The 55,771-nt window shown below is 62.7% G+C and carries 54 protein-coding genes and 1 other RNA gene; 20 read left to right on the forward strand and 35 right to left on the reverse strand.

Annotated features, from left to right (window positions below):
- The first annotated feature begins 108 nt into the window (after positions 1-108).
- Complete coding sequence (locus NKH19_RS24130) at positions 109-273, forward strand: hypothetical protein (protein ID WP_352872135.1); 165 nt, start codon at positions 109-111, stop codon at positions 271-273.
- 61 nt (positions 274-334) lie between these two features.
- Here the strand turns inward: NKH19_RS24130 and trmB are convergent, their stop codons facing one another.
- The 18 genes from trmB to NKH19_RS24220 form a co-directional block, all read right to left on the reverse strand.
- The gene (gene trmB, locus NKH19_RS24135; RefSeq protein WP_352872134.1) at positions 335-1,036 is read right to left on the reverse strand and encodes a tRNA (guanine(46)-N(7))-methyltransferase TrmB; all 702 of its coding nucleotides are present in this window, start codon (positions 1,034-1,036) and stop codon (positions 335-337) included.
- Between the two features lie 23 nt (positions 1,037-1,059).
- On the reverse strand, positions 1,060-2,325 hold the full coding sequence (gene metK / locus NKH19_RS24140; RefSeq protein WP_352872133.1) for a methionine adenosyltransferase: 1,266 nt from the start codon (positions 2,323-2,325) through the stop codon (positions 1,060-1,062).
- Positions 2,326-2,494: 169 nt separating this feature from the next.
- On the reverse strand, positions 2,495-2,914 hold the full coding sequence (locus NKH19_RS24145; protein WP_352872132.1) for a helix-turn-helix domain-containing protein: 420 nt from the start codon (positions 2,912-2,914) through the stop codon (positions 2,495-2,497).
- Positions 2,915-3,052: 138 nt separating this feature from the next.
- Positions 3,053-4,645 (reverse strand): apolipoprotein N-acyltransferase, encoded by a 1,593-nt coding sequence (gene lnt / locus NKH19_RS24150; RefSeq protein ID WP_352872130.1) that lies wholly within the window; start codon positions 4,643-4,645, stop codon positions 3,053-3,055.
- 103 nt (positions 4,646-4,748) lie between these two features.
- The gene (locus NKH19_RS24155) at positions 4,749-5,219 is read right to left on the reverse strand and encodes a VOC family protein (protein ID WP_352872136.1); all 471 of its coding nucleotides are present in this window, start codon (positions 5,217-5,219) and stop codon (positions 4,749-4,751) included.
- A gap of 16 nt (positions 5,220-5,235) precedes the next feature.
- A complete protein-coding gene (locus tag NKH19_RS24160; protein WP_352872129.1) occupies positions 5,236-6,330 on the reverse strand; it encodes a hemolysin family protein in 1,095 nt (364 codons plus the stop codon).
- A gap of 28 nt (positions 6,331-6,358) precedes the next feature.
- Positions 6,359-6,859: an rRNA maturation RNase YbeY gene (ybeY, locus tag NKH19_RS24165; RefSeq protein ID WP_352872128.1), complete on the reverse strand. Its 501-nt coding sequence runs from the start codon at positions 6,857-6,859 to the stop codon at positions 6,359-6,361.
- A gap of 18 nt (positions 6,860-6,877) precedes the next feature.
- Positions 6,878-7,870, reverse strand: coding sequence for a PhoH family protein (locus NKH19_RS24170; protein WP_023758127.1), 993 nt, complete (start codon positions 7,868-7,870; stop codon positions 6,878-6,880).
- A gap of 83 nt (positions 7,871-7,953) precedes the next feature.
- Positions 7,954-9,363: a tRNA (N6-isopentenyl adenosine(37)-C2)-methylthiotransferase MiaB gene (gene miaB / locus NKH19_RS24175; protein ID WP_352872126.1), complete on the reverse strand. Its 1,410-nt coding sequence runs from the start codon at positions 9,361-9,363 to the stop codon at positions 7,954-7,956.
- A 73-nt stretch (positions 9,364-9,436) separates the two neighbouring features.
- Positions 9,437-10,237 carry a lyso-ornithine lipid O-acyltransferase gene (olsA, locus tag NKH19_RS24180; protein WP_352872125.1) on the reverse strand — a complete coding sequence of 267 codons (801 nt, stop codon included), beginning with the start codon at positions 10,235-10,237 and terminating at the stop codon, positions 9,437-9,439.
- A 20-nt stretch (positions 10,238-10,257) separates the two neighbouring features.
- Positions 10,258-10,752: a ribosomal protein S18-alanine N-acetyltransferase gene (gene rimI, locus NKH19_RS24185; RefSeq protein WP_091579544.1), complete on the reverse strand. Its 495-nt coding sequence runs from the start codon at positions 10,750-10,752 to the stop codon at positions 10,258-10,260.
- Between the two features lie 86 nt (positions 10,753-10,838).
- On the reverse strand, positions 10,839-11,516 hold the full coding sequence (gene tsaB, locus NKH19_RS24190; protein WP_352872124.1) for a tRNA (adenosine(37)-N6)-threonylcarbamoyltransferase complex dimerization subunit type 1 TsaB: 678 nt from the start codon (positions 11,514-11,516) through the stop codon (positions 10,839-10,841).
- 108 nt (positions 11,517-11,624) lie between these two features.
- A complete protein-coding gene (locus NKH19_RS24195; RefSeq protein ID WP_352872122.1) occupies positions 11,625-12,731 on the reverse strand; it encodes a DUF1513 domain-containing protein in 1,107 nt (368 codons plus the stop codon).
- A gap of 352 nt (positions 12,732-13,083) precedes the next feature.
- Positions 13,084-14,163, reverse strand: a complete 1,080-nt coding sequence (locus NKH19_RS24200) for an imelysin family protein (RefSeq protein ID WP_352872121.1) — start codon at positions 14,161-14,163, stop codon at positions 13,084-13,086.
- Positions 14,163-15,764 carry a di-heme oxidoreductase family protein gene (locus NKH19_RS24205; RefSeq protein WP_352872120.1) on the reverse strand — a complete coding sequence of 534 codons (1,602 nt, stop codon included), beginning with the start codon at positions 15,762-15,764 and terminating at the stop codon, positions 14,163-14,165. Before NKH19_RS24205 ends, NKH19_RS24200 begins: the two co-directional genes overlap by 1 nt.
- A 12-nt stretch (positions 15,765-15,776) precedes the next feature.
- Positions 15,777-16,262: a bacterioferritin gene (gene bfr / locus NKH19_RS24210; protein ID WP_352629774.1), complete on the reverse strand. Its 486-nt coding sequence runs from the start codon at positions 16,260-16,262 to the stop codon at positions 15,777-15,779.
- Positions 16,228-16,539, reverse strand: a complete 312-nt coding sequence (locus NKH19_RS24215) for a (2Fe-2S)-binding protein (RefSeq protein ID WP_352629776.1) — start codon at positions 16,537-16,539, stop codon at positions 16,228-16,230. The genes bfr and NKH19_RS24215 overlap by 35 nt, the downstream gene beginning before the upstream one ends.
- Before the next feature lie 111 nt (positions 16,540-16,650).
- Complete coding sequence (locus tag NKH19_RS24220; RefSeq protein WP_352872119.1) at positions 16,651-17,940, reverse strand: imelysin family protein; 1,290 nt, start codon at positions 17,938-17,940, stop codon at positions 16,651-16,653.
- Between the two features lie 433 nt (positions 17,941-18,373).
- On the opposite strand from NKH19_RS24220, the gene NKH19_RS24225 reads away from it, so the two are divergent.
- The 3 genes from NKH19_RS24225 to NKH19_RS24235 are packed head-to-tail and all read left to right on the forward strand — an operon-like array spanning position 18,374 to position 20,227.
- Positions 18,374-19,627, forward strand: coding sequence for an NAD(P)/FAD-dependent oxidoreductase (locus NKH19_RS24225; protein WP_352872118.1), 1,254 nt, complete (start codon positions 18,374-18,376; stop codon positions 19,625-19,627).
- 37 nt (positions 19,628-19,664) lie between these two features.
- Positions 19,665-19,895, forward strand: coding sequence for a type II toxin-antitoxin system ParD family antitoxin (locus tag NKH19_RS24230; protein WP_352872117.1), 231 nt, complete (start codon positions 19,665-19,667; stop codon positions 19,893-19,895).
- 5 nt (positions 19,896-19,900) lie between these two features.
- Positions 19,901-20,227 carry a type II toxin-antitoxin system RelE/ParE family toxin gene (locus NKH19_RS24235; protein ID WP_352872116.1) on the forward strand — a complete coding sequence of 109 codons (327 nt, stop codon included), beginning with the start codon at positions 19,901-19,903 and terminating at the stop codon, positions 20,225-20,227.
- 48 nt (positions 20,228-20,275) lie between these two features.
- Here the strand turns inward: NKH19_RS24235 and NKH19_RS24240 are convergent, their stop codons facing one another.
- Positions 20,276-21,553 carry a 4-aminobutyrate--2-oxoglutarate transaminase gene (locus tag NKH19_RS24240; protein ID WP_352872114.1) on the reverse strand — a complete coding sequence of 426 codons (1,278 nt, stop codon included), beginning with the start codon at positions 21,551-21,553 and terminating at the stop codon, positions 20,276-20,278.
- 233 nt (positions 21,554-21,786) lie between these two features.
- Here NKH19_RS24240 and NKH19_RS24245 point away from each other — a divergent pair, with 233 nt between their 5' ends.
- From NKH19_RS24245 to NKH19_RS24255, 3 genes are read left to right on the forward strand one after another with little or no spacing between them, the layout of a single operon-like run.
- A complete protein-coding gene (locus tag NKH19_RS24245) occupies positions 21,787-22,926 on the forward strand; it encodes an efflux RND transporter periplasmic adaptor subunit (protein WP_352872113.1) in 1,140 nt (379 codons plus the stop codon).
- A complete protein-coding gene (locus NKH19_RS24250; protein ID WP_352872112.1) occupies positions 22,923-23,996 on the forward strand; it encodes an efflux RND transporter periplasmic adaptor subunit in 1,074 nt (357 codons plus the stop codon). Before NKH19_RS24245 ends, NKH19_RS24250 begins: the two co-directional genes overlap by 4 nt.
- Positions 23,993-27,094 carry an efflux RND transporter permease subunit gene (locus NKH19_RS24255; protein ID WP_352872110.1) on the forward strand — a complete coding sequence of 1,034 codons (3,102 nt, stop codon included), beginning with the start codon at positions 23,993-23,995 and terminating at the stop codon, positions 27,092-27,094. Before NKH19_RS24250 ends, NKH19_RS24255 begins: the two co-directional genes overlap by 4 nt.
- 52 nt (positions 27,095-27,146) lie before the next feature.
- On the opposite strand, the gene NKH19_RS24260 is transcribed toward NKH19_RS24255, so the two are convergent.
- The 12 genes from NKH19_RS24260 to ffs all read right to left on the reverse strand — a co-directional run bounded on the left by NKH19_RS24260 (position 27,147) and on the right by ffs (position 38,637).
- On the reverse strand, positions 27,147-27,893 hold the full coding sequence (locus tag NKH19_RS24260) for an ABC transporter ATP-binding protein (RefSeq protein ID WP_352872108.1): 747 nt from the start codon (positions 27,891-27,893) through the stop codon (positions 27,147-27,149).
- A complete protein-coding gene (locus NKH19_RS24265; protein ID WP_352872107.1) occupies positions 27,890-28,753 on the reverse strand; it encodes an ABC transporter ATP-binding protein in 864 nt (287 codons plus the stop codon). Before NKH19_RS24265 ends, NKH19_RS24260 begins: the two co-directional genes overlap by 4 nt.
- A complete protein-coding gene (gene nikC, locus NKH19_RS24270; RefSeq protein ID WP_352872106.1) occupies positions 28,750-29,670 on the reverse strand; it encodes a nickel transporter permease in 921 nt (306 codons plus the stop codon). The genes NKH19_RS24265 and nikC overlap by 4 nt, the downstream gene beginning before the upstream one ends.
- The gene (locus NKH19_RS24275) at positions 29,667-30,728 is read right to left on the reverse strand and encodes an ABC transporter permease (protein ID WP_352872104.1); all 1,062 of its coding nucleotides are present in this window, start codon (positions 30,726-30,728) and stop codon (positions 29,667-29,669) included. The genes nikC and NKH19_RS24275 overlap by 4 nt, the downstream gene beginning before the upstream one ends.
- A 17-nt stretch (positions 30,729-30,745) precedes the next feature.
- Positions 30,746-32,389 carry an ABC transporter substrate-binding protein gene (locus tag NKH19_RS24280; protein ID WP_352872103.1) on the reverse strand — a complete coding sequence of 548 codons (1,644 nt, stop codon included), beginning with the start codon at positions 32,387-32,389 and terminating at the stop codon, positions 30,746-30,748.
- A 261-nt stretch (positions 32,390-32,650) separates the two neighbouring features.
- Entirely contained in the window at positions 32,651-33,934 is a 1,284-nt protein-coding gene (locus NKH19_RS24285; RefSeq protein ID WP_352872102.1) for a lytic murein transglycosylase, read from the reverse strand.
- A gap of 26 nt (positions 33,935-33,960) precedes the next feature.
- Positions 33,961-34,566, reverse strand: a complete 606-nt coding sequence (gene recR / locus NKH19_RS24290; protein WP_352872101.1) for a recombination mediator RecR — start codon at positions 34,564-34,566, stop codon at positions 33,961-33,963.
- A gap of 202 nt (positions 34,567-34,768) precedes the next feature.
- Complete coding sequence (locus tag NKH19_RS24295) at positions 34,769-35,695, reverse strand: cell wall hydrolase (RefSeq protein WP_352872100.1); 927 nt, start codon at positions 35,693-35,695, stop codon at positions 34,769-34,771.
- A gap of 134 nt (positions 35,696-35,829) precedes the next feature.
- Entirely contained in the window at positions 35,830-36,237 is a 408-nt protein-coding gene (locus NKH19_RS24300) for a hypothetical protein (protein WP_352872099.1), read from the reverse strand.
- A 26-nt stretch (positions 36,238-36,263) separates the two neighbouring features.
- Positions 36,264-36,587 (reverse strand): YbaB/EbfC family nucleoid-associated protein, encoded by a 324-nt coding sequence (locus NKH19_RS24305; RefSeq protein WP_013527931.1) that lies wholly within the window; start codon positions 36,585-36,587, stop codon positions 36,264-36,266.
- A gap of 30 nt (positions 36,588-36,617) precedes the next feature.
- Positions 36,618-38,435, reverse strand: a complete 1,818-nt coding sequence (locus tag NKH19_RS24310; RefSeq protein WP_352872098.1) for a DNA polymerase III subunit gamma/tau — start codon at positions 38,433-38,435, stop codon at positions 36,618-36,620.
- A 105-nt stretch (positions 38,436-38,540) separates the two neighbouring features.
- An RNA gene (gene ffs, locus NKH19_RS24315) (signal recognition particle sRNA small type) lies at positions 38,541-38,637 on the reverse strand.
- Positions 38,638-38,947: 310 nt separating this feature from the next.
- Here ffs and NKH19_RS24320 point away from each other — a divergent pair.
- From NKH19_RS24320 to NKH19_RS24330, 3 genes are read left to right on the forward strand one after another with little or no spacing between them, the layout of a single operon-like run.
- A complete protein-coding gene (locus tag NKH19_RS24320) occupies positions 38,948-39,367 on the forward strand; it encodes an HIT domain-containing protein (RefSeq protein ID WP_352872097.1) in 420 nt (139 codons plus the stop codon).
- A gap of 41 nt (positions 39,368-39,408) precedes the next feature.
- Positions 39,409-40,353, forward strand: a complete 945-nt coding sequence (gene nudC, locus NKH19_RS24325) for an NAD(+) diphosphatase (RefSeq protein ID WP_352872096.1) — start codon at positions 39,409-39,411, stop codon at positions 40,351-40,353.
- Positions 40,354-40,390: 37 nt separating this feature from the next.
- Entirely contained in the window at positions 40,391-40,696 is a 306-nt protein-coding gene (locus tag NKH19_RS24330; RefSeq protein ID WP_352604110.1) for a Dabb family protein, read from the forward strand.
- Here NKH19_RS24330 and NKH19_RS24335 read toward each other — a convergent pair.
- Together NKH19_RS24335 and NKH19_RS24340 are read right to left on the reverse strand one after the other, a co-directional pair.
- Positions 40,693-41,556 carry a prephenate dehydratase gene (locus tag NKH19_RS24335; RefSeq protein WP_352872095.1) on the reverse strand — a complete coding sequence of 288 codons (864 nt, stop codon included), beginning with the start codon at positions 41,554-41,556 and terminating at the stop codon, positions 40,693-40,695. The two genes, NKH19_RS24330 and NKH19_RS24335, sit on opposite strands and share 4 nt — an antisense overlap.
- Positions 41,557-41,575: 19 nt before the next feature.
- Entirely contained in the window at positions 41,576-42,304 is a 729-nt protein-coding gene (locus NKH19_RS24340) for a 3-deoxy-manno-octulosonate cytidylyltransferase (protein ID WP_352872094.1), read from the reverse strand.
- A 193-nt stretch (positions 42,305-42,497) separates the two neighbouring features.
- Between NKH19_RS24340 and NKH19_RS24345 the strand changes: the two genes are divergently transcribed.
- From NKH19_RS24345 to NKH19_RS24390, 10 genes are all read left to right on the forward strand, one after another.
- Positions 42,498-43,175 carry a c-type cytochrome gene (locus tag NKH19_RS24345; RefSeq protein WP_352872093.1) on the forward strand — a complete coding sequence of 226 codons (678 nt, stop codon included), beginning with the start codon at positions 42,498-42,500 and terminating at the stop codon, positions 43,173-43,175.
- Positions 43,176-43,383: 208 nt separating this feature from the next.
- Entirely contained in the window at positions 43,384-44,415 is a 1,032-nt protein-coding gene (locus NKH19_RS24350; protein WP_352872092.1) for a hypothetical protein, read from the forward strand.
- A 262-nt stretch (positions 44,416-44,677) separates the two neighbouring features.
- A complete protein-coding gene (locus tag NKH19_RS24355) occupies positions 44,678-46,555 on the forward strand; it encodes an extracellular solute-binding protein (protein WP_352872091.1) in 1,878 nt (625 codons plus the stop codon).
- A complete protein-coding gene (locus NKH19_RS24360) occupies positions 46,555-48,423 on the forward strand; it encodes an extracellular solute-binding protein (RefSeq protein ID WP_352872090.1) in 1,869 nt (622 codons plus the stop codon). Before NKH19_RS24355 ends, NKH19_RS24360 begins: the two co-directional genes overlap by 1 nt.
- A 30-nt stretch (positions 48,424-48,453) precedes the next feature.
- Complete coding sequence (locus tag NKH19_RS24365; RefSeq protein WP_352872089.1) at positions 48,454-49,554, forward strand: microcin C ABC transporter permease YejB; 1,101 nt, start codon at positions 48,454-48,456, stop codon at positions 49,552-49,554.
- Positions 49,554-50,699, forward strand: a complete 1,146-nt coding sequence (locus NKH19_RS24370) for an ABC transporter permease (protein WP_352872088.1) — start codon at positions 49,554-49,556, stop codon at positions 50,697-50,699. Before NKH19_RS24365 ends, NKH19_RS24370 begins: the two co-directional genes overlap by 1 nt.
- Positions 50,700-50,803: 104 nt before the next feature.
- Entirely contained in the window at positions 50,804-51,091 is a 288-nt protein-coding gene (locus NKH19_RS24375; RefSeq protein ID WP_352872086.1) for a hypothetical protein, read from the forward strand.
- On the forward strand, positions 51,091-51,591 hold the full coding sequence (locus NKH19_RS24380; protein WP_352872085.1) for a type II toxin-antitoxin system VapC family toxin: 501 nt from the start codon (positions 51,091-51,093) through the stop codon (positions 51,589-51,591). Before NKH19_RS24375 ends, NKH19_RS24380 begins: the two co-directional genes overlap by 1 nt.
- Positions 51,588-53,216 (forward strand): ABC transporter ATP-binding protein, encoded by a 1,629-nt coding sequence (locus NKH19_RS24385; RefSeq protein WP_352872084.1) that lies wholly within the window; start codon positions 51,588-51,590, stop codon positions 53,214-53,216. Before NKH19_RS24380 ends, NKH19_RS24385 begins: the two co-directional genes overlap by 4 nt.
- A 129-nt stretch (positions 53,217-53,345) precedes the next feature.
- Positions 53,346-54,287 (forward strand): 2-hydroxyacid dehydrogenase, encoded by a 942-nt coding sequence (locus NKH19_RS24390; RefSeq protein ID WP_352872083.1) that lies wholly within the window; start codon positions 53,346-53,348, stop codon positions 54,285-54,287.
- Here NKH19_RS24390 and NKH19_RS24395 read toward each other — a convergent pair.
- Entirely contained in the window at positions 54,284-54,646 is a 363-nt protein-coding gene (locus tag NKH19_RS24395; protein WP_352872082.1) for a hypothetical protein, read from the reverse strand. The genes NKH19_RS24390 and NKH19_RS24395 overlap by 4 nt on opposite strands.
- Positions 54,647-54,763: 117 nt before the next feature.
- On the reverse strand, positions 54,764-55,681 hold the full coding sequence (locus NKH19_RS24400; RefSeq protein WP_352872081.1) for a class I SAM-dependent DNA methyltransferase: 918 nt from the start codon (positions 55,679-55,681) through the stop codon (positions 54,764-54,766).
- Between the last annotated feature and the right edge of the window lie 90 nt (positions 55,682-55,771).

Genomic DNA, 55,771 nt, shown 5'->3' on the forward strand with positions numbered 1-55,771 from the left:
GTCCATCCAAAGCATCCTTCAAAGAATCAGATGCTCTCGACAGATTCAGCTCCTAAACCCCTTGTCACGCGTTAACTCACCCGATCGCCCTGCCGAAGGGGCACGACCATGACCAACCGCAAGATTTTATCCGCCATAGGCGAGCTCTTCACGACATTTGGCAGCGCGGTCGCTGCCTCGCGTGCCGTGGAAGCAGGCCGCAAGCCGCGCGCTGACGACCTGCGCAAGCTCGGAATGGATCTGGCTGTATTCAACAGGATCGGTCGTTTCTGAATTGGGCGAGTGGACGAAGCTAACCTTCGCAACGGCCGGAGGCTAGTGGGCGTGAGCGCGCCTATGTTCTGACAAAAGTGAGATAGGCCGGCCGCCGGCCCTCACGAATGGCCTTCGCTTCATAACGGGTGCCCGGCCAGCCATCATAGGGCCGGTGCCAATCCGCCGCCTCCGAAGCCTGCCACGCGAACGCACCATGCGCACGGCAATGCAGCAGGGTCCAGTTGACATACGTGTCGATATCGGACGCGAAGCGGAATTTTGAACCCGGCTTCAGCACCCGCGCGAAGCGCTCGAGATTGACCGGGCTGACGAAGCGCCGCTTCCAGTGTTTCTTCTTCGGCCAGGGATCGGGATAGAGCAGGTCGATACCGTCCAGCGAGGCTTGCGGCAACCAATCCAGCAACCGGGTGGCATCGTCGTCATAAACCCGCAGATTGGCGAGCGGTTTCTCTCGCACCGCCATCATCATCTTGGCCATGCCGTTGACGAAGGGCTCGACGCCGATAAAGCCGACCGTCGGCGCTTCGGTCGCGCGATGCAGCAGATGTTCGCCGCCGCCGAAGCCGATCTCGAGGCGAACCGCCGAAATACCCGCTTCAAACAGAACGTGCAGATCGGCCGGCGGTTCAGCCGTCAGATCGAGCCGATATGTGCCGAAACCGCTTTCCAGTGCCGCCGCCTGCTGCGGACGCATGGTCTTGCCGCGCCGGCGACCGAAGAAGGCTTCGGTCGCGCGGCTTGGTCTGTCCTTCGGATCCATGGCGGGACTTTGCGGCGCCGCTATCAGGCGGCGACCGCGTCCTTGAGCGCCTTGGCGAGGTCGGTCTTCTCCCAGGAGAAAGACCCGTCGCGGCCGGCCTTGCGGCCGAAGTGGCCGTAGGACGACGTCTTGGCGTAGATCGGCTTGTTGAGATCGAGATGGCGGCGGATGCCGGATGGCGACAGATCCATCACGCTGCGCAGCGCCTCCTCCAGCTTTGCCTCGTCGACCTTGCCGGTACCGTGCAGGTCGACATAAACCGACAGCGGCTGGGCAACGCCGATGGCGTAGGAAAGCTGGATGGTGCAGCGGTCGGCGAGTTTCGCCGCCACGACGTTCTTGGCCAGATAGCGTGCCGCATAGGCCGCCGAACGATCGACCTTGGTGGTGTCCTTGCCGGAAAAGGCGCCGCCGCCATGCGGTGCGGCACCACCATAGGTGTCGACGATGATCTTGCGGCCGGTCAGGCCGGCGTCACCGTCCGGCCCGCCGATGACGAACTTGCCGGTCGGGTTGATGTACCACATGCAGTTGTCGGCGATCTTCAGCTCGCCCAAGGCCTCGCGGATATAGGGTTCGACGACCTTGCGGACCTTCTTCGAATCCCAGCTCGCATCGAGATGCTGCGTGGACAGCACGATCTGCGTCGCCTCGGCGGCCTTGCCGTCGACGTAGCGAACGGTGACCTGGCTCTTGGCGTCCGGCCCGAGCTTGCCGGCTTCACCGCTGCCTTCGTGACGGGCAGCTGCCAGCAGTTCGAGGATCTTGTGGCTGTAGTAGATTGGCGCCGGCATCAGATCCGGCGTCTCGCGGCAGGCATAGCCGAACATGATGCCCTGGTCGCCGGCACCTTCTTCGCCCTGACGGTCGGAGGCGTTGTCGACGCCCTGGCCGATATCGGGCGACTGACCGTGCAGCAGGACCTCGATCTTCGCCGTTTTCCAGTGGAAGCCGGCCTGCTCATAGCCGATTTCGCGGATCGCCTTGCGGGCGACCGACTTGAACTTGGCCGGATTGACGACCGGATGGCCGGCGGCATCCGTGAGGATGTTGCCTGCCTTGTCCTTCTTCAGCAGCGTCTCGGGGACGCGCACCTCGCCGGCGATGACGACGCGGTTGGTTGTCGCAAGCGTCTCGCAGGCGACACGGACTTTCCACGGGTCCATGCCGGTCTTCTTGGCTTCGCGATAGACCAGATCGACGATCTCATCGGAGATCCGGTCACAGACTTTGTCGGGATGGCCCTCGGCAACGGATTCCGAGGTAAAGAAGTAGTTCTGCCGCGTCACGGGTGTCCCCTCTTGAAAAACGATCGGCAGGCTGCCGATTTTGGCGCGCCACGTGTTAGCGGGGCGAAGCGCCGCTCGTCAAGCGATGCTTCGGTTCTGGCATGAATGTCGATGCAGTTATCTTGTGCCACCGGCGGCAGGGCGCCGCCGGTCCAAGCGTGATTGCGGATCAGTCGGCATCGTCGGTCGAGAGGGACTTGATCAGGTCTATGATCCTGCGGCGCACCTTGGCGTCGGCGATCTTGACAAAGGCCCGGTTGAGCTGAAGTCCTTCGGGACTGCCGCAGAATTCGACGGCGAAGGCCATCGACGCATCCTCGGCAAATCCACGGCCCGCCACGGCCTCCTGGCCGGGCGCATCCTCGAAAAAGAAGGCGACAGGCACGCCTAGGATGGACGCGATCGCCTGCAGACGGCTGGCGCCGACGCGGTTGGTGCCCTTTTCATATTTCTGAATCTGTTGAAATGTGATGCCGAGGTTTTCTCCCAGCTTTTCCTGGCTCATTCCAAGCATGTTGCGGCGAAGCCGGATGCGACTGCCGACATGGATATCGATCGGATTCGGTTTTTTCTTGTTGTCTTCTGTCATTTTTTCCTCGCCGAATTTTTTCGGCTTTTCTATTTTTTCCTGCCCAAACGAAGCCGGAGGCAACTGCCCCAACAGAACGATCAACCGACTTCGAGAAATATCAGGCGCTTACAGTATGAGTTTCTAATGTGTTGGCTGTCAATTCACCCGTAGCCTCTGCCTTACGCTCAAAATTGCGGCCGCAATGGCAAACAGCAACATGATCAGCATTCCGTTAACGCGTCGTTGGCCAGGAGAGATAACCGCCTGTTCGGAAATCGGCACATGGGCATCGATGGCGCCGCGGGCGTCGATCGCCAGCGCGTCGACAATACGCCCGCGCGGATCAACCACGGCCGAGATGCCGTTGTTGGCCGCACGCAACAATGGCAATCCATTCTCCACCGCACGGATCTGGGCCTGCCTGAAATGCTGATACGGACCCGGCGTGTCGCCGAACCACGCATCATTGGTAACGTTCACAATAAGCTGTGCTGACGTAGCGTCAACTGCCACAAGATCGGGAAAGATCACCTCATAGCAGATAAATGGCAATGCACGGATGCCGTCGGGCAGCGTGATGGCGTGCCGCTCGTTTCCGGCCGCAAAACTCATCGGCCCGGCAACCAGTTGCTCGATGCCGAAACGCTCGAGCAGATCGGAGAAAGGCAGATATTCGCCGAACGGCACAAGGTGAACCTTGTCGACAGCATCGGAGATTTCACCCTTGTCGTCTATCGCGACCACGGAGTTATAGTAGCGGCTGTCGGCATTCGCGGCCGAGCCGCCTTCCTCGCGGACGACGCCGGCGATCAGCATCTGGCCGGGTGCCAGCATGTCGCCCAGCGCCGTCAATGCGTCCGGACGCTCCGTGAAGAGGAACGGCACCGAGGTTTCGGGCCACAGGATCAGTTGCGGCTTGCCGTGCCCCGGGTCCGGCGCCTTGGCCGACAGCCCCACCAATGTTGCGAAGATGCGGTCGCGCACCGAGGCGTCCCACTTTTCCGACAGGTCCACGGCCGGCTGGACGATGCGGACGTCCAGGCTGTGCGCCGCCGGCGGTTCGGGAGCGGCAAGCCTGACATAGCCGAAGCCGACATGGGCGGCGGCGAGCATGGCAAACAGCCCGGCGCCGAGACGCAGATGCCGACGCGTCGCCAGCAGCGCCGGCAGCGCGAAGACGAACACCGCGAGCGCGTTCATGCCGATCATGCCGGTCACCGAGATGCTTTGCATCAGTAGCGGCACGGGCATGGCCGCGTAGCCGATGGCATTCCAGGGGAAACCGGTGAACAGGAAGTCGCGCAGCCACTCCGCCAGCCCGAAGCCGAAGGCAAGGGCAGCGATGCGGCCGATGTCGCTGCTCCACAAGAGCCGGGCAACCATGGCCGCAAAGCCGTAGAAAAAGGCGAGTGCGAAGGGAATGCCGACCGCCGCGAAGGGAAGCGCCCAGGCAAAGCTGTCGGCCTCGACCAGCAGGGCCGAGCCGATCCACCAGAGGCCGGCAAGGAAATAGCCAAAGCCGAACCACCAGCCGACGGCGAAGGCCGGTCGCAAGCGACGGAACAGGCTGCCGGAGGCTTCGCCGGTGGCGCCGTCGAGCAGCCAGACCAGCACGGGAAACGAGATGAAACAGGCGGCGAAGAAATCGTAGGGCGCCTGGCCAAGCACGGCAAACGCACCTGCGATAAACGCCACGAGCGCGCGCCGCCAACCCCAAAGCAGAATTATCCGGCCGGCAAGGCGCACCATGCATACTTCCGAGTCGCGCGAATCAGGACGCAAGATTTAACAGGCCACGGTCCGCGGGCCAAACGCCGGATGGCAGGCCGCGATGTAAGCTCCGGTCACCACTCTACCGGTGCCAGCCGTCGATTTGAACGCCGCCCAGCCGTTCGGCCTCCTCGCGCGGAACCGAACGGATGGTCTGCGTGAAGGTCCAGACATGGCCCTCGGGATCGCGCGCCCGATACTGGCGTTCGCCATAGAACTGATCCGCCGGCTCCTGGACGATCTCGGCACCCTTGGCCCTGGCACGCTCGCAATGGGCATCCAGACCGTCCTTCAGCTTGACAAGGACCGACTGCGTGTTCTTGCCGGCGACCGAAGCCGGGCTGGCGACGTAATCGATCCATTCGGAATCGACGATGATGTGGCCGTCGCCAAACCGCATCTCGGAATGGACGAGCTTTGCCTCGGCATCACTGACCACCATGCTGCGCTCGAAGCCGAAGGCCGCCTCAAGCCAGTCCAGCGCGGCCCGAGGATCCTTGTAGAACACGCCGGAGCCCAGGCTTGCGCGCTTGAATGGGTCGTCGACCGTCACCGGGCGAGCGAAACGCTCACGCCTGTTCGGCACGGGCCGTGGCGCGCCGGCGGCGCTCGCCCTTCTGGCTCTGTACGATGCGCACGCGCTTGACGCGGCGTGGATCGGCATCCAGCACATGGAATTCGAAGCCGGGAATGGCTTGAACCACCTCGCCGCGAGCCGGGACGCGGCCAAGCGTATTGAAGATCATGCCGCCTATGGTGTCGACATATTCGCCATGTTCGCCGGCGGCGAAATCCCCGCCGATCATCTTGGCGACATCGTCGATCTCGGCCTTGCCGTCGACGATGAACACGCCGTCACCGCTCTGGGTGATCATCGGCTCATCATCGTCATGCTCGTCCTCGATGTCGCCGACCACCATCTCGACGATGTCCTCGAGCGAGGCAAGGCCGTCGGTGCCGCCATATTCGTCGATGACAAGCGCCATCTGCGTGCGCGTCGTCTGCATGCGGCCCATCAGGTCGGAGGCAAGCATCGACGGCGGCACGAACAGCACCGGGCGGATCAGATTGAGATCGCCAATGGTGCGCGCGAGGTCGACCTGTGCGAGATCGAGAACCGTGGCGGCGGGGGTTTTCCTGGTCGCGCGGCCCTTTTTGACGCGCGCGATCTTGGTGATGTGAGCCAGTACGTCACGGATATGGACCATGCCGCGCGGATCATCGAGCGTCTCGGAATAGACCGGCATGCGCGAATGGCCGGATTGTTCGAAGGTGCCCAGGAGGTCGCCGAGCGTCGTCGTGATCTCGACCCCCTGGATGTCGGCGCGCGGCACCATGACGTCCTCGACGCGCACCTCGCGCAGCCGCAGGATGTTGTTGAGCATGGCGCGTTCGCCGGGCGAGAAGGCCCCGGCGTCGCTCGTCGTTTCGGCAAGCGCGTCGGCAATTTCCTCACGCAGGCTGGTTCCGTTGCGTTGCCTAAACAGGCCCAGAACGCGGTCGAACAGGGAGGGACCGGCGGGCGATATTTCGCTGGCAACGCTGCCGGTGCTGGCAGCACCAGAGGTAACGGTACTCGGACTTGATCCCTCTTCCGACTTATCGGAAGCCTTGGTCGCACTGCCGGCGTCGGGGCGGGCGGCAGTCTCTGGTTTGTCGTTCATCGTCGTCCGGTCAATTGGTCAGAAGTAGTTACGCGTAGGGATCGGGAATGGCAAGCCTTGCGAGCGCAGCACGTTCGATGGCTTCCATCGCCTCGGCCCCGGCGTCGGTCTCGTGATCGTAGCCCAGCAAGTGCAGCAGGCCATGGATGACGAGATGGGTGATATGGTTCTCGACAGGCTTGTCTTCCAGTGCCGCTTCGCGCGCGACCGTCTCGGCTGCCAGCACGATATCGCCCAGCATCGGCGGCAGCGGGGCTCCTTTCAGCAACGGAAAAGCCGGGAAAGACAAGACGTTGGTCGGTTTGTCCTTGCCGCGCCAACCGGCGTTGAGGGCCCGGATATGGGCATCGTCGGAAAAAACGAGGCTGAGTTCGGAACGGCCCGCCACGCCGGTCTCGGCAAAGGCAGCCGCGACGGCGCGATCGACCAGCCGCGTCAGGTTTGCCTCATCGGGCCATTCGCCCGCTTCGACAGATATATCGATGTCGACGGGAAGTGCCCCGTCGCCGGATATCTTGTCCTCAGGCATGAAGCCGCATCGTCAAAATCAATTCTCGGCGCCGAGGCCGCGCGCCAGTTTGGCATCCCGGTCATAGGCCCTGACGATTTCCGCCACCAGCGGATGGCGAACGACGTCGCCATCGTTGAAGCGCACGGTGACCGCCCCTGCCACGCCGTCCAGCACACGCAAGGCTTCGACCAGGCCTGATTTGGTGTTCGAGGGAAGGTCGATCTGGGTGGGATCGCCGGTGACGATCATGCGCGAGTTCTCGCCGAGACGGGTCAGGAACATCTTCATCTGCATCGGCGTGGTATTCTGCGCCTCGTCGAGGATGACCGCGGCGTGCGCCAGCGTGCGGCCACGCATGAAGGCGAGCGGCGCGATCTCGATCACTTCGGCGGCAATGGCGCGCTCGACCTTGTCGGCCGGCATCATGTCGTAAAGCGCGTCATAGAGCGGCCGCAGATAGGGATCGACCTTTTCCTTCATGTCGCCCGGCAGGAAGCCGAGCCGCTCGCCGGCCTCGACCGCCGGCCGCGACAGAATGATGCGCTCGACCATGCCGCGCTCGAGCAGCATCGCCGCATGCGCCACCGCGAGATAGGTCTTGCCGGTGCCGGCCGGACCGATGCCGAACACCAGTTCCGACCGCTCCAGCGCCCGCATATAGGCGTCCTGGTTGAGCGATCGGGCATAGATCGTCTTCTTGCGGGTGGCGATCTGGGCGGCTGAGACCTTGCCCTTGCGCTCCAGCGTCGGCAACGTCAACTGATCGTCGGCGGCGATTGCCATGCGCACGGCGCCATCGACGTCGGACTGGCCGATATCGACGCCCTTCTGGAGAATGCCGTAGAGGTTGTCCAGGGCGCGGCGCGCCTGCTCGGCGGCTGACGCCGAACCCTTGATGGTCAGCTGGTTGCCGCGCGAGCGGATGTCGACGCCGAGCTTCTGCTCGAGCCTGGCGAGGTTTTCGTCGAACTGACCGTAAAGGGCGCTGGCAAGCTTGTTGTTGTCGAAAGTCAGAACGATATGCGCCATATCAGAAGCCCCGGATGCAGTGGTCTGGGGCAGATTCTTCACTTCCGCAGCGCTCAACCGTCTCTCCTTATCTGCCGAGACCCTCAGGCCAATTCGGCGAACAGGCTGTTGTAGCCCGTCTTCGTGATTCGCACCTGGATAATGTCACCGATTTCGCCGGCCTTTTCATCAACAATAACCGGCTGCAGCCACGGCGAGCGGCCGACCTTCTGGCCGGCCTGGCGGCCGGGCTTCTCGATCAGCGTGTCGATGGTGCTGCCGACGAGGCTCAAGCCGAAATCCTGCTGCTGTTTCACAAGCAGGGCCTGCAGCCGCTGCAGACGCTCGTCCTTGACGGTTTCCGGCACATGATCGGGCATTTCAGCGCCCGGCGTGCCGGGACGCGGCGAATATTTGAACGAGAAGGCCGAAGCGTAGCTCACCTGACGCACCAGTTCCATGGTCGCCTCGAAATCCGCTTCGGTCTCGCCGGGGAAGCCGACAATGAAGTCGCCTGAAAGCGCTATGTCAGGCCGGGCAGTGCGGATGCGGTCGAGCAGCGCCAGATAATCCTTGGCCGTATGCCGGCGGTTCATCGCCTTGAGGATGCGATCGGAACCTGATTGCACCGGCAGATGCAGATAGGGCATCAACGCCGGCAGATCGCGGTGGGCGGCGATGAGTTCGTCATCCATGTCGCGCGGGTGGCTAGTGGTGTAGCGCAGCCGCGCCAGGCCGGGAATTTCGGCCAGCCTGAACAGCAGGCGGCCAAGGCCCCATTCCTCGCCGTTTTCGCCGCGGCCATGCCAGGCATTGACGTTCTGGCCAAGCAGCGTCACTTCGCGCACGCCGGCTTCCGCCAGGCGCTCAGCCTCCGCGACGATCTGTGCCACCGGCCGCGAGACTTCCGAGCCTCTGGTGTAGGGCACGACGCAGAAGGTGCAGAATTTGTCGCAGCCTTCCTGCACGGTGAGGAAGGCGGTGACGCCGCGCTTGATGACCTCGGCGCGCTTCGGCTGCGGCAGGTATTCGAACTTGTCCTCGATGGCGTAGTCGGTCTCGACGATCTTCTCGCCGCCGCGCACCCGCGCCAGCACATCGGGGAGCCGGTGATAGGTCTGCGGGCCGATGACCAGGTCGACGGCCGGCGAACGGCGGAGGATCTCGGCGCCTTCGGCCTGCGCCACGCAGCCGGCGACGCCGACCAGCATCTCGCGGCCGGCCAAGGCGCGTTCGGCCTTCATATCGCGGATACGGCCGAGCTCGGAATAGACCTTTTCCGCCGCCTTCTCCCTGATATGGCAAGTGTTGAGCAACACCAGGTCGGCCTCGCCGATGGCATCGGTCGCGGAATAGCCATCGGCGGCGAGCGCATCGCTCATACGCTGTGAATCATAGACGTTCATCTGGCAGCCATAGGTCTTGATGAAGACTTTTTTCGCCGCCGTTGAAAGCACCTCCGGCTGTCCGGCCGCGGTGCGGATGTCGTCGCTTTCGATCGTGTTCAAGTCCATCTGGCGGCTTCTAACGCCTTTCCGTGACAAAAAACAGACCATTCTCGGCATGCGCCCACGAGCGCGGCCGGGGCTAGCGGCTCGGGCGCGGATCGGCAAGCGCTGCCTGCATCATCCCGCGCACCTGACTTTCCATCAGTTTTGACGTTTCCTTGCGGTTCGAACCCTTGGAAAAAGCAATCGCCTCGCCGAAATGCACCTCAACGTCGAGGGCCCCCTCCGCCAGCAACACCTTGAGATGCGGCATCAAATCCTCATCGCCGATCCAGGCTGCAAGCGGGCGGTGGCGTCGGCCGAGCGGCACGCCATGCAGGCGGGTATAGGCAATCGCCACCGGCTGGATGAAGACCTGCTCGGCCGCACCTTCCGAAATCGCCATCGACGCGGCGCCAAACAGCGTGCTCTTGAACGGCAGGACGATGTTGCCGTCGCCTGTCGAGCCCTCGGCGAACAGCACCATGGCGTCGCCTTTGGCCATGCGGCTGGCGATCTCGCTTGCCTGGTCGCCCGAGGACCGCTTGCGCTCACGCTCGATGAACACGGTGCGCTGCAGCTTCGACAGCATGCCGATCAGCGGCCAGCCTTCCATATCGGCTCTGGCGATGAATTTCACGTCGGCAAATGAGCCGAGCACCATGATGTCGGTCCACGAGATGTGATTGGATGCCACAAGCAAAGGACGCTTGGTCGATAGCGTTCCCTTGACATGGATGCGCATGCCGAGCGCGCTGATGATCAGCCTGTGCCATATCTTGAGGATGAAGGTTTCCGGCCACCAGCCGGTCTTCATCGACAGTATCTGCAAGGGCACGAGGACCAGCGAACCGGCGACGACGAGGCCCAGCGCCAGGAAAATCCTGATTTTCTTGATCATCGCCCTATCCCGGCCTCTGGCTAGCGAAGATCGCGGCGCATGACAAGCGCGCCGGTCGGTCCGCGTTCCGGCGACTTGTAGTAATTCGGTCGCTTGCCGACCTCGCGGAAGCCCAGCCGCCGATAGAGCGCGATCGCCGCGACATTGGTCTCGTCGACCTCCAGGAACAGCGCTTCGGCACGCTGCGCGTGCAGTTCGCGCAGTACCGCGTCCATCAATTGCCAGCCCAGCCCTTGCCGGCGGTGCGATCGCGCCACCGCGACGGTCAGTATCTCGCCTTCGCCGGCCGCGAGTCTGGCCAGCACGAAGCCAACGGGCGGCTTGGAGCCCTGTCCGGTTTCGCGCGCGGCATAGCCGAATACGGTGTCCTGTTCGAGCAAGGCAGCGAATTCGCCATCCGTCCATGGGCGGACAAAGTCCTCGCGATGCAGCAGCGAGACCGCCGGGCTGTCGGCGATCTTCAGCGGCTCGAGCGCATAGTCCCGGCGGCGTGGTTGGAGAAAAGGTATGCGCATTTAGTTTTCGTTTTCTTGATTGACCATGATCTCTGGACAAAACGGTTTCCCGTTTGTCCGAGAAAACCGACATCGACTTTTCGGGATCATGGTCTGAGCCTTGCTAGTATAAATCCGGCCTGCGGCTTGGCGTCGGCGCCGCGCAAGTAAAGCGGTTTTGGCCTTTCGCCCGGACCCTTGGCGGCAGCCAGGCCGGCGTAGGTGACAATGTCCGCCGTGGCTGTCCGAGGGCCGATATCGAAGCCGCCCCCCGCCGATGCGACGATCAGCGCCGCCGCGGTACCGGCAAGCACCGAAGAATTTTCCGTCGCCATCGCCACGACGTCAGCCAGTGTGGCCACAGCCGGACCGTAAGTCAAAGCCGACATTTCATCGTAGAGGGCGGCATGGATTTCCTCGCGACCCGCATCGAGCGCCGCCAGCACGGCGCGGCCGGGAAATGCCGCTGCTGCTTCAGCGGCCAGCGCCTCGAGCGTCGTCACCCCGATCGCGGGGATCTTCAACGCCAGCGCCAAGCCACGCGCGGTCGAGACGCCGACACGCAGACCGGTGAAGGAACCCGGGCCGACCGAAACGGCGATGGCGCCAAGACCGGCATAGTCGGTGGCACTTGCCTTCAGCGCTTCGGCGATGACGGTCATTAGGTGCTCGGCATGGCCCTTCCCGAGATCGAGCACCGAACGGGCAAGCTCCTGCTTCGCCGCCGCGTCATAGACGCAAGCGGCGCAGAGGTTGGCGGCACAGTCGATGGCAAGCAGTTTCATGAAGCGACCGGTTCGAAAAACAATTCCCTGTGCCCGCCATGGCCCGCCACCGCAAGGGGATAGTGCATAATTCGTTAAATGGCTTCGCTTCGGCCCGGCAGGAAATATCTACGCCGCCTGTTCGATGCGCAGCATGTGGTTGTCCCAGACATAGTCCGGTTCGGAGCGTGTCGCACCGCTGCCCTCGACGATTTCGCCGGCGCCTGTGGTGGCCATGAAGCCGGTCCCGTCGGGCGCCACGCCGCAAACCTCGACCAGTGCGCTGGCCGAGACGACCCGGCTGCTCGTCGAATCGATCACGACAAGCGAATTGCCTTCCGGCGACGAGACGGCGACGGTGCCGGCAAGCGGATTGACGGCTACCGAACCGATATAATTGCGGAAGCCGGACAGCACGTCCCGCGGCATGTCGAGGAGCTGCAAATCCTTGCCGCGCGCGGCGCGGCCGACCAGCAGCGGACGATCGGTGCCCGGCCCCCGGTATTGGCAGCCGAACCAGACGGTGCCGGACGGGTCGGCGTCCATGTGGCGGATCGACAGCTGGTGCAGCGCGGCCGGCAATTCGTGTTTCTCGATGAGATCGCCGGTGACGCGGTCGATGAGCACATAGGACGGCTTCATGGTCGCGATGTTGAGCTCGGCGCGGCCGTAATCCGGATGGGTCTCGATGCCCCCATTGGCAACCGCGATCGTCCTGCCGTCGCCCAGCAGCAGAAGCTCGTGCGGACCCATGCCATGGGTCGGGAACTCACCGATGCGGTTGAACTTCGCCCGGGCGTCGTAGATGCCGACCACACCGGCAGCGTTGTCGAAGTCGTTTTCGGTGGCGTATAGCAGCGCCCCGTCGGGCGAGAACGCGCCATGGCCGAAGAAATGCCGGCCGGCGATGCTGGCGATGGTCAGTGGTGCGTCACGGCCGGAATGATCGAAGACAACGGCGAACGTGCCGGGCTGGCGAGCGAAGACCACCGAACGCTTCGATATGGGATCGAAGGTGACGTCATGGCCGCGATCAGGCAGGTCGATCGCGTGCAGGATTTTGCCAGCCTCGGACAGGACGGCGGCGCCATAGCTGCCGTCGCGCTTGACGAAGGCGGTAGCGAAGACGGCGTCCGCCGTAAGCGTTTTTGCCAAGGCCGACGGCGTCATTGCGGCGGCAAAGCCGATACCCGCAGCCCTCAGGAAATCGCGGCGATCGATGAGGGAGGTTTTCAAGAGGCGATCCTCCCCTGCACTGGCTCGCTCCAAGACAGGGTGATTTTTGCGGATCGGAGCTGACGCTTGGCACCTACCGGTTCTTGGAATGATCTATCGCAGACGTTGGAAGTTGGCCGAAGCCTCCGGAATTTCGTCATCCACGGGCGGAGCAGGAGCGAAGCGACGTCGCGGAGACCCGAGGATCCATGCCGTGACCTCGACCGTCGGGTGCAACGGAGCAAAATTCTGGACCGCGGCAGCGCTTTGAAGTCGCGGCATGGATCCCGGGGTCTGCGCTGCGTCGCTTCGCTCCTTGCTTCGCCCCAGGATGACGAAACTATGGGCGTTTTGGCCAATCTCGAGATCATGCTCAGTCCCCATCCAGCGACGAGAAGCCGGCGGTCAGGCCGAATTCGGCGGTCAGCCTGGTGCCGATCAAGGTCGACAGGCTGGAGGTGATCAGCGCGAAATGGTCGAGTTTGTCACGCAGTGCCGGATCGGCAAGCGCCTTGTCGATCGGGCCCTGGATGGACTTCGCGGTGGCGACACCGTTGACCAGCTGGATGTGGATCGACTCGGCCATCCAGCGCGCATCGGCCGGCAACGCATCGCTAAGCTTCGATGCCTGGAACAGCGTGTCTATCCCGGACAGATTGCCGGCTAGCGAATTGGCGGTGTTCCGCGAGCGCCAGTAGATCGCCTGTTTCGGCTTGTCCGCATCCGGCTTTCCGCCGAAAAACCCTTTCAGGCGCACGTCGCGAACCATTTCCAGCTCATTGATGAAGACGCCGACCAGTTCCGTCACCGCTTCGTTGCCGTCGCGATAAAGTGCGTTCTGAGGCCCCGGATTGGCCCAAAGAGCGGCAAAGCCGTCCGGCTTGTTCCAGGCGGCGCTGACCTCACCGGCCATGGTTTCGATATTGCCGGCAACCGCCGCGCCATAGGCGCAACGATAGGGATCATCCTTGCCGGAAAGTCCCTCGGCGCCGTCGCCATAGAGCACGAATTCGAGCGCGCCCAGTCCCTGCATGGCGACGCTCTTGCCGGCCAGCTGTGCCGGATCGGTGGCGGTTGCATCCTTCTCCGCCAAGGCCGCTTGCACCTGCTTCAGGCCGATGCTCTTGCGATCCGGCCAGAACAGCATGCGTTCCAGCCGGTTGTTCTCCTTGATCGGTCCGAATCCGATGATTTCGGCTGAGGACCAGGCATAGAGGGTGGCGGAAAATGCCGCGCGCGCGGCATCGAGCTTCCCTTGCGAGGGCGCTTCGCAGAGCTTGTGCATCGCTTTCGTTAGGGCTTCCGCATGCTCATGCAGGCCGGCATAGGCGGGGCGGACAAAGCCGTCGATTGCCCCCTGGATGATTTCGGAGGCTTTGACCGCCGCGGATGCCGGGACGGCGCCCAGCAGAGCCAGCGGAAGAACGAGAAACAACACACAGCGCTTGAGCATCACAGTGACTCCAGGAATTTGAGCAGCGCATCGCGGTCGGCCGCATCAGCGGCGGCAAAGCGGTCGCGCGCCTTCCGCGCCTCGCCGCCATGCCAAAGGATCGCCTCGGTCAGGCTGCGCGCGCGCCCATCATGCAGGAAGAAGGAATTGCCGTTGATCGTCTCGGTCAGGCCGATGCCCCACAGCGGCGGCGTGCGCCACTCATTACCCGTCGCATCGCCCACGGCTTGGCCGTCGGCCAGATCGGGCCCCATGTCGTGCAGCAGAAAGTCGGAATAAGGCCAGATCAACTGGAAGGCCTGCGCCTTGTTGGGCGTGCCGCGACGGGTGACGAATTTCGGCGTGTGGCAGGCAATGCAGCCGATCTCGTAGAAGATCTTCTTGCCCGTGAGCACATCTGGCCGGTCGAGGTCGCGGCGCGCCGGCACGGCGAGGCTCCGCGAATAGAAGGTGACGAGATCCATCACCGGCGGCGGCGCTTCGACCGGCCCGAGACGCTGCTGCGCACCGGTCGGCATGGCGAGGCATTTGGCCTGCGCGGCGGTGCAATCCCCCCAGTGTTTTGGTTCTTCCGGCGTCGAGATGCCGATGTCGCCGGCAAAGGCGTCAGCTGCCTGCTGACGGATCGACGCGGTCTGCGCCTTCCAGCCGAAACGAGCAAGCGTCAGCTCTCCGCCCCGGCCGTCGCGCACGATGTTCGGCCTGCCGGAAATGCCATCGCCGTCCACGTCATTCGGGTCGGCGCGGACAAGGATATCGGCCGGCGCAATCTCTTCGATCAGGCCAAGGCCGATCATCGGCGGCGTCAGGCGCGGCGACAGCGTGATGCGCGGATCGAGTGGTCCATAGGCAGGATCGACAACCGAATAGCTTGGTTTGCGTAAGGAAATCACGGTGCCATCCGTCAGCTCTACCTTACGCTCCCGATAGTCGACATGCATCCGGCCTTCGCCGCGCAGGCCGGGCACCGCCAGTTCCTGCAATTGCGCGCCGTAGACCGGGTCGGGGAAATTGAGCACCTTGTGGTCGGCAAGTGCTGCTCTCTCTTCCGCGCTGCTGGCCTCACGCGCCAGCCGCAGGAACATCGAGGTGGTGACGGCGTCGCCTTGCGGCGGACGGCCGCGGCCATCCTTCAGATGGCAATTCTGGCAGGCGCGTTCGTTGAACAGCGGGCCGAGCCCGTCCGAGGCCTGCGTCGAGGACGGCGACGACACCCAGTTCTTGCGAAACAGGGCATTGCCGAGCTTGAAGTCGCCCTCTTCCTCGAAGGTGATGTTGGCCGAGGATTGCGAGAAGGAATCGCGGCTGACGTCCTTTCTTGACGTGCCGGCGCCCCCTTGCATCAATTCGAATTGCTCGGGCCTGGAGAAATCCGACGTCGGCCTTGTGATTGCGGTGACGCGCGCCTGATCCTTCGCATTGAGGTCGGTGCGCGTGGTGGCGAGGCCGGCGGGTTGAAGATTTCCGGCCATCGCCGAAGAGGTGAGCGCCATCACGAGGACGATACAGCGCCGACGCGCCAATCCGGCTGGCGTCTTCCGAGGGAGCGGCGAGCCATCGGCCCTCCGCGAGCGGCGCACGAATTCTAGCAGGCGCCGCATTCCCGCATGCCCTTACTCCGCCTCGTCCGCCGATGCGGCGTTGAGCTGGCCGTATTTTTCCTCGCCGATAGAGGCAAGCAGGTCGAGCTGCGTCTCTAGGAAGTCGATATGACCTTCCTCGTCGGCCAGCAATTCCTCGAACAGCTTCATCGTCACATAGTCGCCCGCGTCGTTGCAGATTTCGCGTGAACGCTTGTAGGCGGTACGCGCGTCATATTCGCCGGCAAGGTCGGATTCGAGCACTTCCTTGACGTTCTGGCCGATGCGCAGCGGCGCCACGGACTGCAGGTTCGGATGGCCTTCAAGGAAGATGATGCGAGCCACGAGCTTGTCGGCATGGTGCATCTCCTCGATCGATTCCGCCCGCTCCTTCTTTGCCAGCTTGGCGTATCCCCAGTCCTCCAGCAGACGGAAATGCACCCAGTACTGATTGACGGCCCCTAGCTCCAGAAAAAGGGCCTCGTTAAGCCGCTCGATGACCTGCGGGTCGCCTTTCATGATTTCTGCTCCCGTATTGGACGCGCAGGCTTCTGACGCGATCCAGGTGTGAAACGATATCCACGCCGCTCGCCTCCGAGCGGGCGTGGTAATTTTCGGTGACCCGAATGATCGTTTCCACCACATTTGGGAAGCAGCCGCAACAGCGACCGCGCTTTTGCATGGCATGATAGACCTTCGCCGGTACGATCAGCTGCCAGGGATCCTGATCCAGCAGCCCGACGATCGTCTGCTCGATCTCCTTCTCAGTGATGATGTTGCAATGGCAGATCAGCATTAATTTGCTCGGATGGCTGACGGCGCCTCCCGCGCCGTGTGGCTTTATTTCCTACGGGAGCGCATGCCGAAGCCGATGTCCGGCTCCGGATCAGGCTCCAGCCTTTCGACCTTACTTGAACACCTTGTCGGGTGCATCGAGACTGTCGGACCCCTCGAAGGCGATGGTGCTGAGCTTCAGGGAGCCAACGGCTCGTTCGATCGACTTGGTCTGGTCGATCAGCGCGTCGATCGCTGCCTGCACGGCGGCATTGCCTTGCGTGTTGCCCTCGGCGATCTGCTGGTCATAGGCCTCGCCGGCCAGTGCCCGCGCCTTGATCGCCTCCATCTTGGCGACCGTGACATCGAGCTTGTCCGACAGCTCCTTGTCGATCGCCGGATCGGCTGCTTTCACCATATCGGCCACCGAGGGACCCGAAACGACGGTGCCGTCGAGGCTGGTATAGTTGGCATGGTAAGCAGCGCGAATGCCGATGGCGTCGTAGAGATGCGAGTTGTAGGTGTTGTCGGAGAAGCAGTCATGCTCCTCTTCCGGATCGTGCAGCAGCAGGCCGAGCTTCATGCGTTCGCCGGCCAGTTCGCCGTAGGACAGCGAGCCCATGCCGGTGAAGATCGTCGAGATGGCGGTGTTCGGCTCGCCGTCCACGAGGCTCTTGCGGGCAGCGCCGTCTTCCTTCCAGTTGCCGACCATCTCCTGCAGATCGGAGACCAGAAGATCGCTGGCCGACTTCAGATACTGGGCGCGACGATCGCAATTACCGCCGGTGCAATTCTTGAGGTCGTAATCGGTGTAGGGGCGCTCGCCGGCGCCCGGGCCGGTGCCATGCAGGTCCTGGCCCCAGAGCAGGAATTCGATGGCGTGGTAGCCGGTGGCGACATTGGCCTCGACGCCGCCGGCTTCCTGCAGCGTGCCGGAGAGGAATTCCGGTGTCAGGTTCGAAGCATCGACCTTCTTGCCGTTGATCTCGATCTCCTTGTTGGCGATCACATTGGCCGTATAGAGCGAGTTCGCGTCCGATTCGGTGCCGTAGCTCTTGGCGACATAGTCTATCAGGCCTTCGTCCAGCGGCCAGGAATTCACCTTGCCTTCCCAGTCGTCGACGATCTTGTTGCCGAAACGGTAGACCTCGGTCTGCTGGTAGGGAACGCGCGATGCCTTCCAGGCGTCGCGGGCCGCATTGAGCGTTTCCGCAGAGGGGTTGGCGAGCAGCGCATCGACTGCCTTGTCGAGCGCCTGCGCGGTGGTCAGCGAATCCTCATACTTGGCGAGCGCGATGTCGGAATAGGTCTTGATGACCGCCTTCGCATCGGTTTCCGCCTTGGCCGGCAACACGAACACCGCCGCCGTCAGCAGGGCCGTGGCGCCGATCGCGGCAAACCTGCCGCCATATCGTGCTGTCATAATCACTCTCCAGTTTCTCGGAAATTCTGTAAATGGCGCACGCGGCAACGGGCGCCTGGCGATCTGCAAGCCATTGGGCGCAAGAGATGCCGCGCCATCGCGCGGTTCGCGGAAGAAAGACACCAAAATGCCTCCAATCGAAAGGGTTCAAGGCCCAGACATTAAAGGGATGCGCTGACGCGCGAGCTTCCATAAAGCTGCGACATCGCCGGATGTCAATGGAGATCAGCAAGAAAAATCAATTGAAACAATAGTTTAGAATTATTCTAAACTACAACTATCAACTTTATCCCTTGCCTGCACCGGTCTTGCGGACGAACTGTACGATTGACAGCCGCCATCCCGGGTGCGACCCGCAAAAGCTCTCTTGCGGCGGCGCCAGACAATTGCCACTTGGCGGGACATCCTAGACTCTTATCAGGATTGCAATGCGATGAAGAACGGTGTGGTCATTGTCGGCGCGGGACATGCGGGCGTGCAAGCGGCCGCAAGCTTGCGCGAGGACGGCTATGACGGGCCGGTGATCCTCGTCGGCGACGAGAACGAACTGCCCTACCACAAGCCGCCGCTGTCGAAGACCTTCATCAAGGATGCCGAGGCCAAACCGCAACCCTTGCGCGGCGAGGCCTTCTACACCGGCAGCGCCATCGACTATCGGCCGGGCGTCAGGATCGATCGCATCGATGCCGAACGCCGCAGCCTGGATGTTGCCGGCGGCGGCGCACTTGCTTTCGATCACCTGATCCTGGCGACCGGCTCGCGCCCACGTATCCTACCGTTGCCAGGCTCCGATCTCTCCGGCGTGCTGTCGCTGCGCTCGCTCGCCGATGCGCGGCTGATCCGTGAACTGAGCGCCCGGAGCGACGAGGTCGTGATCCTCGGCGGCGGCTTCATCGGGCTGGAGATCGCCGCGACGCTGAGGGCCGCCGGCCGCACGGTGACCGTGGTCGAAGCGCTGGACCGGCTGCTCGGCCGCGCCGTGGCGCCGGTCGTGGCGAGCCATGTGCGCCAACGGCTGGAAGCGACAGGCGTGCGCGTCCTCACCGGCACCTCGATTGCAAGGCTCGAAGGCGAAAACGGCCATGTCACGGCAGCGATGACTTCGTCAGGCGAAAGGCTGCCGGCGCGCATGGTCATCGTCGGCATCGGCGCCGTGCCGAATGTCGAACTGGCGCGGACAGCAGGCCTTAGCATCGCCAACGGCATCCGCGTCGATCACCAGATGCGCACTTCGGCGCCTGAAATCCTCGCCATCGGCGACGCTGCCTCCTACCGGCACTGGTTCACCGGCGGCGACGTGCGGCTGGAATCGGTGCAGAATGCCACCGACCAGGCGCGGCTTGCCGCGCGTACGATCACCGGCCATGCCGACGCCTATTCGGCGGTACCGTGGTTCTGGTCCGATATCGGCGACATGAAATTGCAGATGGTCGGCCTGACCGCCGGTGGCGACCACCATGTCGTGCTGGGCGACCTGCCAGACAACAAATTCTCGATCTATCACTATGCTGGCGACCGGCTGCTCGGCATCGAATCCGTCAACCGTCCCGGCGACCACATGCTTGGCCGCAAAATGCTCGGCGCCGGCTTCTCGCCGACGCCGGAAACGATCGCGGCAGGCCCCGAGGGCCTGAAAGCGGCGTTGGCCGCGTATCAGGACATGGAGCCAGTCAAGGCCAGTGCTTAGGATTGCCAATTTTTGCCATACGCAATAAAATGCCTGAATGAGCACCATGAATATCTCACTGCCCGACAGCTTGAAGCATTTTGTCGATCAGCAAGTGACGGATCGCGGCTATGGCACGAGCAGCGAGTATGTGCGTGAATTGATCCGCCACGATCAGGATCGTCAACTTCTGCGCGGTTTGCTCCTCGAGGGCGCATCATCCGCGCCGGGCGCTCCCGTAGACGATGACTATTTCGCCGCGCTGAGAAAACGAGCGCAGAGCCAATAAATTAAGTGGCCACGAAGGCAATTGTTCCTCGAGGCCTTGCTCTGCGGGATATCGAGGACGCCGTTGATTATTATGCACGCGAAGTTGGTTCGCATATGGCGTTGGGCTATATCGAGGACCTTCAAAACGCCTACAAACTGATAGCCCGCCATCCGGCATCGGGCTCTCTCAGGTATGGTTATGAAATTGGATTGCCTGGGCTGCGTAGCGTGCAACTCAAGCGCTACCCATACCTGATTTTCTATCTTGAGCAGATCGACCATATCGATGTGTGGCGGGTCCTGCACGCCAAGATGGACATTCCAGCCTGGTTACAGAATCCAAGCTCCTGACGGCACGTTCACCCGCTCGCGAGGCCGTCAGGAGAAATGGGCGCCCGATCAAGCAGCGCAGACTTCGCGGATCGAGCTTTCCAGGATGTCGAGCGCCTCGTTCATGACGCTGTCCTGGATGGTGATCGGCGCCAGGAAGCGGATGACGTTTCCATAGACGCCGCAGGTCAGCAGGATCAGGCCCTTGTCGAGCGCCTTCAGCCTGATCGCGTTGGCGATCTCGGCCGACGGCAGGCCCTTCTTGACGTCGTTGAACTCGACCGCGTTCATGAAACCGAGGCCTCTGATGTCGACGATCTCGGGCACGTCGTCGCGGATCGACTGCAGCCGCTGCTTCAGCCTTGCACCCAGCGTGTTGGCGCGGTCGCACAGCTTTTCGTCATCGATGACGTCGAGCACGGCGTGCGCCGCGGCGACGCCGATCGGGCTGCCGCCATAGGTGCCGCCGAGTCCGCCGGGGCCGGGCGCATCCATGATTTCGGCGCGGCCGGTGACCGCGGCCAGCGGGAAACCGCCGGCCAGGCTCTTGGCCATGGTGGTGATGTCGGCCGCCACCTCATGGTGATCCATCGCAAACATCTTGCCGGTGCGGGCAAAGCCGGTCTGCACCTCGTCGGCGATCAGAAGCATGCCGTGCTGGTCGCAAAGCTTGCGCAGCGCCGTCAGGAACTCGCGCGGCGCGTCGTAGAAGCCACCCTCGCCCTGGACCGGCTCGATAATGATGGCGGCAACACGGGCCGGGTCGACATCGGCCTTGAACAGGCGGTCGAGGGCGGCCAGCGAATCGGCGACCGATACGCCATGCAGCGGCACTGGGAACGGCGCGTGATAGACGTCGCCCGGCATGGCGCCGAAGCCGACCTTGTAGGGCACGACCTTGCCGGTCAGCGCCATGCCCATGAAGGTGCGGCCGTGGAAGCCGCCGGCAAAGGCGATGACCGCCTGGCGGCCGGTGGCGTTGCGGGCGATCTTGATAGCGTTCTCGACCGCCTCGGCGCCGGTGGTGACGAAGATCGTCTTCTTCTCGAACTTGCCGGGCAGCATGCCGTTCAGCCGTTCGGCCAGCCGCACATAGCTTTCGTAGGGCACCACCTGATGGCAGGTGTGGGTGAAGCGGTCGAGCTGCGCCTTGACCGCCGCGATCACCTTGGGATGACGATGACCGGTGTTGACGACGGCGATGCCCGACGAGAAGTCGATGTAGCGACGGCCTTCGACATCCCAGATTTCCGAATTCTCGGCCCGGTCGGCATAGATCTGCGTGGTCATGCCGACGCCGCGCGAGATCGCTTGGTTCTTGCGTTCGGAGATGGCTGAATTCTTCATGGTGTCCTCATCGGGCCGGCGCCCTTCTTGTTTGATGCCGCTGACACGTCTTCTGACCTTATTTCACGTTTTCCTCAAGTCGGCACCACCGGCAGGCGATTGGGCCTGTGATCCCGGCTTAACCAGTCGACCGATACGCGTGCGAGGGAGGTTCCCTTTTCCAAGGGATCGATTATCTTCGGACGGGCCTGCGGGGCTCCGCACTGGGAACGTCCCACGCAGGCAGGGAAGCCATGACAAGGAACGCGACATCGTCCGCCTTGCAATCACCGCGTTCCGGCCCTTTGCCGTTTCGAAACACCTCGATCCTTGCCTGCGCGATGGCCGGCCTGCTTCTCGCCGGCTGCCAGAAGCAGGAGGCGGCCGAACACAAGCTGCCGATCATGGTGCGTACCGCCGAGGTCGAAATCTCCAGCTACGCACCGACCACGTCGCTGACCGGGGTCATCGCGGCCCGCACGATGAATAATCTGGCTTTCCGGGTCGGCGGCCGTGTCGCCGAACGGCTGGTGGAGATCGGCCAGCATGTCGACAAGGGCACGCTTTTGGCCCGCATCGACCCGCAGGAACAGGAATCGGATCTGCGCTCTGCGCAGGCCGATCTCGACGCAGCACAGGCGCAGTTGACGCAGGCATCCGCCGCCTTCGAGCGCCAGAAGACGCTGCTCGCGCAGGGCTTCACGACGCGCCGCGACTATGATCAGGCAGCACAGGCGCAGAGCGTGGCGCAAGGCAGCGTCCAGCAGGCGCGGAGCGCGCTCGACAATGCCCGGGAGAGCTTCACCTTCACCGAGTTGCGGGCCGGCGCGCCCGGTGTCGTCACCGCCCGCGCGGTTGAAGCCGGCCAGGTGGTGCAAGGGGCACAAACAGTCTTCACCATCGCCGAGGACGGCGACCGCGACGCAGTCTTCAATGTCCACGAAACGCTGGTCGCCGGCAGCTCGATGGCACCACCACCAGTGTCGATCACGCTGGTGTCGGATCCATCAGTGAAGGCGACAGGCAAGGTGCGCGAGATTTCGCCGGTGGTCGACGCCGCCTCGGCTTCGGTTCGGGTCAAGGTCGCCATTCCCGAGACCCCTGCCGCCATGCCGCTCGGCGCCGCCGTCATCGGCACGGTCAGTGCCGCGCCGGTGAAGGCCGTAATCCTGCCTTGGCAGGCGCTGACCTCCAGCGACGGCAAGCCAGCGGTCTGGCTCGTCGACCCGGCTTCCAAGGCGGTCACCATCGCGCCGGTGGACATCCTTGCCTATGATTCCGGTGTCATCGTCGTCGATAAGGGGCTCAAGCCCGGCCAGCACGTCATCACCGCCGGCGGTCAGTTGCTCAGTCCCGGCCAGACGGTCGAAATCGCCGGAGCGGCAACACAATGAACCGGCCGGCGCGCATGATCGCCCTGTCGGCGCTGGTTGTTGTCGGCGCCTGTTCGGCGGAGCCGGAAAAAACGCCTGAAATCGTCCGGCCGGTGCTTTCGGTGGTGATCGAACCGCGCACCAACCAGACGCTTGGCTTCGCCGGCGTCGTCGAGCCGGAATTCAGCGCCAACCTTGCCTTCCGCCTGCTTGGCCGCGTCGTCAGCCGCGATGTCGATGTCGGCGATCTCGTCACCAAGGGCACGACGATCGCCACGCTCGATCCGACGGCGCTGGAATTGGCCGTTCAGGCAGCCAAGGCTGGCCTCTCCAACGCGCAGGCGGAATTCACCAATGCTTACGCCAGCGAGGAGCGCCAGCGCGCATTGCTGGCAGACAAGAACACCTCGCAGGCCACCTATGAGGCAGCCCAGCAGGCACGGCAAGCCGCGCAGGCCAATGTCGAGCGCGCCAGGGCGGCGCTGGCTAAATCTCAGGAGCAGCTTGGCTATGCCCGCCTGTTTTCGGATTTCGATGGCGTCGTCACCGCCACCGGCGCCGAAGTCGGGCAGACCGTATCGGCCGGCCAGACCGTGGTGACGGTGGCGCGCTCGGACGTGCGCGAAGCCGTCGTCGACATTCCCGACAAGTTGACCGGCGACCTGACCGACGGAACCGGCTTCGACGTCATCCTGCAGTCGCTGCCCTCGATCCGCACGGAGGCCAAATTGCGCGAGATCGCGCCGCAGGCCGATAGTTCGACCCGCACACGCCGCGTGCGCCTGACGCTGCTCAACGCGCCGGCCGCGTTCCGGCTCGGCTCGACCGTGACGGCGACACGGGTGACGGCGATCGACCCGACGATCGAACTGCCGCTGTCGGCGCTGCTCGAAAAGAATGGCAAGCAGCAGGTCTGGATCGTCGATGCGCAATCGAAGGTCGCCGTGCACGATATCCAGGTCGGCGCCAAACGCGGCGGCAGCTTCACGGTCACCGGTGGACTTGACGCGGGCATGCGCATCGTCACCGCCGGCGTGCACAGCCTGACAGCGGGCGAGACGGTCAAAATCCTGGAAGGAGCCACCAAGTGAAGGGGTTCAACCTCTCCGACTGGGCGCTCAGCCACCGTTCGCTGGTCTGGTATTTCATGCTGGTGTTCGTCGTCGCCGGCGTCTCGGCCTATCTTAATCTCGGCCGTGAGGAAGACCCGGCCTTCACCATCAAGACCATGCTGATCCAGGCCAACTGGCCGGGCGCCTCGGTCAATGAGACGGTGAGGCAGGTCACCGATCGCATCGAGAAAAAGCTGGAGGAGCTCGACAGCCTCGACTACAGCAAGTCGGTGACCACGGCCGGCAAGACCGTCGTCTTCGTCAACCTGAAGCCGTCGACTAAGGCGCGCGACGTGGCCCCGACCTGGGTGCGCATCCGCAACATGATCAACGACATCCGCGCCCAGTTTCCCGAGGGCGTGCAAGGTCCGTTCTTCAACGACAGTTTTGGCGACGTCTACGGCAATATTTACGCCTTCACGGCGGACGGGCTGACATCGCGCCAGTTGCGCGACTATGTCGAGCAGGCGCGCACCCAAATCCTGGCCGTGCCCAATGCCGGCAAGGTCGACCTGATCGGCGCCCAGAACGAGGCGATCTATCTCGAATTCTCGACCCGCCAGATCGCGGCCCTTGGCCTGAACCAGCAGGCGATCGTGGCCAGCCTGCAGGCACAGAACGCGATTGCGCCTTCCGGTGTCATCGAGACCGGCCCCGAACGCGTCAGCGTGCGCGTCTCGGGCCAGTTCACGTCGGAAGAAAGCCTGCGTGCCATCAATCTGCGCGTCAACGACCGCTTCTTCCGGCTGAGCGATGTGGCGACCATCACCCGCGGCTATGCCGACCCGCCGACGGCGTTGTTCCGGTTCAACGGCGAGGATGCGATCGGGCTAGCCATCGGCATGAAGCCTAACGCCAATCTGCTCGACTTCGGCAAGGCGCTGAAGGTCGAGATGGACAAGATCGTCGCCGACCTGCCGATCGGCGTCGGCGTGCATCTGGTCGCCGACCAGCCTGTCATCGTCGAGGAAGCGGTCTCGGGCTTCACCCGCGCGCTGTTCGAGGCGGTCGCCATCGTGCTCGCGGTGTCCTTCATCAGCCTTGGCGTGCGCGCCGGCTTCGTCGTGGCGCTGTCGATCCCGCTGGTGCTGGCCATCACCTTCCTGTTCATGGACTATCTCGGCATCTCCCTGCAGCGTATTTCGCTGGGCGCGCTGATCATCGCGCTCGGCCTGCTGGTCGACGACGCCATGATCGCCGTCGAGATGATGGTGGCCAGGCTGGAAGCCGGCGACAATCTGCGCAAGGCGGCGACCTATGTCTACACCTCGACCGCGTTTCCGATGCTTACCGGAACGCTGGTGACGGTCACCGGCTTCATCCCCATCGGCCTCAACAACAGCGCGGCGGGCGAATACACCTACACGCTGTTCGTCGTCATCGCCGTGTCGCTTTTGGTGTCATGGATCGTGGCGGTGCTGTTTGCGCCGCTGCTCGGCGTCACCATCCTGCCGGCGACGATGAAACAGAAGCATCATGACAAGCCCGGCCGCTTCACCTCGCTGTTCCGCAGCGTGCTGGTCGGATCGGTGCGCCGCCATTGGCTGACGATCATTGGCACGGTGCTGTTGTTCGCCGCCTCGATCGTCGGCATGGGCTATGTCCAGCAGCAGTTCTTCCCGTCCTCCGACCGGCCGGAACTGATCGTCGACTGGAACCTGCCGCAGAACTCTTCGATCGCCGAGACGCGCGACCAGATGGAGCGGTTCGAGAAGGCAGCCCTTGCCGGCAACCCTGATATCGACCACTGGAGTTCCTATATCGGCCAGGGCGCGGTGCGCTTCGTGCTGGCCTATGACGTGCAGCCGGCCAATCCCTATTTCGGCCAGACCGTCATCGTCACCAAGGACGTCGAAGCCCGCGACAGGGTGAAGGCGGCAATCGAGACGATGCTGCGCGACGACTTCGTCGGCACCGACGCCTTCGTCAAGACGCTCGAACTCGGCCCGCCTGTCGGCCGACCGGTGCAATACCGCGTCAGCGGCCCCGACATCCAGACGGTGAGGACGCTGTCGCAACAGCTGGCCGGCGTCATCTCGGCCAACCCGAAGCTCGGCGCGCCGACCTTCGACTGGAACGAGCCGTCGCGGGTCCTGAAAGTGGATGTGCTGCAGGACAAGGCGCGCCAACTCGGCGTCACCTCCTCGGACATTTCCAATGCGCTGAACAGCGTGGTCGGCGGCGTCACCATCACCCAGGTGCGCGACGCCACCTACCTCATCAACGTCGTGGCGCGGTCACGCGATGCCGAACGCGGCTCGATCGAGACGCTGCGCAACATGCAATTGCCGACCGGTGCCGGCGAATCCATCCCGCTCGCCGCCGTCGCCAACTTCCACTACGAGCTGGAGCAGCCGACAGTCTGGCGGCGCAGCCGCGTGCCGACGATCACGGTGCGCGCCGGACTGGTCGGCGACGCGCTGCCGGCGACCGTGGTCGACGAGCTGAAACCTTCGGTCGATGCCTTCATCGGCAAGCTGCCGGTCGGCTATGCCATCGCCACGGCCGGCTCGGTCGAGGAAAGCGCCAACAGCCAAGGCCCGATCGCGGCGGTCGTGCCGCTGATGCTTTTCATCATGGCGACGATCCTGATGGTCCAGCTGCAAAGCTTCCAGCGCCTGTTCCTGGTGGTTGCCGTCGCACCGCTTGGGCTGATCGGCGTGGTCGCGGCCTTACTGCCGAGCGGCGCCCCGCTGGGCTTCGTCGCCATCCTCGGCGTGCTGGCGCTGATCGGCATCCTGATCCGCAACTCGGTCATCCTGATCGTGCAGATCGAGGATCTGGTCGCCGAAGGCAAGGACCGCTGGGCGGCCGTCATCGAAGCCACCGAACACCGCATGCGGCCGATCGCGCTGACGGCCGCCGCGGCCAGCCTGGCACTGATCCCGATCGCGCGCGAGGTGTTCTGGGCGCCTATGGCGTTCGCCATGATGGGCGGCATCATCGCCGGCACGGCGATCACGCTGCTGTTCCTGCCGGCGCTCTATGTCGCCTGGTTCAGGATCAAGGAGCCGAAGCAAGCGCCGGACAACACTGCGCCGACCGGTGATGCCATCGCGGAAGGGGGAGTGGCTTGAGGGCAAGTTGCGAGTAGCGCCGCGTGAAGGAACGCGACTTAAGCGATAGAGGCTACGCCCGCACAAACCCGTCGCTGGCTCGCAATAGGTTTCGCGTGTAGTCCTTGGTCACGCGGCGCTCGACGAGATCCGCCGCCGCGAGATTTTCCACCGCCTCGCCGCTTTGCATCACCATCAGCCGCTCGCACATATGGGTGATGATAGCGAGGTCGTGGCTGACCATCAGGAAGGTCAGCTTGCGCCGCCGGCGGACCTCTTCCAACAGGTTGAGCACTTCCGCCTGCACCGAGGCATCGAGCGCCGAGGTCGGCTCGTCGAGCAGCAGGATGGACGGTTCGAGGATGAGCGCGCGCGCGATCGCCACGCGCTGACGTTGGCCGCCGGAGAGTTGGTGCGAATAACGGAACCGAAAGCCGTTTCCCAAGCCAACCTCGTCGAGCGCCCGCTGGATGCGCTTTTCGCCGTCGGCAAAACCATGGATGGCAAGCGGCTCCTGCAGCAGGCGGTCGACGGTCTGGCGCGGGTGCAGCGAGCCGTAGGGATCCTGGAAGACCATCTGGACTTCGCGATAAAAGGCTTTGTCGCGGCGCGCGCCAAGCGTCTTGCCGTTGACGGTGATGCTGCCCGAAGCGACCGGTGCGAGGCCAGCGATGGCCCGCAACAGCGTCGACTTGCCGGAACCGGATTCACCGACCAGGCCAAAGGATTCGCCCGGCTGCACGTCGAGGCTGACACCCTTCAGCGCGCGAAAACGATCGAAGATCACTTCCAGCCCGTCGACGGCAATCGCAGACGTCATGCCGCCCACTCCGGCTTGCGGTCGAGCACCGGCAGCGGGTGACGGTCGGCACCGATCTTGGGCATGCAGTTGAGCAGGCCGCGGGTGTAGGGATGCTGGGCGCGGCCGAGTTCCGAGGCTTTGAGCTGCTCGACCACCTTGCCCGCATACATGACGATGACGCGGTCGCAGAAGGACGAGACCAGGCGCAAATCGTGCGAGATGAAGATCAGCCCCATGCCGCGCTCGCCGACCAGCCGATCGAGGATGCCGAGCACGTCGAGCTGCACGGTGACGTCAAGTGCCGAGGTCGGCTCGTCGGCGATCATCATTTCCGGCCCGGCGATCAGCATCATGGCGATCATGGCGCGCTGGCCCATGCCGCCCGATACTTCATGCGGATGCAGGTCGAAGACGCGGGCCGGATCGCGGATCTGCACCGCCTCCAGCATCGCCAGTGCGCGGTCGCGCGCCTCGGCCTTGCCGACCTTCTCATGCGTGCGCAGCGTCTCGACGATCTGGCGGCCGATGCTCATCACCGGGTCGAGCGAATATTTCGGATCCTGCAGGATCATGGCGATGCGCTTTCCCCGCAGCGACCGGCGTTCGCGTGGCGAGACGCTGAGCAGGTCAATGCCGTCGAAAGCCAGCTTGTCGGCCGATATCCGCGCCTGCGGCGGCGTCAGGCCCATGATGGCGCGGCCGGTCTGCGATTTGCCCGAGCCGGACTCGCCGACGATGCCGAGCCGCTCGCGGCCAAGCGAGAAGGAGACGCCGCGCACCGCCTCGATCAGCCCGGTGCGGGTCGGGAAGGTGACGCGCAGATCCTCTACGTCGAGCAACGCGCTCTTTGATCGCTGCTGATTGGGGTCGCCGCTCATTGGTCACCACTCCGGGGATCGAGCGCGTCGCGCAGCCCGTCGCCGAGCAGGTTGAAGCCAAGGCTGACGATCAGGATGGCGAAGCCTGGCGCACCGGCCACCCACCACTGATCGAGCACGAAACGGCGCCCCGAAGCGATCATCGTGCCCCATTCCGGCAGCGGTGGCTGCGCGCCTAGGCCGAGGAAGCCGAGACCGGCTGCGGTTAGGATGATGCCGGCCATGTCGAGCGTCACCCTGATGATCAGCGAGGAGATGCAGAGCGGCATGATGTGACGCAGCACGATGCGGAAGGGCGAGGCGCCCATCAGCTGCACCGCCTTGATGTAATCGGAATTGCGTACTGTCAGGGTTTCGGCGCGCGCAATACGGGCGTAAGGCGGCCAGGAGGTGATGGCAATGGCCAGCACCGCGTTCTCGATGCCGGGGCCAAGCGCCGCGACAAAAGCCAGTGCCAGGATCAGCTTGGGGAAGGCGAGGAAGATGTCGGTGATGCGCATCAGTATGGCGTCGGTCCAGCCGCCGGCATAGCCGGCGACGGTGCCGACCAGAAGGCCGATGGGCGCGGCGATGATGGCAACAAGGATGACCACATAAAGTGTCCAGCGCGAGCCGTAGAGGATGCGCGAAAGGATGTCGCGGCCGAGATCGTCGGTGCCGAACCAGTGCTCGGCGCTCGGCGCCAGCAGACGTGCGTTCTTCAGGTCGCCAAACGTCGGCGAATAGGGCGCCAGCACGTCGGCAAGGGCGGCAACGACCAGCAAGGCGATGATGATGAGCAGGCCGAGAAACGCCAGCCGGTTGGCGGAAAAGCGCCGCCACGCCACATAGGCGCGGCCAAGCCTCGCCTGCATGCGCGACGCCGGACGCTCGCTGAGCAGCCAATCGCGACGGCTCTGGATGGTCTCGACGCTCATGCGGACTTCGTCCTCGGATCGAGCACGCGGTAGAGCAGGTCGGAGAGCAGGTTGATGGCGATGAACACCGAGCCGATGACGATGGTGCCGCCGAGCACGGCATTCATGTCGGCGTTCTGCAGCGAGTTGGTGATGTAGAGGCCGATACCGGGCCACGAGAAGACGGTCTCGGTCAGCACCGAACCTTCGAGCAGGCCGGCATAGGAGAGCGCGATTACCGTCACCATCGGCACCGCGGCGTTGCGCAATGCGTGGCCCCAGATGATGCGGGTTTCCGACAGGCCCTTGGCGCGTGCGGCGACGATGTATTCCTGCGACAGCTCGTTGAGCATGAACGAGCGCGTCATGCGGCTGATATAGGCGAGCGAGAAGTAGCCGAGCAGCGAGGCCGGCAGGATGATGTGGCGGAAAGCATCATAGAAAACATCCCACTGCCCCTGCCACAGGGAATCCAGCAGATAGAAACCAGTGATCGGCGTGAAGGTATATTCGTAGACGACGTCGAGCCTCGCCGGAAAAGCGACCCATTGCAGCTTGGCGTAGAACAGCACCAGCGCCAGCAGCCCGAGCCAGAAGATCGGCACGGAATAGCCGATCAGGCCGATGATGCGCACGATCTGGTCGATGAGGCTGCCGCGCCTGACTGCGGCCAGCACACCAAGCGGCACGCCGAACAGCGCGCCGATCAGCGTTCCCAGCGTCGCCAGTTCCGTCGTGGCCGGAAGTGCCCGGCGAATGTCGGTCATGACCGGGTTTGTGGTCAGCACGGAGACGCCGAAATTACCGTTCAGGGCATTCTTCACATAAATATAGAACTGTTCGATCAACGGCAGGTCGAGGCCCATCTCGCGGCGCGTGCGCTCGACGACATTGGCCGGCGCCCGGTCGCCGAGCACCGCCAGCACCGGGTCGATCGGGATGACACGGCCGATGAAGAAGGTCACCGCAAGCAGACCAAGATAGGTCGTGATCGCGATGACCAGGAAGCGGCCGAGCGATGATGCAATGGCGACGGCGCGGGCGCTGCCGCGCCCGCCCTCGTTTTCAACCGCGCTCATGCGGCGCGTCCGCGGCGTTATTCTTTCGAGACCGACCCGACGAAGTTGGTGTCGAAGCTCGGGCCGAGCGCAAGGCCCTTGAGGTTCTTGCGCAGGCCAACCACTTCCAGCTGCTGGTGAATGATAACGAAGGGACTGGTGTCGAGGATCTTCTTCTCGAGATCCTTGTACATATCGGCGCGCTTGCCTGCGTCCTTCTCCAGCAGCGCTGCTTCCGTCTCCTTGGTCAGATCCGGAATGTCCCACGAGTTGCGCCAGGCAAGCGTGTGGGACTTGCCGGCATCCGAATTGTCCGGGTTCGAGGCGAAGGTCTGGGCATTCGAGTTCGGATCGAAATAATCCTGGCCCCAGTTGCCGATATAAATGTCGTGGTTGCGGGCGCGGTACTTGGTCAGCGTCTGCTTGCCGTCGCCCGGGATGATCTCAAGCTTGATCCCGGCCTGGCCAAGCGTCTGCTGGATCGATTCCGCCATGCCCGTCGTCGGCTGGCCGGTGCGTACGTCCATGGTTACGCTGAAACCGTCGGCCAGACCGGCCTTGGCCAACAATTCCTTGGCTTTGGCGACGTCGAGCTTGAACGGATTCTCGTCGAGTTCGCCGAGCACGCCCTTGGGCAGGAAGGTCTGGTGGATCTCACCGATGCCCTTGAGGATGGTCGAGCTCAAGGCATCATAGTCGACCAGATACTTGAACGCCTGGCGGACCTCGGGCTTGGCGAGATTCGGGTTTTTCTGGTTGAGGCTGATATAGTAGACCGTGCCCTTCGGCGCGCTGGTGGTGGTGAGGTCGGCGTTCTTGGCGATGGCGTCGAGATCGTTCGGCTCGAGATTGCGGGCGACGTCGATGTCGCCGGCTTCGAGCGCCAGGCGCTGGGCCGAGCTTTCCTTCATATTGCGATAGATGACGCGGGCTAGCTTGGCCTTTTCTCCGTAGTAATTGTCGTTGCGCTCCATGACGACGGCTTCGTTGGCGCGCCATTCGCGCAGCTTGAAGACGCCGGAGCCGGCATAGCCGGTCTTCAGCCAGGCATTGCCGAAATCATTGTCCCATTTGTAATCGGCGGTGGGTGCCGCGGTGACGACATGTTCCTTGACCAGCTTGCTGTCGACCACCGAGGCAACCGTTGCCGACAGGCAGTTCAGGACGAAGCTCGGCGCATAGGCCTTGTCGACGGTGAACTGGAAGGTTCCATCGTCGACCGCCTTGGCCTTTTCGGTGACGTTGTCGCCGCTGATGCCGAACTGGCCGATGATGAAGGCCGGGCTCTTGTCGAGCTTTACGGCGCGCTCGAACGAATAGGCGACGTCGGCCGCGGTGATCGGATTGCCGGATGCGAACTTCAGGCCGGGCTTGAGCTTGAAGGTGTAGGTCAAGCCATCGTCGGAGACGGTCCAGCTCTCAGCGAGATCGCCCTTGACCTTGGAGGTGTCGCTGAGGTCGAGACGGACCAGCAGATCATAGGTGTTGCCGGTGACCTCGGCGGTCGACAGCTCGAACGCCTCGCCGGGATCCATGGAGATGATGTCGTCGATCGCGAAACCTTCGACCAGCGTGTCGGCGGGCGTGACCGCACCGGCTGGCGCGCCCGCCAGAAGCAGCGCGGACATGGCTGCGCCCGCGAGCAAGATGCGGGAGCGTAGAGCAAACTTTTCCATCATCATCGTGATTGTTCCCTGTTTTGTTGTTTGTTGACCTGAGTTCCCGGCTCAGGGTTGCGGAATTCTTTTCGGGCCTGGAGACGGCCCGTCTGATCTCTTACCGTTGCGGTTTTTGTCCAGTTGGTCAACACCATATCCGGCGGCCTCGTGGCGGGCAACGAGCATTTATACGACGACTCATTGGGCCAGAAAGGCCGGTGGCCTGTCGGCGCCCAGGCCAGCCAGTCGAGGCGGCCGATCGAGAAAAACCTGCTGATTTCGGCGCTATTTCAGCGTGGCTACCAGGCCGGCATCGGGGAAGCAGGTTGCGGCGCGGCCGTTCTTGGCTTGCCACTTGCCGATCGAACGGCGGGTCTTGAAGCCGGGCAGTCCGTCGGCGCTGCCGACATCATAGCCCTTGGCCTCCAGCGCCCGTTGCAGGACGGCGATGTCGGAACGGTGGAGCCCGCCGACCGCGCCCCAGCTTCCTGCAAAATTCTGATCGCCATGGGCGATGCGATCGGCGCCATGGCCGATGAACAGCGCGTAGAGGTCGCTGGTGTTGTATTCCTTCAGCACATAGAAATTGGGGGTGGCGATGAAGGTCGGGCCGCTGCGTCCCGCCGGCATCAGCAGGAAACCCTCGGCCTTCATCTCGCTCGCCGGAAACGGTTTGCCGCCAACGCGTTTGATGCCCATTGCCGCCCACTCGGAGATCTTCTTGCCCTGGTCCGGGCCTTCCAGCGCGCAGGAAACCGCCTCGGGCACGGTCACCTCGAAACCCCAGCCGCGGCCCTTCACCCAGCCATAATGGACGAGGTAGTTGGCGATCGAAGCCAGTACATCCGGCGTCGAGCTCCAGATGTCGACGCGGCCGTCGCCATCGAAATCGACGGCATGTTTCAGGAACGAGGTCGGCATGAATTGCGGCTGGCCCAGCGCGCCGGCCCAGGATGATTTCATCGCGCCGACCGGAGCCAGCCCGCGCTCGACGATTTCGAGGGCGGCCAAGAGTTCGGTCCGAAAGAAATCCTTCTTGGTCGACATGAACGCCTTGGTCCCCAGCACCTCGAAGGCGTCGTAAGGCATCTTCGCCGCGCCGAAGCCGGTCTCACGGCCCCAGATCGCCAACAGCACTTCGCCTGGCACGCCATAGCGCTTTTCGATTGCCGCAAGTGTCCTGGCATTGGTGGCCTCACGCGCGCGTCCGCCCGCCGTCACCGCACGAACCGTCTTCTCGGCGAAATAGGCGCCGGGCGAGCCGAATTCGGCCTGGTGCTGTTTCCGCGGCGTGGTTGCCTTCTCGCCTGGCTTGACCAGGTCGGGCAGCTTCAGGTTGGGGTTGATGCCATCGAATGCGGCGTCGAAGGTTTTTTTGGAGATGCCTTTCGCCTTGGCTTGCGGCCAAAGGTCGTTCTGCAGCCAGGCGCGGAATTGGTCGTCGACCTTGGCGGCGGAGGCGGGAGCGGAAAGGAGGACCGCGAGAAGAACTGCAAAAAAGGAAAACAGAGCCAATCCGAGAGGTTTGCGTTCCTTCACACCCAGCCTCGAAGGACGCGCAGCAATCATGATCCGCACCCTCTCCCGTAGCTTTGTCAAAATGCCGTCCGCGAGCGCAGCGCCGCGGCCAGCGTGCCTTCGTCGAGATAGTCGAGCTCGCCGCCAACCGGCACGCCATGCGCCAGCCGTGTCACCTTGATGTCGAAGCCGGCCAGTTGGTCTGTCAGGTAATGCGCCGTGGTCTGGCCCTCGACCGTCGCGTTGACGGCGAGGATGATCTCCTTGACCTCGCCGCCGGCGACACGGTCGACCAGCGAGCGCATGTTGAGCTGGTCGGGACCTATGCCGTCGAGCGGCGACAGCGTCCCGCCGAGCACATGATAGCGCACATTCATCGCCGCCGCCCGCTCCAGCGCCCACAGATCGGAGACGTCCTCGACGACGATGATGGTGCCGGCGTCACGGCGCGGATCGGTACAGATCATGCACGGGTCCGACGTATCGACATTGCCGCAGGTCGAGCAGATGCGCACCTTGTCGGCCGCCTCGGCCATGGCGGCGGCGAGCGGCGACAGCAATTGTTCCTTCTTCTTGATCAGATGCAGGGCGGCACGCCTGGCCGAGCGGGGACCCAACCCAGGCACCTTGGCCAGGAGCTGGATCAGGCGTTCGATCTCGGGACCGGCGATTCGCTTGGACATCGCTCTGATCTAGAGCAATTCCAGGAAAAGTGCGAAGCGGTTTTCCGTCCGGAGTTGCGTCAAAACGAAAAGCTGGAGCGGTCACCGTTTCCGCGAAACGGTGAACCGCTCCAGGATTTTTCAGAGCGCTTTGAAACATCCCGTGTCCGCATGACCCGCCATATTGGCTTGGTGGACCATCGGGCGGACCATGGAGCGCGGATCAGTTGGTTTCGAGCGGCCGGCCCTGGCTGATAATCATCGCGCCGATGGCGTCGGTGTTCTCAGGCGTCGACTGGAATCCCATCGACGCCTCCTGCGGCGCGTTTTGAACCGAGGAGATGACCCTTGTGTTGAGGGTTCCGCCAAAACGGGCGGCATCCGGTTCTTCCATCGGCTCCTGCATCGCGACCACCATGGGCTCCGCCGAGACACGCGCGGATTTCGCGGGCGGCGCGGCGGCCGCGGTCACATAGGTCTGTTGGACAGCAGCGGATCGAACGGTTGCCGTCGTGTCCGGACGTGCCGGCTCGGCGGAAGCGACCATTATCACCGGTGCGGCCGGCTTCTCGGGCGCAGCCGAGGCAATGGCGACCCGCGGCTCATCCGGCAACGGCTGCCAGTTGCGGCCGCGCTTCTCATAGAAGGCATTGCCGCCGGCAACCATCGTGTAGTGCATGTTCTTGTAAGGGAAGCGCAGCCCGGCGGTGTGGAAATACATCGTATCTTTCAGCTTGGCCTTGCGCTCGCCCTTGAGCACGGCATCGGCGGCTTCCTCGACATCGGGCAGCGCTCGCGAATTCATCGGCCTCGTCATGACGCCAGGCGCGAACTGCCCGCGCTCGCCCACCACCTCGCAGATGGTGCTTCCGTGGTTGCCGGAGCGAAGCCGGTTCATCACCACCGTGCCGACGGCGATCATGCCGTCGCGGCTCGAGCGATTGGACTCGAAGAACATCGCCCGTTCCAGGCATTCCTTGTCCTTCGGCGTATGGCTGTAGGCCCGGGAACTCAGGAAACTCGGCGTGATGGCGTCGGTCAGGCTGGCGACGGACATGCCGTGCGAAGTGGTCTGGCTGCAGGCAGCCAAAAACAAGGGTGAAATGACGGCGCCGAGCAACAGCGGCGTCTTCCATCGCGTGGCAATCAACAGGTAACCCTCTCACTTCCATGCCCGCCCCCAGGCTGCGGCAAGAATGAGACACTTTCAGGCAAAAAGATGGCCAAAACGTTATTAATAGGGTCCTGTTGCCAAATTGGCACAGTTGCATGGCTTTACGCGGGCTAGCGCCCGGCCGCAATCGCCGCCGGTTGGCCAGGTTCAGCCTCTTCGATTTTCTCCGAAAACAGGCCACGCCGGAGGAACAGCGTCCGCGCGTCCCTGGCCGTCGGCGCGATCCTTGCCGGCCAGTCGCTTTCGATGAATTCGGCCTTGGTGAAGTCCGGATTTGTCTCGCAGGCCGCTTCCAGGAATTCGGCGATCTCCAGCACGATGGCGCGTTCGTCCTTCGAAAGCGCCGACGTGCCGGCTTCGATCGACGGGCGATGGACGAAATCCTCGAACAGATCGAAGTAACCCTTAATGCCGACGAGATCGACGCCGCCGTCGCAATCGGCCAGGATTTCCAGGATCTCATAGATTCTGTTGCGGATACGCTGCTCGATCAATCTTTCGGAGGGCTCGTCGGTCATGTCGATCACGGGGGGCGCGCCGAACGCTAGAAGGGCAGTTTCATTCCCGGCGGGATCGGCAGACCGGCGGTCAGCGCCTTGGTCTTTTCCTGCATGATCTGCTCGACCTTGGTCTTGGCGTCATTATGGGCGGCCAGCACCAGATCCTCGAGAATCTCGACATCGTCCTCCTTGAACAGGGATGGATCGATCTTCAGCGACTTCATCTCGAATTTTCCGGTCAGCGTGACGTTGACGAGGCCGCCGCCGGCCTGGCCGGATGCTTCCAGCGTGGCGATCTCGTCCTGCATGGCCTGGAACTTGGCCTGCATTTCCTTCGCCTTGCCCATCAGGCCGAGAAGATCTTTCATGGTCGGGTCCTTTGCGGATTCGTGGCTGGATCAGGTTTCGTCGTCGTCAGCCAGCGGCTCGACCGGCACTTCGGCCTCGGTCGTTTCGGCTTCCGGCGCGTCTGGAATGCGCACGTCGATGATCTTGGCACCGGGAAAGCGCGCCAGGATGGCGGCCACCGTCGGGTCGCTCTTGGCATCGAGGAAGGCGTTCTCGCGCTTGGCCGATTCCATTTCGGCGAGCGTCTGGCCACCCTCTTCCTTCGACAGCGAGACAAGCCAGTTGCGGCCGGTCCAGGCGCGCAGCTTCGTCGTCAGGTCGTTGAGCAGCATCTTGGGCGCGTCGCTGGTCAGGCCCACGTCGATACGGCCGGGCTCGATGCGCACGAGACGGATGCAGCTCTTGACCAGCACCTTGAAGGCGATGTCGCGTTGCGCGTCGGCCAGGGCAATGATGTCGGCGAGCGATTTCAGCGGCACCGATTGCGCTTCCGCGACCGGTTCCGGCGGAGCGACGAAGGCAGCGGGAGCTGGCGTGGCTTCGACCAGCCGCATGGTCTGTGCGCCGCCCGATCCGGCAGGCATGCGCGTCTGCGCCACCGCGCTGGCGCCACCGCCATTGCCGGAACTTGCGGGCGCGCCATTCGGACGCGGCGCGCCATTTTGCGCCGGCGCTGCGCCCTCGAGCGATCTCAGCGCCTCGTCCAGCGTCGGCAGGTCGGCGGCGTGCGCCAGCCGGATCAACACCATTTCAGCCGCACTGACCGGCCTGTTGGAGGACTGCACCTCGGGAATGCCCTTGAGCAGCATCTGCCATGTCCGCGACAGCACCCTGACCGACAGTGTCCTGGCGAAATCCGCGCCGCGCTGCCGCTCGTCTTCGGAGAGCGAGGCGTCCTCGATGGCCGTCGGCACGAAACGCAGCCGGGTGACCAGGTGGTTGAACTCGGCAAGATCGGTCAGCACGGCGGCCGGATCGGCGCCGGTATCGTACTGCGCGCGGAATTCGCCAAGGGCGGCCGCCACATCGCCCTTCATGACATGTTCGAACAGGTCGACGATGCGGGCGCGGTCGGCGAGCCCCAGCATCGCCCGAACCGCATCGGCGCTGACGGAGCCGGCGCCATGGGCAATCGCCTGGTCGAGGATGGAGAGCGAATCACGGGCCGAGCCTTCGGCGGCGCGGGCGATCATCGCCAGCGCGTCGTCGTCGACCGAAATGCCTTCCTTGGCCGATATCGAGGAAAGATGCGCGACCAGCGCGCCAGCGTCGATGCGCCTCAAGTCAAAGCGCTGGCAGCGCGACAGGACGGTGATCGGAACCTTGCGGATTTCGGTGGTGGCGAAGATGAATTTGACGTGCGGCGGCGGTTCTTCCAGCGTCTTCAACAGGCCGTTGAAGGCCTGCGTCGACAGCATGTGCACTTCGTCGATGATGTAGACCTTGTAGCGGGCCGAGACCGGCGCGTAGCGCACGCGCTCGATGATGTCCCTGATATCGTCGATGCCGGTGTGCGAGGCGGCGTCCATCTCGATGACGTCGACATGGCGGCCTTCCATGATCGCCTGGCAATGCTCGCCGAGCACGGCAAGGTCGACCGAAGGCTGGTCGATATCAGCGGTTTTATAGTTCAGGGCACGCGCGAGTATGCGCGCCGTCGTGGTCTTGCCGACGCCACGCACGCCGGTCAGCATCCAGGCCTGGGCGATACGGCCGGTGGCAAAGGCATTGGTGAGGGTGCGCACCGTCGGCTCCTGGCCGACCAGTTCGGAGAAATTCGAAGGACGGTACTTGCGCGCCAGCACGCGATAGGCGGCGGCCTTGCCATTCTCCAGGCTTTTTGGTCCCGAATTGCCGGCTTCGCTCATACGCCCGTAAAGCTCCAAATGGCCGCGCCCGAAAGCGGCCGATTCCTGCGCATAGTCTCGCCCGCGCTGCAATGCGTCGTCAATGTCGCGAGAGGGGCCGATGAGGTGGGAGGCTGGAACAATGACCCGTTCCGGGCTCGTTAGGGCTGCTTCCTTCCGGACCTGACCCGGTTGGCGAGTGGATCGTCCACCACCAACCTCCCGCTGTCCATATCGGCAATTCGACGATGAAATGCAAGTGCGCAGAAGAAATCCCTGGTTCCTTCGCAGCATTCGCCAGCGCGTTGGGCTGACGGAGCATCAAACGAAAAACCCGCCTGTACGGCGGGTCACTGGCGCAAATCAGCACCATGGACAAACATGTACCATAGCTGAGGTCACGAAATCAAGAAAAAATTCCTATCGTGAAAAGCTGCCGACCGCGAGGGGCGCAATGATTCGCTTGCAGCCCTCTTGCCGCCGCTCTAGCGTTCCTGCGTTTGAAGAAACCAAGAAAAGCAAGGGAAACGCCGATGATGACGGGCCTGAAGGCCGGATTCACGCTGGACTCCCGGCTGGAGGCGGACAGCGAGCAGTTGATGTGGCTTGGGCTGTGCGAGTTGCGGGTGATGAACGACCGCCGCTGGCCATGGCTGCTCCTAGTGCCGCAGCGGCCCGGCGCGGAGGAGATCCACGACATGACGCCGCTCGACCAGGCGATGCTGACCTTCGAGACCAATATGGTGGCGCAGGCGCTGAAGAAAGCGACCGGCTGCACCAAGATCAACACCGGCGCGCTTGGCAACATCGTGCGCCAGTTGCACATCCACGTCATTGCGCGTTCGGAAGGCGATCCCGGCTGGCCAGGCCCGGTGTGGGGACACGGCCTGCGTGAGCCCTATCAACGTTCCGACCTGCGGCGGTTTGCCGAAACGATCAAGGCGGCGCTATAAGCGTTCCCCGTGTCCATTCCGCAACCTACCCCAGAGTCTCCATGAGCTTCCGCCTGTTTGACGCGCCCTTGCGCGAGCCGAGCCAGTTCGTCGGCTTTGCCGGCAACACCATCGACCGGCAGTCCGAAAACCGCGCCGACGATTCGGTCAACAAGGCGCTCGCCGACCCGGCGACGCGACTGCTCCTGATGAATGGCGGCCGGCTCTATCTGAAACTCGGGGATGGCAACGGTCTCGACCCCTGGTTCGCCGCCGCCGAGAGCGAGGCCTTCAAGGTTTCCCTGGCGCAGGGCATCCTGCTCGGTTTTTCCGAACTTGGACCGGTGCTGGCGGTGCCGGCCGGCATCGACGCCGAGCAATTGCCGGAAACCATCAAGGCCATCGACTATCGCTCGGTCTATATGCAAGGGCTGATCGACGAGGCGGCTGCCGGCGCGATGGCGCAAGGGGCGGCCCTGCTCGCCTGGCATGCCAGCCATCGTTTCTGCAGCAAATGCGGCACGCAATCGCAGATGCGGGCCGGCGGCTACAAGCGGCATTGCCCGAATTGCGGCACCGAGCATTTTCCCCGCACCGATCCGGTGGCGATCATGCTGACGGCGACGCGGGAGAAGTGCCTGCTCGGGCGCGGCCGGCATTTCGCGCCGGGCATGTACTCGGCCCTTGCCGGCTTCATCGAGCCGGGCGAGACGATCGAGGCGGCGGTGCGCCGCGAGACGCTGGAGGAGGCCGGCATCAGGCTTGGCCGTGTCGTCTACCACGCCAGCCAGCCCTGGCCGTTTCCCTATTCGCTGATGATCGGCTGCTTCGGCGAGCCGCTCAACGACGATATCCAGGCCGATTTGAACGAGTTGGAGGACTGCCGCTGGTTTGCCCGCGACGAGGTGCGTTCGATGCTGACCAGGGAGCATCCCGGCAATTTGGTCACGCCACCGAAAGGCGCCATTGCGCATCATCTCATTCGCGCCTGGGTCGACTCAGAGTGATGGCAGCGAGTATCGAAAGACATTTCAGGAGCAGAAAATGATCCGTCACACCGTCGTCTTCACGCTGAAGCATCCGCCACATTCGCTGGAGGAAAGGAGGTTCCTGGTCGACGCCAAGAAAATCCTCACCGCGATCAGGGGCGTCACGCATTTCGAGCAATTGCGGCAGATCAGCCCCAAGAACGATTATCATTTCGGCTTCTCGATGGAGTTCGCCGACCAGGCTGCCTACACCAGGTACAACGATCATCCCGACCATGTCGCCTTCGTGCGCGACCGCTGGGTGCCGGAGGTCGAGACATTCATGGAAATCGACTACGTGCCGCTGGGCGCGGTGATCTAGTCAGCGACCTTCCACTGCTCACGCGACGCGCTGGCCGGGTAGACGCCGAGAATTCGCACTTCGCGTGAGAAGAAGCGAAGCTCGTCCAGCGCCAGCTTGACCAGCGGATCTTCCGGATGACCCTCTATGTCGGCGTAGAACAGCGTCGCGGTGAAAGCCCCCAGCTGGTAGCTCTCCAGCTTGGTCATGTTGATGCCGTTGGTGGCGAAACCGCCCATCGCCTTGTAGAGCGCGGCCGGCACGTTGCGGACGCGGAAGATGAAGGTGGTCATCATCTTGACGTCCGGTGATGGGCGCTCGGCCCATTGCTTGTTCTTGGTGAGGACGACAAAGCGGGTGACGTTGCTGTCGGTGTCCTCGACATTTTGCTCGATGATGTCGAGCCCATAGAGCGTCGCGGCCAGCGCCGGCGACAGGGCCGCCATGGTGCGGTCCTTGACCTCGGAGACCATCTTGGCGGCACCGGCCGTGTCACCGGCGACGATCGCCTTCCAGCCGTTCTTGCGGATGTATTTGCGGCACTGGCCAAGCGCGTGAATGTGGCTGTGCACGGTCTTGATCTCATCGCGTTTGACCCCGGGCAGCGCCATCAGCTGGAAATGGATGGGCAGGAAATATTCGCCGACGATGTGCAGCTTCGATTCCGGCAACAGATGGTGGATATCGGCGACCCGTCCGGCAATGGTGTTCTCGATCGGGATCATGGCGAGGTCGGCCTTCCCCGTCTCGACCGCGTTGAACGCGTCCTCGAAGGTCGGGCACGGCAACGGCTCCATCGATGGATAGACGTTGCGGGAAGCGGTGTCGGAATTGGCACCCGGCTCGCCCTGGAAGGATATTCTGTTGGTCTTTTCAGGCATGGGCCAATTCTCGGGTTTCTCAGTTTGAAAGGATCGTTCTGGCGCGTTCAAGATCTTCCGGTGTATCGACGCCCAACGGCAGCGATTGGACGATCTCGGCGTCGATGCGCATGCCGGCTTCCAGCGCCCGTAGCTGCTCCAGCCGTTCGCGGCGTTCCAGCGGCGACGGCTTCAGCGCGACGAAACGCTCGAGCGCGGCACGGCGATAGGCATAGAGGCCGACATGATGATAGAGCGGCCCGTCGCCCCAAGGCGCCGTGGCGCGGGTGAAATAGAGCGCCCTCAGCCTGGTGCCGGAGAGCGGCGACCCGACGATCTTGACGACGTTGGGATTGGTCTTTTCCTCGTCACGGACGATCTCGACACCGAGGGTGGCGATGTCGACCGCGCTATCCTCGAACGGCCTGAGCGATGCGGCGATGATGCCGGGATCGATGGTCGGCAGGTCGCCCTGCACATTGACGATGGTTTCGACCTTGCGCTCGGGATCGAGCGCGACCAGTGCCTCGTGAATGCGGTCGGAGCCGGATTCGTGGTCCATGCGCGTCATCACGGCTTCGAAACCATGCGCACGCACCGCATCGGCCACGCTTTGCGTGTCGGTCGCCACCACGACCCGGCCGAGGCCGGACTCGGTGGCGCGGCGGGCGACATGGACGATCATCGGCGCGCCAGCGATGTCGGCCAGCGGCTTGCCCGGCAGGCGTGTCGAGGCCATGCGGGCCGGGATCAAGATCAGCGTGGACATGCGCGGTGCAAGGCGTCTCAAGGAGGGCAGGGAAAGTGGCAAAAGGTCTCACTGGAAGCGCCCTTATAGGTGTTGCAACGCCGCAGCAAAAGACCTAGTTTCCGCCCGATTTGACCGCCCTGGCAGGGTGGGGTCACGATACCGACGGACGGAGTGGACGGTTCGGTCCGCCGGAAAAGGGAGCAAGGGGCGTATGGATTCCACCGAAGTCAACAAACTGCTCGCCGGATTGCTCGGAACCGTTTTCGTCGTCTTCTCGGTCGGCATTGTGTCCGACGCGCTGTTTGCCTCGCCGGCGCCGGAAAAGCCCGGTTTCGCCATCGAGGCCGCCGAGCCCGCCGAGGGCGGTCCGGCAGCGCCCGCCGCCGAAGCCAAGCCGATCGCCGACCTGCTGGCGACCGCCAATGTCGAGCAAGGTGCTGCCGTCTTCAAGAAATGCCAGGCCTGCCATTCCGGCGAAAAGGGCGGCCCCAACAAGGTCGGCCCCGATCTGTGGGATATCGTCGACCGCCCGGTGGCCGAGCATGAAGGGTTCGCCTATTCGGCCGGCATGAAGGAATTTTCCAAGGGCGGCGCCGAGAAGTGGACCTACGACAACATCAACCACTTCATCACCTCGCCGAAGAAATTCGTGAAGGGCACCGCGATGGGTTTCGCCGGCCTGCCCAAGGACGAGGACCGCGCCAACGTCATCGCCTATCTACGCACGCTGTCCGACAATCCGAAGCCGCTGCCGGCGCCAGGCGCTGCCGCCGACGCAACCGCGCCCGCCAAGCCGGCCGATGGTGCCGCCCCGGCGAAGCCGGCTGAAGGTGCCGCGCCAGCCAAGCCGGCAGCTCCGGCCGCACCCGCACCGGCTCCCGCTCAATAACCGGATATCATCTCGACGACCTTGAACAAGCCGGGTTCAGCCCGGGCCCAAGGCCCGCTTTTTCGTTAGTCGATCCGCAGCTGCTCTTCTCGTTATTCTGCCCCGTAGGCGTTGCGCCGCTCCTGTGTATCGGCCCCAACGTCGGCGCGCGGGTCGGAGTAGTCGCTAATTTGTGGATTAGTGCTCTTCACGAGCCTACTGTGACTCCATGTCGACTCAACCACCATTCTTGCCGCAGAAGATCGCTGACCTAGCCGAAATTTGCGGCAATTGCGGAACGATTGTGCGGCCCGATTTATGGACACGTCACGAGGAGCCATTTATCCCTATTTATCCTGATGGGACGAAAGGTGAAAAGGGCGCTTGGTTCCAACAAACTACAGAGCAAGAATGCTCCTGCGGTTCGAAAATCAGCTTTAACTTGAATCCAAAACCTTTTGAGCATCATGTCTTTTTCTACGGCGACGACGCTGAAAGACAGGTCGGGCCATATGATCAACATGCTTATTCATTTATCGGCGCGACATCTGGCCCGCTGCAGGACATTGATCGTGAATTGGCGGCGCTAAAGGTCAAATATGTTCCCGATCGAGATCCGAAGGAATGGCGAATACACACGACGGAGATGATGGATCCAAAGAAGAGGATTCTGAAATCTCCTTACAAGAATTTTGAATATTCAGAAGTTATCGATTTTTTCAGCTCCTGCGCCGATATACTTCGCGCAAGAGAGCCGTACCTGTGGAATGCTCACATTTTTGGCTTTTTGAAAACACCGAGTGATAGGAGGATTAGAGGCAAGGCCTTGAAAGAGGCGAAAATAATTTCTCATATCGCGATTCTGTCAAATCTAATTTATATGGCAACTTCCCAATCTCTTCTTCCAATTTTTACGATGGACGCGAGTAAGCCTGTGAAAAATTACCCTCATATAGAGGGGTGGTCTTACGATAGCTTTCTCGGGTCGAAGAATTTTTTAGCCCACGCCTTTCTCGCGCATGGTCAAGACATTCCTGCCCCCTCGTTTCTACCGCCAGGAAGTCACCCTTGCCTCGAATTGGCTGATGTCCATGCGTTTTTTGCGGCACGAGACGCTTTCTGCAGGGCTTTAGGGAAAGCGCCCGAATTACCCTTAGAGAAGTTTGGAAAATTCACTTATTTGGCAATGATCGATGGCAATCGAGTCGAGCCGGCTGGCCAGACAGGAATTGCCGATCGTTACATCCCGAAAATATCCTAAGTCTCGATGCTGGCGCAGCTTAGCGCCTTCTCGAAAGCTGCGTGGTCTTAGGCCGTTGCCTCTGCGTCGTGCGGCTTCCGTATCGGATAGCGCCTCAAAAAATGGATAGCAACGGACACTACGTGACATATTTTCGTCGGGTTCAGCCCGGCTTTTTCGTTAGGAAAACCGCATAGGCGGCGACAAAGCCGCGCATGGCGGTTTTCACGAGCGCCAAATCGTCTAGATTGTCCATGAACGGGCATTGCGAAGAGGATAGTGCATGACGGTTGGCCGGACGCTTCTCAAGTCGATGCTGGCGGCAGCTCTTCTGGCGGCGGGATTGCAGACGAGCCATGCCGACGAATGGCGCACCACCTCATCGCTGATCGGCGAGTCCAAATACGGCGACCATTTCCAGCACTACGACTACGTCAATCCGGACGCGCCTAAGGGCGGCACGTTGAATTCGGTGGTGCTCGGCACCTTCGACAGTTTCAATCCCTACATCGTACAGGGATCGCCGGCCGCCGGCCTGGTCGGGTTCGGCGGCGGCCTGCTCTACGACACGCTGATGGAGCAGGCGACCGACGAAGGCAGCACCAGCCATCCGCTGATCGCGGATGCCTACAAATATCCCCCCGACTATTCCTCGGCAACCTACCGGCTCGACCCGCGCGCCAAGTGGCATGACGGCCAGCCGATCACCGTCGACGACGTGATTTGGTCGTTCCAGGTGCTCAAGGCCAACAGCCCGCAATACAGCCGCTATTTCGACAATGTCACCGATGCGGTGGCGATTTCGGACCGCGAGGTCGAGTTCCATTTCAACCAGAAGGGCAACCGCGAACTGCCCAAGATCATCGGCGACCTCGCCGTGCTGCCGAAGCATTGGTGGGAAGGCACCGATGCCAACGGCAAGAAGCGTGACGTCACCAAGCCGACGCTGGAAATTCCGCTCGGGTCGGCGGCCTACAAGATCGCCAGCTTCAAGCCGGGCTCGGAAATCATCTGGCAGCGCGTGCCGGACTACTGGGCGGCCAAGCTGCCGGTGAAGATCGGCCGCGAGAATTTCGACACGCGACGCTACACCTATATCCTCGACGACAACGCTGCCTGGCTCGCCTTCACCAAGGGCGGGCTGGAGGATATCAACCGCGAATTCAGCTCGCGCAAATGGGCAACGGCCTACAACTTCCCGGCATTCCAGGCCGGCGACGTCGTCAAGAAGGACTTCCAGACCAAGGCGCCGCAACCGATGCAGGGCTTTGCCCTCAATCAGCGGCGGCCGCTGTTCCAGGACCGGCTGGTGCGTGAGGCGCTGACCATCCCGTTCGATTTCGAGAGCATGAACCGCACCCTGTTCTTCGGCTTCAACACCCGCACATCAAGCTATTTCCAGGGCACCGAACTGGCGTCGAGCGGGTTGCCGCAGGGCAAGGAACTGGAGATCCTGGAAAAATACCGCGACAAGCTGCCACCCGAACTCTTCACCCAGGAATTCAAGCTGCCGGTCTACGATTCGCCGCAAGCGGAACGGAAGTACCTGAAACAGGCGGTCGATCTCTTCGCCAAGGCGGGCTGGGCGATCAAGGGCGGCAAGATGGTCAATGCCAAGACCGGCGCGCCGTTCAAATTCGAAATCCTCGGCTGGAACGACACCGATCAGGTGATCGCCAGCCCCTACATCGCCAATCTGCGCAAGATCGGTGTCGACGCCACTTTGCGCATCATCGACCAGACGCAGTACATCAACCGGGTCAACAATTTCGATTTCGATGTCGTCACCGGGATTCTGCAGCAGTCGGAATCGCCGGGCAACGAGCAACGCGACTTCTGGAGCTCGAAAGCCGCCGACTCGCCCGGTTCGCGCAATCTGATGGGCATCAAGGATCCTATCGTCGACGCGCTGGTCGACCGCATCATCTTCGCCACCGATCGCGACGACCTCGTCGCCGCCACGCACGCACTCGATCGCATCCTGCTGTGGAACTTCTATGTCGTGCCGCAATATCACCGCTCCGCGGTCTGGCTGGCCTACTGGAACAAGTTCGGCTTCCCGGACAAGCAGCCCGCCTATGTCGGTGCCGACATCGATTCCTGGTGGATAATTCCCGACAAGGAAAAGGCGCTGGCGGCCAAATACAGGGGCAGCAATTGATGGCGGTGCTGCCCCGCCGTGATTTCCTGGCGCTGGGCGGCGCGGCCGCGGCCGCGGCCCTGCTGCCCGGGAAGGCTTTTGCCGAAATTGCGACCGGCACCAAGCTGCATGGCCTGTCGGCCTTCGGCGATCTCAAATATAAGCCGGATTTCACGCATTTCGACTATGTCAATGTCGATGCGCCGAAGGGCGGCACCTTCAACTTCTCGCCGCCGAACTGGGGCTACAACCAGAACACCCTGACCTTCAACACGCTGAACTCCTTCACCCAAAAGGGCGATGCGCCGCCGCGCATGGAGATGTGCTTCGACGGGCTGATGGTGCGGGCGCTCGACGAGCCCGATGCCGTCTACGGCCAACTCGCCGACGGCGTGATGCTGTCGGACGACCGCAACAGCTTCACCTTCTCGCTTCGCCCCGAAGCGCGTTTCCACGACGGCTCGCCGCTGACGGCGCAGGACGCGGCCTTTACCCTCAAGCTCTACAAGGACAAGGGCCATCCCGATCTGTCGCTGTCACTGACACATATGGTCGACGCCGTCGCGCTGGATGATCGCACGCTGCGGCTTACTTTTTCCGGCAAGCAATCGGCCCGGACCGTGCTCAACATCGTCGAGTTCCCGATCCTGTCGAAGGCCTTTTACACGGCCAATCCATTCGACAGTTCGCAACTGAACCCGCCGCTCGGTTCCGGCGCCTACAAAGTCAGGCAATTCTCGGCCGGGGCATGGATCGAGTATGACCGGGTTGCCGACTATTGGGGCCGCGATCTGCCGGTCAATCGCGGCCAGAACAATTTCGACCGCATTCGCATCGAGTTCTATCAGAACCGGGCGGCTGGCTTCGAAGCTTTCAAGAAGGGCGAAATCACCTACCGCGAGGAGTTCACCTCACGCGTCTGGGCCACCGCTTATGATTTCCCCGCATTTTCCGCCGGTAAGGTGATCAAACACGAATTCCCAGCGGAAAAGCGGCCAACAATGCAGGGAACCGCAGTCAATCAACGGCGCGAACAGTTTCGCGACGCGCGCGTGCGCCAGGCGATCGCTCTCTGCTTCGATTTTGAATGGACCCGGCGCAACTTCTTCTACGGTTCCTACGAGCGCTCGCAATCCTGCTTCGAGAAATCGGACTTCCGCGCCGAGGGACCGCCTTCGCCGCAAGAACTGGCCTTGCTGGAGCCGCTGCGCAGGCAGATTCCGGCAGAAGCGTTCGGCGCGGCCGTGGCTCTGCCCGCATCCGACGGCTCCGGCCGCGACCGCAAATTGCTTGGCAAGGCGGCGAAGCTTCTCAACGCAGCGGGCTGGAAACGGTCCGGCGACTTCGTCGTCAACGACAAAAGCAACAAGCTTTCGGCCGAATTCATGGTCGACGACGACACATTCGTGCAGGTCTATTCGCCTTGGGTCGCCAACATGAAGGCGATCGGCATCGACGCCACGATCCGTCTGGTCGACTCGGCGCAGTACCAGTCCAGACAGGCAACGTTCGATTTCGACCTGCTGTCGGCCGCTTTCTCGTTCAGTGCGACACCGACGCGCGACGATGTCGAGGTCTTCTTCCATTCCAGCACCGCCAACCTCTCGGGGTCACGCAACCTGCCCGGCGTCTCGAGCCCCGCGATCGACACGCTGATCGACGCCGTCGGCGCGGCAAAGGACCGTGAAACACTGACCGTGGCGATGCGGGCGCTCGACCGGGTCTTGCGCGCGCGGTGCGATTGGATTCCAAGTTGGTTTCTGGCGAATCACCGAAGCGCCTATTGGGACATGTTCGGCTTTCCCGAACAAAAGCCCGATTTCGGCTTTCCGGTCGAGGCGCTGTGGTGGTTCGATAAGGGCAAGGCGGCAAAAATTGGCAAAGGCTGAGATGTTCGCTCAAGCAGGGCAAAAGGCCTGATGGGCGCCTATATCCTGCGCCGCATCCTTTTGATGATCCCGACGCTGTTCGGCATCATGGCGATATCCTTCGCCGTGATCCAGTTTGCCCCCGGCGGGCCGGTCGAGCAGGTCATAGCCAGGCTGACCAACCAGGGCGGCAGCGACCGCCTCGGCGGTGGTGGTGGTGGCGACGCAGGCGGCAGCGCCAATTTCGATGCCGCCAGCGATGTCAGTTCGAAATATCGCGGCGCGCAGGGCCTCGATCCCGAATTCATCAAGAAGCTGGAAAAGCAGTTCGGCTTCGACAAGCCGCCGCTCGAGCGCTTCGGCATGATGCTGTGGAACTATATCAGGTTCGATTTCGGCGACAGCTATTTCCGCGACATTTCGGTCCTCGACCTGATCCTCGAAAAAATGCCGGTGTCGATCTCGATCGGCCTGTGGATCACGCTTCTATCCTACCTGATCTCGATCCCGCTCGGCATCCGCAAGGCGGTCAAGGACGGCAGTGCGTTCGACGTCTGGACCAGCGGCGTCGTCATCGTCGGCTATGCCATCCCGGGCTTCCTGTTCGGCATCATGCTGATGGTGCTGTTTGCCGGCGGATCGTTCTGGGACTGGTTTCCGCTGCGTGGCCTCACCTCGGACAATTGGGATCAGCTGTCCTGGTGGGGCAAGATCGTCGATTATTTCTGGCACATGACCTTGCCGCTGACGGCGCTGGTGCTGTCGGCCTTCGCCACCACGACGCTTTTGACCAAGAACTCGTTCCTGGAAGAGATCCGCAAGCAGTATGTGGTGACGGCGCGCGCCAAGGGCCTGTCGGAACGGCAGGTGCTCTACGGCCACGTCTTCCGCAACGCCATGCTGATCGTCATCGCCGGCTTTCCCGGCGCCTTCATCTCGGCCTTCTTCACCGGTTCGCTGCTGATCGAGAACATCTTTTCGCTCGACGGCCTCGGCCTGCTAGGCTTCAGATCGGTGGTCGAGCGCGACTATCCCGTGGTGTTCGCCAACCTCTACATCTTCTCGCTGCTCGGACTGTTCGTCGGGCTGCTGTCCGACCTGCTCTACACCTGGGTCGATCCGCGGATCGATTTCGAGCGGAGAGACGTCTGATGTCGGAGGCCACTGTCACCGCGGAAGCGCCACCCGCGCGGATCAAGCGGCCGTTTCTGTCGCCGCTCAACAAGCGCCGCCTGCAGAATTTCAAAGCCAACCGGCGCGGCTACTGGTCGCTGTGGATCTTCCTGGTCCTGTTCGTGCTGTCGCTGTTTTCCGAATTCATCGCCAACGACAAGCCGATCATCGCTTCCTACAAGGGCGAGATCCTGTTTCCCGTGCTGGTTGCCTATCCCGAGGAAAAATTCGGCGGCTTCTACGCCGTCACCGATTATCGCGACCCGGTCATCCAGGACGAGATCAACGCCAATGGCTGGATGATCTGGCCGCCGGTGCGCTACTCCTATCAGACCGTCAACAACGCCATTCCGGAGGCGGCCCCGGCCAAGCCGTCCTGGGAGTATGACGCCAAGACGCGATGCAACCAGTATCCGCAAGGTGCTGACGACCCGGCCTGCGTCGTCGGCAACTGGAACTGGCTCGGCACCGACGACCAGGCGCGCGACGTGCTGGCGCGCGTCATCTACGGCTTTCGCATTTCGGTGCTGTTCGGCCTGATCCTGACCGCCGGATCGGCCCTGATCGGCGTCGCGGCCGGCGCCGTGCAAGGCTATTTCGGCGGCTGGACGGATCTGCTGTTCCAGCGTTTCATCGAAATCTGGTCGGCGATCCCGGTGCTCTACCTCCTGCTCATCGTCGCCGCTATCCTGCCGCCGGGGTTCTTCATCCTGCTCGGCCTGATGCTCCTGTTCTCCTGGGTGGCACTGGTCGGTGTGGTGCGGGCCGAGTTCCTGCGCGCCCGCAATTTCGAATATGTCAACGCGGCGCGCGCGCTCGGCGTGCCCAACCGCACCATCATGTTCCGGCACCTGTTGCCCAACGCCATGGTGGCGACATTGACCTTCATGCCCTTTCTGCTCTCGGGCTCGATCTCGACGCTGACTTCGCTCGATTATCTCGGCTTCGGCCTGCCGCCCGGCTCCGCTTCGCTCGGCGAACTGCTCAAGCAGGCGCAGCGCAACCTCAACGCGCCGTGGCTCGGCATTTCCGGCTTCATCGTCATCTCGCTGATGCTGTCGTTGCTGGTCTTCGTCGGCGAGGCGACACGCGACGCCTTCGATCCGCGCAAGACGTTCAGATGACAACGATGCGGATCGGCATTCAGCATGATATATTCCCGGTGAGGCAGTTCGAAACGAAAATGAGCATATGCATTAATTGTCGAGATGACTGATGGCGATGGTCAATGACGGATCAGAAGCGGCAGATCCTCATATCGAACCAACGGAAGGACAGAGGTGTGAATAAGGTCATCCTTGAGCATTACCCTGCATCCAAACTCCCGGATGAACTGCGAGAGGGTATAGCTTTGAGCGCCTCGGTTAAGGTGACGATAGAGGAGGAAGCCAAACAGCCTCTCGGCCACAAACAATTGCTTGAACTTATGCGGAATGCGCAGGCCAACGCGGCGGGAACAAGTCTCGACGAGGCTGTTGCGCGTGTTCGTGCCCTCCGCGATGAGTGGGAGGATTGATGGCCGCCTTCCGGCTTTACGTCGATACGAACATTTTCATCTACGCTTTCGAAAATAACGATGCTCTGGCAAAAAAGCTGCTTCAGCTCATTTCAATGAACGAGGGCAGAAAGCAGCCTTTCCTCGCGACAAGCGAACTCGTGCTGGCAGAGTTGATGGTTGACCCTCTGAAAAAGAGCAATGAGCCGCTTGTCGAGCTCTATGACAATGTTTCGATTGGCAACGCTTTTGTCTCGATTGGGACGGTAACTCGCGAGGTTCTCTGGCACGCAGCACAGCTTCGCTCGCAATTCATTTCTCTCAGGCTGCCGGATGCTATTCACCTTTCGACGGCGATGCATTTCGGATGCACGCAATTTCTGACTGCCGATACCAGATTGAAGGAAGCCTATTCTATCGCACCAAATCGGCTTGTCCCTCCCCAATTGACAGCGCAAATTTCGATCATACGACCGGAGATTTCTGCCCTTGATAAAGTTATAGCGGAAATTGATACATGACTGCTTCCTTGCTCTCCGTTCGCGACCTCAGCGTCACCTTTGCGCAAGGCGGACAGCAGTCGATGGCGGTCGACCATATCTCGTTCGACATCGCCAAGGGCGAGACGGTGGCGCTGGTCGGCGAATCCGGCTCCGGCAAATCGGTGTCGGCGCTCTCGGTGCTGAAGCTGTTGCCCTATCCCAGCGCCAGCCACCCGTCAGGAAAGATCCTGTTCCAGGGCGCCGACCTGCTTGCGATGAGCGAGAAGCAGTTGCGGCAGGTGCGCGGCAACAAGATCACCATGATCTTCCAGGAGCCGATGACCTCGCTCAATCCGCTGCACACGATCGAGCAGCAGATCGTCGAGATCCTGAAGCTGCACCAGGGTATGGCCGACCGCCCGGCCAAGGAGCGCACGCTGGCCTTGCTCAACGAGGTCGGCATCCGCGATCCGCAAAAACGGCTCGATGCCTATCCGCACCAGTTGTCCGGCGGCCAGCGTCAGCGCGTGATGATCGCCATGGCGCTGGCCAACGAGCCGGAACTATTGATCGCCGACGAGCCGACGACGGCGCTCGACGTCACCGTGCAGGCGCAGATCCTCGAGCTGCTGGCCGGCTTGAAGAGCCGCAAGGGCATGTCGATGCTGTTCATCACCCACGACCTCGGCATCGTGCGCAAGATTGCCGACCGGGTCTGCGTGATGACCAAGGGCAAGATCGTCGAGACCGGGCCGACCAAGGAGATTTTCGCCAATCCCCAACATGCCTATACAAGGCATCTGCTGGCCGCCGAGCCGAAGGGCAAGCCGCCGGCCGCCAATGCCGCGGCCAAGCCTGTCATGACTGGCAAGGACATAAAGGTCTGGTTCCCGATCAAGCAGGGCTTCTTCCGCCGCACCGTCGACAATGTGAAGGCGGTCGACGGCATCGATGTCACCGTGCGGGCCGGCCAGACGCTGGGCGTGGTCGGCGAATCCGGGTCCGGCAAGACGACGCTCGGCCTGGCGCTGGCGCGCATGATCTCGTCGACCGGGACCATCCAATTCAACGGCCGCGACATCAACCAGCTGACCTTCAACGCCATGCGGCCGCTCAGGCGCGAATTGCAGATCGTCTTCCAGGATCCGTTCGGCTCGCTCAGCCCGCGCATGTCGATCGCCGAGATCATCGAGGAAGGCCTGAAGATCCACGAGCCTAAGCTGTCGCCAGACCAGCGCGACGACAAGGTGGCCGCCGTGCTGAAGGAGGTCGGCCTCGATCCGGCGACGCGCAACCGCTACCCGCACGAGTTTTCCGGCGGCCAGCGCCAGCGCGTCGCCATCGCGCGCGCCATGGTGCTCAACCCGCGCTTCGTCATGCTGGACGAACCGACATCGGCACTCGACATGAGCGTGCAGGCGCAGGTCGTCGACCTGTTGCGCGGCCTGCAGGCCAAGCACGACCTGGCCTATCTTTTCATCAGCCACGACCTCAAGGTCATCCGCGCGCTCGCCAACGACGTCATCGTCATGCGCAATGGCAGGATCGTCGAAGCCGGTCCTTCCCAGCAGATTTTTGAAAATCCGCAAACCGACTATACTCGGGCGCTGATCTCGGCCGCCTTCAAGATCGAGACGGCACCGGTCGGCATCGTCAGCGAGTGACTAGAGCAATTCCGGGAAAAGTGTGAAACGGTTTTCCGTCCGGAATTGCGCCAAACAAATAGAGAGAGCGGCTCAGCGTTTCCATGAAACTATGAACCGGTGGCGTAAAGAGGGACTAGAAGTACAGCTATGGAAAAAGGCCGCATCCTGCTTGCCGTCACCGGCTTTCACCCGCAGCGCTGGCGCGACCTTTTGTCGGCCGAACGCGAGGTGGTGCTGGAGCCGGACGGCGCCAGCGACCCGTCGATCACCTATGCCGTGGTGTGGAAGCAGAAGCCGAACATCCTCGCATCGCTGCCCAATCTGCGCGCCATCTTCTCGATCGGCGCCGGTGTCGACCATATCTTCGCCGACCCCGGCCTGCCCGACGTGCCGATCGTCAAGGTCGTCGCCGACAACCTCACCCAGTACATGACCGAATATGTCGTCTGGCGGGTGCTCGACCATCATCGCCAAGGTCTGCTTTACCGCTCGCAGCAGTCGAAGAAGGTCTGGCACGAGCCGCAGCAAAGGCCGGCCAGCGACATTTCCGTCGGCATCATGGGCCTCGGCAGCCTCGGCCGCGCGGCGGCCTCGGTGCTGCTATCGCTCGGCTTTGCCGTCAATGGCTGGTCGCGCAGCGACAAGGCCATGGAAGGCGTGGCGACCTATTCCGGCGAGGCCGGACTTATCCCTTTCCTCAAGGCGACCGACATCCTGGTGGTGCTTTTGCCGCTGACGCCGGACACCAAGGGCATCATCAACTATGGCGTGCTGAAGGAATTGCGGAAGCGCAACGGCCTCGGCGGCTCGGTGCTGATCAATGCCGGACGCGGCCGCCTGCAGAAGGACGCCGACATTTTGCGGGCGCTGGATGACGGCACGCTGAAGGAGGCGAGCCTCGACGTGTTCGAGGTCGAGCCGCTGCCGAAGACCAGTCCGCTGTGGCGGCATCCAAAAGTGTTCGTCACGCCGCACGCGGCGGCGACCTCCGACCCCGTCCATCTGGTGCCGATCATGCTGCGCCAGATGGACGCCTTCGAGCGCGGCGAAAAGCTCGACAATCTGGTGGACCGTAAGGCGGGGTATTAACCAGCCAGGGCGAGCTTCTTCTGCTTGTCCGGCTGGCCGCATTCGCGGCGATCGATCGACCGGTTCATGGCATCGATCTCGCCACTCGCCTGGTCGGTGTCGCGCTTGGCCTTGGAGCGCATGTCCGGCGTGAACGGGCCGAAGCCCATCGCCGGATTGGAGAATGTCGGCTTGGCCGTCGTCGGAAGTCTGTATTGCTGCGCCAGCCCGTTGCGCTGCGCCAGCAGCTGGTCGCACGGAACGCTGTCATACCGCAGGGAGGACTGGATGTTGGCGTCCTGCCGTTCCGACATCGAATTGCCGCCAACGCAGCCGGCGGTCAGCACGCAAGATGCCAAGACAATCATGTTCCAGCGCATCGACTATGCTCCTCCTGATATACCGCTCTGATCCGACCAGATCGCAAATATCAGTCGCTCATGCAAATCGGACTTTTTCGCAGCACGGATATTTGTGAGGACGGCGAGACAGCGGGCTCATGCCGCCGGCAGCTTGCCCGCCACGACGACCAGCCCGTTGACGGGTTCCCGCCGGTCTTGCCTGATCACGGTCGTTTCCAGGGACAGGACCGAAAATCCGTTGGCAGCCAGGACGTCACGCACATAGTGTTCCGCATGCGCGTAGCGGCGCGATGGCTGCAAGACAAAATCGCCATCGCCGGCCAATCTCTCGACGGAAAACGCGAACAGGCCACCGCTGGCCAGCAAGCCGGCAATCGTCTTCACAACGCCGTCGAGCGCACCGACGTAGATGAAGACATCGGCCACCGCCACCAGCTCGGCTTTCGGGCCGGCATGGACAAAATCCCGCAGATCGGCCTTATCAAGGAAATCGTAGACGCCCTTCGCACGGGCCTTTCTCAGCATCCTTGCCGAAATGTCATAACCCTCCAGCCGATCGACGATCGGCCGCAGCCTCTGCCCCATCAGGCCGGTGCCGCAGCCGAGATCGAGCGCCAGCGGGAAGCGGCCTGGCCTTGCCGTTCGAATGGCCTGATCGAGCAACTCAGGCAGCCGGTAGCCCAGTCTGTCGACCAGTGATTCATCGAAGCTCTCGGCATAGTGGTCGAACAAGGTCTCGACGAAGGCGCTGGGGAGCGCGTCGACCGCCGGCGCCTTGCCGATCAGTTGCAGGTTCAGTGCGGCGCCTTGATGATCCGATGGATCGAGTTGCAGCGACATCGTCCAGGCCCGTGCTGCCAGATCCGGCGCGCCCGCCGCCTGCTGGATCTCGCCGAGGCGAAACCAGCCCATCGCCCATTGCGGTGTCATTTCCAGCGCACCGAGCAGCAATTCCGCCGCTGCCGCGTGATCGCCATCCGCATGGAGCATCTCGGCATAGTCGGCACGGCGATCGGCGTTCAAGTCGCCGGACGAGGCCTGAAGCGGTTTCATGGCGATGGGTCCTGCCGGCGGATCGAGCCGGCGGTGCTGTATGCGGGAGTCAGCAGTCACTTACAACAGGCTTCCCGCAGCGGAATTATA

Origin of the sequence: Mesorhizobium sp. M1338, assembly GCF_040318045.1 — a bacterium.
GTDB lineage: Bacteria > Pseudomonadota > Alphaproteobacteria > Rhizobiales > Rhizobiaceae > Mesorhizobium.

What these genes read in the sequence shown, in the direction of transcription:
- NKH19_RS24130 (WP_352872135.1), top strand. Translation starts at nt 109, where the DNA reads ATGACCAACCGCAAGATTTTATCCGCCATAGGCGAGCTCTTCACGACA.
- trmB (WP_352872134.1), bottom strand. Translation starts at nt 1,036, where the DNA reads ATGGATCCGAAGGACAGACCAAGCCGCGCGACCGAAGCCTTCTTCGGT.
- NKH19_RS24145 (WP_352872132.1), bottom strand. Translation starts at nt 2,914, where the DNA reads ATGACAGAAGACAACAAGAAAAAACCGAATCCGATCGATATCCATGTC.
- lnt (WP_352872130.1), bottom strand. Translation starts at nt 4,645, where the DNA reads ATGGTGCGCCTTGCCGGCCGGATAATTCTGCTTTGGGGTTGGCGGCGC.
- NKH19_RS24160 (WP_352872129.1), bottom strand. Translation starts at nt 6,330, where the DNA reads ATGAACGACAAACCAGAGACTGCCGCCCGCCCCGACGCCGGCAGTGCG.
- ybeY (WP_352872128.1), bottom strand. Translation starts at nt 6,859, where the DNA reads ATGCCTGAGGACAAGATATCCGGCGACGGGGCACTTCCCGTCGACATC.
- NKH19_RS24170 (WP_023758127.1), bottom strand. Translation starts at nt 7,870, where the DNA reads ATGGCGCATATCGTTCTGACTTTCGACAACAACAAGCTTGCCAGCGCC.
- miaB (WP_352872126.1), bottom strand. Translation starts at nt 9,363, where the DNA reads ATGGACTTGAACACGATCGAAAGCGACGACATCCGCACCGCGGCCGGA.
- olsA (WP_352872125.1), bottom strand. Translation starts at nt 10,237, where the DNA reads ATGATCAAGAAAATCAGGATTTTCCTGGCGCTGGGCCTCGTCGTCGCC.
- rimI (WP_091579544.1), bottom strand. Translation starts at nt 10,752, where the DNA reads ATGCGCATACCTTTTCTCCAACCACGCCGCCGGGACTATGCGCTCGAG.
- tsaB (WP_352872124.1), bottom strand. Translation starts at nt 11,516, where the DNA reads ATGAAACTGCTTGCCATCGACTGTGCCGCCAACCTCTGCGCCGCTTGC.
- NKH19_RS24200 (WP_352872121.1), bottom strand. Translation starts at nt 14,163, where the DNA reads ATGCTCAAGCGCTGTGTGTTGTTTCTCGTTCTTCCGCTGGCTCTGCTG.
- NKH19_RS24205 (WP_352872120.1), bottom strand. Translation starts at nt 15,764, where the DNA reads ATGCGGCGCCTGCTAGAATTCGTGCGCCGCTCGCGGAGGGCCGATGGC.
- bfr (WP_352629774.1), bottom strand. Translation starts at nt 16,262, where the DNA reads ATGAAAGGCGACCCGCAGGTCATCGAGCGGCTTAACGAGGCCCTTTTT.
- NKH19_RS24215 (WP_352629776.1), bottom strand. Translation starts at nt 16,539, where the DNA reads ATGCTGATCTGCCATTGCAACATCATCACTGAGAAGGAGATCGAGCAG.
- NKH19_RS24220 (WP_352872119.1), bottom strand. Translation starts at nt 17,940, where the DNA reads ATGACAGCACGATATGGCGGCAGGTTTGCCGCGATCGGCGCCACGGCC.
- NKH19_RS24225 (WP_352872118.1), top strand. Translation starts at nt 18,374, where the DNA reads ATGAAGAACGGTGTGGTCATTGTCGGCGCGGGACATGCGGGCGTGCAA.
- NKH19_RS24230 (WP_352872117.1), top strand. Translation starts at nt 19,665, where the DNA reads ATGAGCACCATGAATATCTCACTGCCCGACAGCTTGAAGCATTTTGTC.
- NKH19_RS24240 (WP_352872114.1), bottom strand. Translation starts at nt 21,553, where the DNA reads ATGAAGAATTCAGCCATCTCCGAACGCAAGAACCAAGCGATCTCGCGC.
- NKH19_RS24245 (WP_352872113.1), top strand. Translation starts at nt 21,787, where the DNA reads ATGACAAGGAACGCGACATCGTCCGCCTTGCAATCACCGCGTTCCGGC.
- NKH19_RS24250 (WP_352872112.1), top strand. Translation starts at nt 22,923, where the DNA reads ATGAACCGGCCGGCGCGCATGATCGCCCTGTCGGCGCTGGTTGTTGTC.
- NKH19_RS24260 (WP_352872108.1), bottom strand. Translation starts at nt 27,893, where the DNA reads ATGACGTCTGCGATTGCCGTCGACGGGCTGGAAGTGATCTTCGATCGT.
- NKH19_RS24265 (WP_352872107.1), bottom strand. Translation starts at nt 28,753, where the DNA reads ATGAGCGGCGACCCCAATCAGCAGCGATCAAAGAGCGCGTTGCTCGAC.
- nikC (WP_352872106.1), bottom strand. Translation starts at nt 29,670, where the DNA reads ATGAGCGTCGAGACCATCCAGAGCCGTCGCGATTGGCTGCTCAGCGAG.
- NKH19_RS24275 (WP_352872104.1), bottom strand. Translation starts at nt 30,728, where the DNA reads ATGAGCGCGGTTGAAAACGAGGGCGGGCGCGGCAGCGCCCGCGCCGTC.
- NKH19_RS24280 (WP_352872103.1), bottom strand. Translation starts at nt 32,389, where the DNA reads ATGATGATGGAAAAGTTTGCTCTACGCTCCCGCATCTTGCTCGCGGGC.
- NKH19_RS24285 (WP_352872102.1), bottom strand. Translation starts at nt 33,934, where the DNA reads ATGATTGCTGCGCGTCCTTCGAGGCTGGGTGTGAAGGAACGCAAACCT.
- recR (WP_352872101.1), bottom strand. Translation starts at nt 34,566, where the DNA reads ATGTCCAAGCGAATCGCCGGTCCCGAGATCGAACGCCTGATCCAGCTC.
- NKH19_RS24300 (WP_352872099.1), bottom strand. Translation starts at nt 36,237, where the DNA reads ATGACCGACGAGCCCTCCGAAAGATTGATCGAGCAGCGTATCCGCAAC.
- NKH19_RS24305 (WP_013527931.1), bottom strand. Translation starts at nt 36,587, where the DNA reads ATGAAAGATCTTCTCGGCCTGATGGGCAAGGCGAAGGAAATGCAGGCC.
- NKH19_RS24310 (WP_352872098.1), bottom strand. Translation starts at nt 38,435, where the DNA reads ATGAGCGAAGCCGGCAATTCGGGACCAAAAAGCCTGGAGAATGGCAAG.
- NKH19_RS24320 (WP_352872097.1), top strand. Translation starts at nt 38,948, where the DNA reads ATGATGACGGGCCTGAAGGCCGGATTCACGCTGGACTCCCGGCTGGAG.
- nudC (WP_352872096.1), top strand. Translation starts at nt 39,409, where the DNA reads ATGAGCTTCCGCCTGTTTGACGCGCCCTTGCGCGAGCCGAGCCAGTTC.
- NKH19_RS24330 (WP_352604110.1), top strand. Translation starts at nt 40,391, where the DNA reads ATGATCCGTCACACCGTCGTCTTCACGCTGAAGCATCCGCCACATTCG.
- NKH19_RS24335 (WP_352872095.1), bottom strand. Translation starts at nt 41,556, where the DNA reads ATGCCTGAAAAGACCAACAGAATATCCTTCCAGGGCGAGCCGGGTGCC.
- NKH19_RS24340 (WP_352872094.1), bottom strand. Translation starts at nt 42,304, where the DNA reads ATGTCCACGCTGATCTTGATCCCGGCCCGCATGGCCTCGACACGCCTG.
- NKH19_RS24345 (WP_352872093.1), top strand. Translation starts at nt 42,498, where the DNA reads ATGGATTCCACCGAAGTCAACAAACTGCTCGCCGGATTGCTCGGAACC.
- NKH19_RS24350 (WP_352872092.1), top strand. Translation starts at nt 43,384, where the DNA reads ATGTCGACTCAACCACCATTCTTGCCGCAGAAGATCGCTGACCTAGCC.
- NKH19_RS24355 (WP_352872091.1), top strand. Translation starts at nt 44,678, where the DNA reads ATGACGGTTGGCCGGACGCTTCTCAAGTCGATGCTGGCGGCAGCTCTT.
- NKH19_RS24360 (WP_352872090.1), top strand. Translation starts at nt 46,555, where the DNA reads ATGGCGGTGCTGCCCCGCCGTGATTTCCTGGCGCTGGGCGGCGCGGCC.
- NKH19_RS24365 (WP_352872089.1), top strand. Translation starts at nt 48,454, where the DNA reads ATGGGCGCCTATATCCTGCGCCGCATCCTTTTGATGATCCCGACGCTG.
- NKH19_RS24370 (WP_352872088.1), top strand. Translation starts at nt 49,554, where the DNA reads ATGTCGGAGGCCACTGTCACCGCGGAAGCGCCACCCGCGCGGATCAAG.
- NKH19_RS24375 (WP_352872086.1), top strand. Translation starts at nt 50,804, where the DNA reads ATGACGGATCAGAAGCGGCAGATCCTCATATCGAACCAACGGAAGGAC.
- NKH19_RS24380 (WP_352872085.1), top strand. Translation starts at nt 51,091, where the DNA reads ATGGCCGCCTTCCGGCTTTACGTCGATACGAACATTTTCATCTACGCT.
- NKH19_RS24385 (WP_352872084.1), top strand. Translation starts at nt 51,588, where the DNA reads ATGACTGCTTCCTTGCTCTCCGTTCGCGACCTCAGCGTCACCTTTGCG.
- NKH19_RS24390 (WP_352872083.1), top strand. Translation starts at nt 53,346, where the DNA reads ATGGAAAAAGGCCGCATCCTGCTTGCCGTCACCGGCTTTCACCCGCAG.
- NKH19_RS24395 (WP_352872082.1), bottom strand. Translation starts at nt 54,646, where the DNA reads ATGCGCTGGAACATGATTGTCTTGGCATCTTGCGTGCTGACCGCCGGC.
- NKH19_RS24400 (WP_352872081.1), bottom strand. Translation starts at nt 55,681, where the DNA reads ATGAAACCGCTTCAGGCCTCGTCCGGCGACTTGAACGCCGATCGCCGT.